The 53474-nt window shown below is 63.9% G+C and carries 48 protein-coding genes, 4 tRNA genes, 2 rRNA genes and 2 pseudogenes (1 of these 56 running past the window's edge); 18 read left to right on the forward strand and 38 right to left on the reverse strand.

Annotated elements, in window-relative coordinates:
• From JKP78_RS04775 to JKP78_RS04785, 3 genes are all read right to left on the reverse strand, one after another.
• On the reverse strand, positions 1-622 hold the 5' portion of the coding sequence (locus JKP78_RS04775) for a L,D-transpeptidase family protein (protein ID WP_170029221.1). It extends 356 nt beyond the left edge of the window; the window shows 622 of its 978 coding nt (coding positions 1-622); its start codon is at positions 620-622; the stop codon falls past the left edge of the window.
• A 111-nt stretch (positions 623-733) separates the two neighbouring features.
• The gene (locus JKP78_RS04780) at positions 734-1024 is read right to left on the reverse strand and encodes a hypothetical protein (protein ID WP_186690244.1); all 291 of its coding nucleotides are present in this window, start codon (positions 1022-1024) and stop codon (positions 734-736) included.
• 58 nt (positions 1025-1082) lie between these two features.
• Positions 1083-1688, reverse strand: coding sequence for an arylesterase (locus tag JKP78_RS04785; protein ID WP_186690246.1), 606 nt, complete (start codon positions 1686-1688; stop codon positions 1083-1085).
• Positions 1689-1698: 10 nt separating this feature from the next.
• Here JKP78_RS04785 and JKP78_RS04790 point away from each other — a divergent pair, with 10 nt between their 5' ends.
• The gene (locus JKP78_RS04790; protein ID WP_170029218.1) at positions 1699-2382 is read left to right on the forward strand and encodes an ABC transporter ATP-binding protein; all 684 of its coding nucleotides are present in this window, start codon (positions 1699-1701) and stop codon (positions 2380-2382) included.
• Positions 2382-4889: an ABC transporter permease gene (locus JKP78_RS04795; RefSeq protein WP_200626139.1), complete on the forward strand. Its 2508-nt coding sequence runs from the start codon at positions 2382-2384 to the stop codon at positions 4887-4889. The genes JKP78_RS04790 and JKP78_RS04795 overlap by 1 nt, the downstream gene beginning before the upstream one ends.
• Positions 4890-5012: 123 nt before the next feature.
• Here the strand turns inward: JKP78_RS04795 and greB are convergent, their stop codons facing one another.
• The 4 genes from greB to JKP78_RS04815 all read right to left on the reverse strand — a co-directional run bounded on the left by greB (position 5013) and on the right by JKP78_RS04815 (position 7993).
• Positions 5013-5486: a transcription elongation factor GreB gene (greB, locus tag JKP78_RS04800; protein WP_200626140.1), complete on the reverse strand. Its 474-nt coding sequence runs from the start codon at positions 5484-5486 to the stop codon at positions 5013-5015.
• 11 nt (positions 5487-5497) lie between these two features.
• Positions 5498-5806 (reverse strand): hypothetical protein, encoded by a 309-nt coding sequence (locus tag JKP78_RS04805; RefSeq protein ID WP_170029215.1) that lies wholly within the window; start codon positions 5804-5806, stop codon positions 5498-5500.
• A 231-nt stretch (positions 5807-6037) separates the two neighbouring features.
• Positions 6038-6475 carry a DoxX family protein gene (locus JKP78_RS04810; RefSeq protein ID WP_186690253.1) on the reverse strand — a complete coding sequence of 146 codons (438 nt, stop codon included), beginning with the start codon at positions 6473-6475 and terminating at the stop codon, positions 6038-6040.
• 111 nt (positions 6476-6586) lie between these two features.
• On the reverse strand, positions 6587-7993 hold the full coding sequence (locus tag JKP78_RS04815) for a transglycosylase SLT domain-containing protein (RefSeq protein ID WP_170029213.1): 1407 nt from the start codon (positions 7991-7993) through the stop codon (positions 6587-6589).
• Positions 7994-8149: 156 nt separating this feature from the next.
• On the opposite strand from JKP78_RS04815, the gene JKP78_RS04820 reads away from it, so the two are divergent.
• The 3 genes from JKP78_RS04820 to JKP78_RS04830 all read left to right on the forward strand — a co-directional run bounded on the left by JKP78_RS04820 (position 8150) and on the right by JKP78_RS04830 (position 10988).
• Complete coding sequence (locus JKP78_RS04820; RefSeq protein WP_186690255.1) at positions 8150-8950, forward strand: TatD family hydrolase; 801 nt, start codon at positions 8150-8152, stop codon at positions 8948-8950.
• Positions 8951-9066: 116 nt separating this feature from the next.
• A complete protein-coding gene (locus tag JKP78_RS04825; protein ID WP_186690257.1) occupies positions 9067-10545 on the forward strand; it encodes a methyl-accepting chemotaxis protein in 1479 nt (492 codons plus the stop codon).
• A 74-nt stretch (positions 10546-10619) separates the two neighbouring features.
• Positions 10620-10988 (forward strand): Mpo1-like protein, encoded by a 369-nt coding sequence (locus JKP78_RS04830; protein ID WP_170029210.1) that lies wholly within the window; start codon positions 10620-10622, stop codon positions 10986-10988.
• 42 nt (positions 10989-11030) lie between these two features.
• Here JKP78_RS04830 and JKP78_RS04835 read toward each other — a convergent pair whose 3' ends face one another.
• The 3 genes from JKP78_RS04835 to JKP78_RS04845 all read right to left on the reverse strand — a co-directional run bounded on the left by JKP78_RS04835 (position 11031) and on the right by JKP78_RS04845 (position 12980).
• Positions 11031-11828, reverse strand: coding sequence for an acyl-CoA thioesterase (locus tag JKP78_RS04835; RefSeq protein WP_200626141.1), 798 nt, complete (start codon positions 11826-11828; stop codon positions 11031-11033).
• Positions 11829-11904: 76 nt separating this feature from the next.
• The gene (locus JKP78_RS04840) at positions 11905-12684 is read right to left on the reverse strand and encodes a CHAD domain-containing protein (RefSeq protein ID WP_200626142.1); all 780 of its coding nucleotides are present in this window, start codon (positions 12682-12684) and stop codon (positions 11905-11907) included.
• 17 nt (positions 12685-12701) lie between these two features.
• Positions 12702-12980, reverse strand: a complete 279-nt coding sequence (locus JKP78_RS04845) for a hypothetical protein (RefSeq protein ID WP_003259403.1) — start codon at positions 12978-12980, stop codon at positions 12702-12704.
• Positions 12981-13161: 181 nt separating this feature from the next.
• Here JKP78_RS04845 and JKP78_RS04850 point away from each other — a divergent pair, with 181 nt between their 5' ends.
• On the forward strand, positions 13162-14202 hold the full coding sequence (locus JKP78_RS04850; protein WP_170029207.1) for a patatin-like phospholipase family protein: 1041 nt from the start codon (positions 13162-13164) through the stop codon (positions 14200-14202).
• A 95-nt stretch (positions 14203-14297) separates the two neighbouring features.
• On the opposite strand, the gene JKP78_RS04855 is transcribed toward JKP78_RS04850, so the two are convergent.
• From JKP78_RS04855 to JKP78_RS04905, 11 genes are all read right to left on the reverse strand, one after another.
• Positions 14298-16169 (reverse strand): SurA N-terminal domain-containing protein, encoded by a 1872-nt coding sequence (locus tag JKP78_RS04855; protein ID WP_186690263.1) that lies wholly within the window; start codon positions 16167-16169, stop codon positions 14298-14300.
• 184 nt (positions 16170-16353) lie between these two features.
• The gene (gene hupB / locus JKP78_RS04860) at positions 16354-16626 is read right to left on the reverse strand and encodes a nucleoid-associated protein HU-beta (protein WP_003250246.1); all 273 of its coding nucleotides are present in this window, start codon (positions 16624-16626) and stop codon (positions 16354-16356) included.
• Positions 16627-16778: 152 nt separating this feature from the next.
• Entirely contained in the window at positions 16779-19175 is a 2397-nt protein-coding gene (gene lon, locus JKP78_RS04865) for an endopeptidase La (RefSeq protein WP_170029205.1), read from the reverse strand.
• 163 nt (positions 19176-19338) lie between these two features.
• Positions 19339-20622: an ATP-dependent Clp protease ATP-binding subunit ClpX gene (gene clpX, locus JKP78_RS04870; protein WP_003250242.1), complete on the reverse strand. Its 1284-nt coding sequence runs from the start codon at positions 20620-20622 to the stop codon at positions 19339-19341.
• Positions 20623-20730: 108 nt separating this feature from the next.
• Positions 20731-21372 carry an ATP-dependent Clp endopeptidase proteolytic subunit ClpP gene (gene clpP / locus JKP78_RS04875; protein ID WP_003259400.1) on the reverse strand — a complete coding sequence of 214 codons (642 nt, stop codon included), beginning with the start codon at positions 21370-21372 and terminating at the stop codon, positions 20731-20733.
• A gap of 91 nt (positions 21373-21463) precedes the next feature.
• Complete coding sequence (tig, locus tag JKP78_RS04880) at positions 21464-22777, reverse strand: trigger factor (protein WP_170029204.1); 1314 nt, start codon at positions 22775-22777, stop codon at positions 21464-21466.
• 246 nt (positions 22778-23023) lie between these two features.
• Positions 23024-23323: a DUF6388 family protein gene (locus tag JKP78_RS04885; RefSeq protein ID WP_025338418.1), complete on the reverse strand. Its 300-nt coding sequence runs from the start codon at positions 23321-23323 to the stop codon at positions 23024-23026.
• A 258-nt stretch (positions 23324-23581) separates the two neighbouring features.
• Positions 23582-23657, reverse strand: a tRNA-His gene (locus JKP78_RS04890).
• Between the two features lie 44 nt (positions 23658-23701).
• Positions 23702-23786 (reverse strand) — tRNA-Leu (locus JKP78_RS04895).
• A 52-nt stretch (positions 23787-23838) separates the two neighbouring features.
• Positions 23839-23914: transfer RNA gene (locus JKP78_RS04900), tRNA-His, on the reverse strand.
• A gap of 42 nt (positions 23915-23956) precedes the next feature.
• Positions 23957-24033 (reverse strand) — tRNA-Arg (locus tag JKP78_RS04905).
• Between the two features lie 271 nt (positions 24034-24304).
• Between JKP78_RS04905 and folD the strand changes: the two genes are divergently transcribed.
• Positions 24305-25159: a bifunctional methylenetetrahydrofolate dehydrogenase/methenyltetrahydrofolate cyclohydrolase FolD gene (folD, locus tag JKP78_RS04910; RefSeq protein WP_170029203.1), complete on the forward strand. Its 855-nt coding sequence runs from the start codon at positions 24305-24307 to the stop codon at positions 25157-25159.
• A 133-nt stretch (positions 25160-25292) separates the two neighbouring features.
• On the opposite strand, the gene JKP78_RS04915 is transcribed toward folD, so the two are convergent.
• Genes JKP78_RS04915 through JKP78_RS04940 form a run of 6 tightly spaced genes read right to left on the reverse strand, consistent with a single transcriptional unit; the run spans position 25293 to position 31212 of the window.
• Positions 25293-27032 (reverse strand): ABC transporter substrate-binding protein, encoded by a 1740-nt coding sequence (locus JKP78_RS04915; RefSeq protein WP_200626143.1) that lies wholly within the window; start codon positions 27030-27032, stop codon positions 25293-25295.
• A gap of 39 nt (positions 27033-27071) precedes the next feature.
• Entirely contained in the window at positions 27072-27344 is a 273-nt protein-coding gene (locus tag JKP78_RS04920; protein ID WP_170029201.1) for a DUF2160 domain-containing protein, read from the reverse strand.
• 12 nt (positions 27345-27356) lie between these two features.
• Complete coding sequence (locus JKP78_RS04925) at positions 27357-28157, reverse strand: carbohydrate ABC transporter permease (protein WP_186690265.1); 801 nt, start codon at positions 28155-28157, stop codon at positions 27357-27359.
• A gap of 3 nt (positions 28158-28160) precedes the next feature.
• Positions 28161-29024, reverse strand: coding sequence for a carbohydrate ABC transporter permease (locus tag JKP78_RS04930; RefSeq protein WP_186690267.1), 864 nt, complete (start codon positions 29022-29024; stop codon positions 28161-28163).
• A complete protein-coding gene (locus tag JKP78_RS04935; protein WP_170029198.1) occupies positions 29021-30118 on the reverse strand; it encodes an ABC transporter ATP-binding protein in 1098 nt (365 codons plus the stop codon). The genes JKP78_RS04930 and JKP78_RS04935 overlap by 4 nt, the downstream gene beginning before the upstream one ends.
• Positions 30118-31212 (reverse strand): ABC transporter ATP-binding protein, encoded by a 1095-nt coding sequence (locus JKP78_RS04940; RefSeq protein ID WP_186690271.1) that lies wholly within the window; start codon positions 31210-31212, stop codon positions 30118-30120. Before JKP78_RS04940 ends, JKP78_RS04935 begins: the two co-directional genes overlap by 1 nt.
• 223 nt (positions 31213-31435) lie before the next feature.
• Between JKP78_RS04940 and JKP78_RS04945 the strand changes: the two genes are divergently transcribed.
• The gene (locus JKP78_RS04945) at positions 31436-33190 is read left to right on the forward strand and encodes a sigma-54-dependent Fis family transcriptional regulator (RefSeq protein WP_200626144.1); all 1755 of its coding nucleotides are present in this window, start codon (positions 31436-31438) and stop codon (positions 33188-33190) included.
• Between the two features lie 88 nt (positions 33191-33278).
• On the opposite strand, the gene JKP78_RS04950 is transcribed toward JKP78_RS04945, so the two are convergent.
• The 3 genes and pseudogenes from JKP78_RS04950 to JKP78_RS25355 all read right to left on the reverse strand — a co-directional run.
• The gene (locus JKP78_RS04950; protein ID WP_186690275.1) at positions 33279-34967 is read right to left on the reverse strand and encodes a putative bifunctional diguanylate cyclase/phosphodiesterase; all 1689 of its coding nucleotides are present in this window, start codon (positions 34965-34967) and stop codon (positions 33279-33281) included.
• Positions 34968-34980: 13 nt separating this feature from the next.
• Positions 34981-36150, reverse strand: coding sequence for a methyl-accepting chemotaxis protein (locus JKP78_RS04955; protein WP_442793964.1), 1170 nt, complete (start codon positions 36148-36150; stop codon positions 34981-34983).
• A gap of 114 nt (positions 36151-36264) precedes the next feature.
• Positions 36265-36546 (reverse strand): annotated as a pseudogene (locus JKP78_RS25355) (PAS domain-containing protein); the annotation flags it as partial.
• 454 nt (positions 36547-37000) lie between these two features.
• Between JKP78_RS25355 and JKP78_RS04960 the strand changes: the two are divergent.
• The 4 genes from JKP78_RS04960 to JKP78_RS04975 all read left to right on the forward strand — a co-directional run bounded on the left by JKP78_RS04960 (position 37001) and on the right by JKP78_RS04975 (position 40982).
• Positions 37001-38311: a C4-dicarboxylate transporter DctA gene (locus JKP78_RS04960; protein ID WP_170029193.1), complete on the forward strand. Its 1311-nt coding sequence runs from the start codon at positions 37001-37003 to the stop codon at positions 38309-38311.
• Between the two features lie 44 nt (positions 38312-38355).
• A complete protein-coding gene (locus tag JKP78_RS04965; RefSeq protein ID WP_186690279.1) occupies positions 38356-39060 on the forward strand; it encodes a FadR/GntR family transcriptional regulator in 705 nt (234 codons plus the stop codon).
• Between the two features lie 15 nt (positions 39061-39075).
• Entirely contained in the window at positions 39076-39744 is a 669-nt protein-coding gene (locus tag JKP78_RS04970; RefSeq protein ID WP_186690281.1) for a GntR family transcriptional regulator, read from the forward strand.
• 176 nt (positions 39745-39920) lie between these two features.
• Positions 39921-40982: a hypothetical protein gene (locus JKP78_RS04975; RefSeq protein ID WP_186690283.1), complete on the forward strand. Its 1062-nt coding sequence runs from the start codon at positions 39921-39923 to the stop codon at positions 40980-40982.
• A gap of 27 nt (positions 40983-41009) precedes the next feature.
• Here the strand turns inward: JKP78_RS04975 and JKP78_RS04980 are convergent, their stop codons facing one another.
• The gene (locus tag JKP78_RS04980) at positions 41010-41438 is read right to left on the reverse strand and encodes a PACE efflux transporter (RefSeq protein ID WP_186690285.1); all 429 of its coding nucleotides are present in this window, start codon (positions 41436-41438) and stop codon (positions 41010-41012) included.
• 103 nt (positions 41439-41541) lie between these two features.
• On the opposite strand from JKP78_RS04980, the gene JKP78_RS04985 reads away from it, so the two are divergent.
• The 3 genes and pseudogenes from JKP78_RS04985 to JKP78_RS25365 all read left to right on the forward strand — a co-directional run bounded on the left by JKP78_RS04985 (position 41542) and on the right by JKP78_RS25365 (position 44449).
• Complete coding sequence (locus tag JKP78_RS04985; protein ID WP_186690287.1) at positions 41542-42420, forward strand: LysR family transcriptional regulator; 879 nt, start codon at positions 41542-41544, stop codon at positions 42418-42420.
• 142 nt (positions 42421-42562) lie between these two features.
• Positions 42563-43594, forward strand: a pseudogene (mcpA, locus tag JKP78_RS25360) (methyl-accepting chemotaxis protein McpA); the annotation flags it as partial.
• 114 nt (positions 43595-43708) lie between these two features.
• Positions 43709-44449: a methyl-accepting chemotaxis protein gene (locus tag JKP78_RS25365; RefSeq protein WP_420831052.1), complete on the forward strand. Its 741-nt coding sequence runs from the start codon at positions 43709-43711 to the stop codon at positions 44447-44449.
• A gap of 140 nt (positions 44450-44589) precedes the next feature.
• Here the strand turns inward: JKP78_RS25365 and JKP78_RS04995 are convergent, their stop codons facing one another.
• The 3 genes from JKP78_RS04995 to JKP78_RS05005 all read right to left on the reverse strand — a co-directional run bounded on the left by JKP78_RS04995 (position 44590) and on the right by JKP78_RS05005 (position 47353).
• Complete coding sequence (locus tag JKP78_RS04995; protein ID WP_170029186.1) at positions 44590-45654, reverse strand: YkvI family membrane protein; 1065 nt, start codon at positions 45652-45654, stop codon at positions 44590-44592.
• A gap of 172 nt (positions 45655-45826) precedes the next feature.
• Positions 45827-46204, reverse strand: coding sequence for a RidA family protein (locus JKP78_RS05000; protein ID WP_200626146.1), 378 nt, complete (start codon positions 46202-46204; stop codon positions 45827-45829).
• A gap of 12 nt (positions 46205-46216) precedes the next feature.
• Positions 46217-47353 (reverse strand): NAD(P)/FAD-dependent oxidoreductase, encoded by a 1137-nt coding sequence (locus JKP78_RS05005; protein ID WP_200626147.1) that lies wholly within the window; start codon positions 47351-47353, stop codon positions 46217-46219.
• A 112-nt stretch (positions 47354-47465) separates the two neighbouring features.
• Here JKP78_RS05005 and JKP78_RS05010 point away from each other — a divergent pair, with 112 nt between their 5' ends.
• Positions 47466-48059 carry a helix-turn-helix domain-containing protein gene (locus JKP78_RS05010; RefSeq protein ID WP_170029183.1) on the forward strand — a complete coding sequence of 198 codons (594 nt, stop codon included), beginning with the start codon at positions 47466-47468 and terminating at the stop codon, positions 48057-48059.
• 161 nt (positions 48060-48220) lie between these two features.
• Positions 48221-49006 (forward strand): sulfite exporter TauE/SafE family protein, encoded by a 786-nt coding sequence (locus tag JKP78_RS05015; protein ID WP_170029182.1) that lies wholly within the window; start codon positions 48221-48223, stop codon positions 49004-49006.
• A 3-nt stretch (positions 49007-49009) separates the two neighbouring features.
• Here the strand turns inward: JKP78_RS05015 and JKP78_RS05020 are convergent, their stop codons facing one another.
• The gene (locus JKP78_RS05020; protein WP_186690298.1) at positions 49010-49549 is read right to left on the reverse strand and encodes a histidine phosphatase family protein; all 540 of its coding nucleotides are present in this window, start codon (positions 49547-49549) and stop codon (positions 49010-49012) included.
• A gap of 180 nt (positions 49550-49729) precedes the next feature.
• Between JKP78_RS05020 and JKP78_RS05025 the strand changes: the two genes are divergently transcribed.
• Complete coding sequence (locus JKP78_RS05025) at positions 49730-50932, forward strand: MFS transporter (protein WP_234454506.1); 1203 nt, start codon at positions 49730-49732, stop codon at positions 50930-50932.
• A 43-nt stretch (positions 50933-50975) separates the two neighbouring features.
• Here JKP78_RS05025 and JKP78_RS05030 read toward each other — a convergent pair whose 3' ends face one another.
• The 3 genes from JKP78_RS05030 to JKP78_RS05040 all read right to left on the reverse strand — a co-directional run.
• Positions 50976-52784 carry an ABC transporter ATP-binding protein/permease gene (locus JKP78_RS05030; RefSeq protein ID WP_186690300.1) on the reverse strand — a complete coding sequence of 603 codons (1809 nt, stop codon included), beginning with the start codon at positions 52782-52784 and terminating at the stop codon, positions 50976-50978.
• A 342-nt stretch (positions 52785-53126) separates the two neighbouring features.
• Positions 53127-53242, reverse strand: a 5S ribosomal RNA gene (gene rrf, locus JKP78_RS05035).
• A 134-nt stretch (positions 53243-53376) separates the two neighbouring features.
• A 23S ribosomal RNA gene (locus tag JKP78_RS05040) occupies positions 53377-53474 on the reverse strand; the annotation flags it as partial.

Genomic DNA, 53474 nt, shown 5'->3' on the forward strand with positions numbered 1-53474 from the left:
CATGGCTGGTACGCATGCCGATGCCGAACTTCTTGTTCGAACCATGAATCAGGTAACCCGGCACGCCCAGGGTGAACTTGAACGGCCCCAGCGGGTTGTCCGGGCCAGCCGGTACCACGCTCGGCAGGATGTCGCCGTCAGCGGCGTGCTCGGCGCGGATCGACGCTGGTGGTGTCCAGGTCGGGTTCGGCGTCTTGGCGGTGATCTTGGTGTTGGCGATCGGCGAACCCCAGCCCTCGCGACCGATGCCCAGCGGGAAGGTATGCACCACGTTCTGCCCTTTCGGGAAGTAGTACATACGGTACTCGGCGAGGTTGATGACGATGCCCTCGCGCGGGCCAGGCGGCAGGATGTAGCGGGTCGGCAGGATGATTTCGGTGCCGGCGCCCGGCAACCACGGGTCCACGCCCGGGTTGGCAGCGATCATTTCCAGGTAGCCGAGGTCGTTGGCGGTGCCTATGTCGGCGAAGGTGTCCTCGTACTTCGCCTTGATCACATGCACCTGGCCGACGATGTCTTCACCGGGCGGTGGCAGTGGCAGCTCCAGCGCAGCAGCGGGGCCCGCTACCAGCAGGGCGGCCAGGGACAGGCTACGGGTGACGGCAGGAAAGCGCGGCAACATCCGGTAAATCCTTCGAAAGATGGGTCAAGAGAATCGATTGTACACCTGTGCTGACGCAAGCGGGAGGCGTTGGCAGCAAGCAAGCGTTTCAGATGATGAAAGGCGCCACGCTCAGCTGCTCTGCAGCTCCGGCCACACCGGGCGCATGCCGCGCCGCTGGGCATCCAGGATGGCGCGGCACAGGTCGCACAGGCGGCCGTCGCGGTAGATCGAGGGCGGCACCCCCGACCAGCGCGGTTGCGCCGGCAGCAGGCCACCGCACAGGGTACGGTCGACCGGCACGCCCAGTTCCAGCTGGCGGGCCACCAGATGGACGCGGATTTCCTGGCAGGCGAACAGGTCGAGCTGCTCATCAGGCTCGATCAGTTGGTAGGCATACAAGGACCAGGCAGGGCGCGGCATCGGGGGCACTCGAAACGGGGGGCGCAACATTAGCCGAAAGCCGGCGCCGTTTAAAGCATCACAGCAAGGGTTTTATCGCCGGCCAGGCATTTTCCAGCAGGCGCTGCTGGGCGGCCTGGGCCGGGTGGATACCATCGGCCTGCATCAAGCCCGGCACGCCGCCTACCCCTTCGAGGAAAAACGGCACCAACGGGACCTGTTTTTCCGCCGCCAGCTGTTCATACACCTGGGCGAAGGCCGTGGTATAGCGCACGCCGTAATTGGGTGGCAGGCGCATGCCCAGCAACACCACCTTGGCCCCGGCCTGGCGTGCGCTTTCGATCATCGAGGCAAGATTTTGTTGCAATTGCGCGGTCGGCTGCCCGCGCAGGCCATCATTGCCGCCAAGTTCCAGCACCACCAGGCTCGGCTTGTGCGCTGCAAGCAGCGCCGGCAGCCGCGCCTGGCCACCTGCACTGGTGTCGCCACTGATCGAGGCGTTGACCACCTGTTCGTCGAAACCTTCGTCCCTGAGGCGGGTCTGCAACAAGGAGACCCAGCCCTGGCGGGTATCCAGGCCGAAACCGGCGCTGATACTATCGCCGACAACCAGCAACGTTCCCGCCGCCGCGCTCTGGGCCAGGCAATACAGGGCCAGACCGGCACTCAACCACCACACTCGCATCGGATTCTCCATGGGCCCCAGCATTCTCGTTGCGCAGAACCTTAGCAAAGTGGTCCCCAGCGCGGAAGGTGACCTGACCATCCTGCAGGCGCTGTCCCTCGACCTGGCCCAGGGCGACAGCCTGGCCATCGTCGGCGCCTCGGGTTCGGGCAAGTCGACCCTGCTCGGCCTGCTCGCCGGGCTCGACCAGCCCAGCGCCGGCAAGGTCATCCTCGCCGGCCACGACCTGGGGCCGCTGGATGAAGACCAGCGCGCGCGAGTGCGCGCCGAACATGTGGGTTTCGTGTTCCAGTCGTTCCAGCTGCTCGACAGCCTCAACGCCCTGGAAAACGTCATGCTGCCGCTGGAGCTGGACGGCCGCCGCGATGCCCGGGAACAAGCCCGCACGCTGCTCGAACGGGTCGGCCTGGGCAAGCGCCTCAGCCACACCCCGCGCCAGCTGTCGGGCGGTGAACAACAGCGGGTGGCCATTGCCCGTGCCTTTGCCGCCCATCCGGCGGTGCTGTTCGCCGACGAGCCGACCGGCAACCTCGACAGCCATACCGGCGAGCGTATCAGCGACCTGCTGTTCGAGCTGAACAAGGAACGCGGTACCACCTTGGTGCTGGTCACCCATGACGAACGCCTGGCCCGGCGCTGCCGCCGCCAGATCCGCCTGGACGCGGGCCGCCTGGTGGCACCGGTGGAGGCCTGATGACCCACATGCCGCTGTCCCGCCTGTGCGGCCTGGCCCTGCGCCAGTTGCTGCGCGACATTCGTGCCAGTGAAGTGCGCGTGCTGTTCTTCGCCCTGCTGGTGGCCGTCGCGGCCAGCACCGCCATCGGCTATTTCGGCGCACGCCTCAACGGCGCCATGCAACTGCGCGCCAGTGAATTCCTCGGCGCCGACCTGGTGCTGCAGGGCAGTTCCCCGGCCCGCGAACAACAGCTCGCTGCCGGCCAGGCGCTTGGCTTGCAGCATGCCCAGGTGGTCGAGTTCACCAGCGTGGTGGGTGGCGACAACGGCATTCAGTTGTCCAGCGTCAAGGCCGCCGACGCTGCCTACCCGTTGCGCGGGCAAGTGCGCAGCGCCGCACAACCCTATGCGACGGAAACCCCTGGCGGCGGGCCGGCGCCGGGCGAGGCATGGGTCGAACCGCGCCTGCTGGCGGCGTTGGGGCTGCCGGTAGGCGCCAGCATCGATGTCGGCATGAAAACCCTGCGCATCAGCCGTGTGCTGACCTACGAGCCGGACCGCGCCAACAACTTCTACAGCCTGACTCCGCGGGTGATGATGAACCTCGCCGACCTGCAAGCCACCGGGGTGATTCAGCCGGGCAGCCGGGTGACCTACCGTGACCTGTGGCGCGGCGCACCTGACGCACTGGGGCGTTACCGCCAGGCCGTGGAAAAAGACCTGGCCGCCAACCAGCGCTTGCGCGATACCCGCGATGGCAACCAGCAGATCGGCGGTGCCCTGGGCAAAGCCGAGCGTTACCTGAACATGGCCAGCCTGGTGGCGGTGCTGCTGGCCGGCGTGGCCGTCGCCCTGTCGGCCAGCCGCTACGCAGCACGCCGCCTGGACGCCAGCGCCCTGCTACGCTGCCTGGGCCTCTCGCAACGCCAGGCACTGGGCCTGTATTGCCTGCAGCTGACCATGCTCGGCCTGGTCGCCGCCGTGGTCGGCGCCCTGTTCGGCTGGCTGGCCCAACTCGGCCTGTTCCGTCTGCTGCATGGCTTGCTGCCAAGCGTGGTCCCCCCTGGCGGCATCGTCCCGGCGTTGGCCGGCATCGCTACCGGGCTGGTGGCCCTGGCAGGCTTCGCCCTGCCCCCCATCGCTGCACTGGGCAAGGTACCGCCGCTGCGCGTGCTGCGCCGCGACCTGCTGCCAATACCGACCAGCAGTTGGCTGGTGTATGGCACCGCCCTGCTCGCCCTCGGCCTGATCATGTGGCGCCTGAGCCTCGACCTGCTGCTCACCTTCGCTCTGCTCGGTGGTGGCCTGGTCGCCGCGCTGCTGCTTGGCAGCCTGCTGTTGCTCGGCCTGCGCAGCCTGCGTCAATTACTGGCCGGGGCACCACTGACCTGGCGCCTGGGGTTGGGCCAACTGTTGCGCCACCCCATGGCCGCCGCCGGCCAGGCCCTGGCCTTCGGCCTGATCCTGTTGGCCATGGCCCTGGTCGCCCTGCTACGCGCCGAACTGCTCGACACCTGGCAAGCGCAATTGCCCAAGGATGCGCCCAACCATTTTGCCCTGAACATCCTGCCAGATGACCGCGAACCTTTCGCCCGCCAGCTGCATCAGGTCAACGCGACCTCGGCGCCACTGTACCCGGTGACGCCGGGTCGCCTGGTGCAGATCAATGCGCAGCCGGTGCAGCAGGTGGTGAGCAAGGATTCGGCCGGCGAGCGCGCCGTGCAACGTGACCTCAGCCTGACCTGGGCTGCCGACCTGCCCGAAGGCAATGAACTGACCGCGGGCAGTTGGTGGCAGGCATTACCCCCGGCAGGGGAGATACCCGGGGTGTCGGTGGAGGCGGAGCTGGCCAGCAGCCTGAAACTGCAGTTGGGCGACCTGCTGACCTTCGACATCGGCGGCCAGCAGCACCAGGCCAGGGTCAGCAGCCTGCGCAGCGTGCATTGGGACAGCTTCCAGCCGAACTTCTACATGATCTTCCAGCCCGGCACGCTGCAAGGGCTGCCCACTACCTACCTGACCAGCTTCTACCTGGCGCCGGGTCATGATCTTGACGTAGTAGCGTTGTCACGGGCGTTTCCGGCAGTGACCATCCTGCAGGTCGACGCCCTGCTCGATCAGCTGCGCAGCATCCTCGCCCAGGTCACCCTGGCAGTGGAGTACGTGTTGCTGTTCGTCCTGGCGGCGGGGCTGGCGGTGTTGTTCGCTGGCTTGCAGGCGACCCTGGACGAACGCATCCGCCAGGGCGCCTTGCTGCGCGCACTGGGCGCGGCACGGCCATTGCTGGTCAGGGCACGGCGGATCGAGTTCGGCTTGCTGGGTGCCGCCAGCGGGCTGTTGGCGGCGATTGGCTGCGAACTGATAACGCTGGTGCTGTACCGCTATGCGTTCGACCTGCACTGGAGCCCGCATCCGTGGCTGCTGGCGTTGCCAGTGGCGGGCGCGCTACTGGTCGGCGGTGCCGGGGTACTGGGGACGCGGCGGGCGTTGAATGCCAGCCCGCTGGCGGTCCTGCGGGAAAGTTGAGGGTTACCTGGGGCGGCCCCTTTGCGAGTAAACCCGCTCCCACAAAGGGTGCACATTGCTCAGTGACCAGGCTGTACCCGTGAGCGGGTTTTCCCTGCAGGAGGCCAGCCCAGGCAACAAAGATCACTGGCCGTAGCTGATGCTGTTCACATACCAGGTGGCTTCCCCGGCAGGCGTCTGCACCACTACCTCGTCACCCTCCTCCTTCTTCAGCAGGGCACGGGCCATGGGTGAGTCGATCGAGATGTAGTCGTTGCGCCCGTAGATCTCGTCGTAGCCGACGATGCGAAACTTCATGGCCTCGCCATCGTCGTTCTCGATCTCCACCCAGGCACCGAAAAACACCTTGCCCTCCTGCTGCGGCGAGTAAGCCACCACCTTCACATCTTCAAGGCGCTTGCGCAGGTAACGCACCCGACGGTCGATCTCGCGCAGCAGCTTCTTGTTGTACTGGTAGTCGGCGTTCTCGCTGCGGTCGCCAAGCGACGCAGCCCAGGCAACCTTCTGGGTAATCTCCGGGCGATATACCCGCCACAGGTGGTCCAGCTCTTTCTTCAGCGCCTCATGGCCTTCCGTGGTAATGATGTTGGTGCTCAACAGCGCACTCCTCAGCGGCGGGTAATCAGGCCTTGGCGCGCGATGCGGGTGAGATGGCCGATGACTTCGGCGGCTTCGTCCGGCACCGGGGCCTGGATGACGGCCAGGTCGAAACGGTCATCGCCGTACTGCGCGAGGTGGCAACCGGTGTCGGCGAACTGGATCAGGAAGGCGCGCGCTTGCCCCTTGCGCCGGGACAGGCCTTCGAGGTGACGTAAAAGGGTGGGCTGATGCTGGCCGCCGAGCAGGATGCGCGGTGTGCGAGACGCCTGGCTGGCTGGCAAAGGGCTCAAACAGACACTGGTACGTGGGCAACTCATGGAGCTTCTCTCCGCCTCGCGAATCCCGCTGGGCAGCGGTGGGAGGCGTCACCGAACCAGCGCTTTAGCGGTATTTCGGATGACCCGGAGGGGCTGTCCCGCGCCCCGCAAGTAGCTGTTTAAATCGGCGCAGGCGGTATGCTAGAGCGACGAGCCGCAAGTTGCAAGCCGCAAGCAACAGCAGGCCGATCCCCGGCCTGTTGTTGCTTGCGGCTTGCGCTGCTGCGGCGGTTACCGGGCGATCAGGCGGTCCAGCGAGAAGCGGCCAGCGCCTTCGATCAACACCGCGACGGTGCCGGCCAGCAATGCCAGGGCAAACTCATAGCCGTTGTTGGACATGAACAGGCCATTACCGATGTGCACCGAGAAGATCGCCACCACCAGGGTCACGCTCAGCGCCAGCGCTGCCGGGCGGGCCAGCAGGCCAATCACCAGGGCCAGGCCGCCGAAGAACTCGGCACTACCGGAGAGCAGGGCCATCAGGTAACCCGGGGCCAGGCCAATGCTTTCCATCCACTGGCCGGTGCCCTCCAGGCCATAGCCACCGAACAGGCCAAACAGTTTCTGCGCACCATGCGCCATGAAGATGATGCCGACCAGGATGCGGATGATGCTGAGGCCAGCACCGGCACGGGTGGAGAACAGAGCGTTGAGGGTGGTGTTGTTCATGTCGAAGCGTCCTTGAAAGGAAAGTTGTGTTGGGATGGGCGCCATCATAATCAGTTCTACAGATATGAAAACCGCAAAAAACCCAACATAACAATCGACAAAATCGATTTGTCAGCGCTTCGCCACACGCTCCAGGCCGGCACGCTCCCGATTGAAGGCCACAAAGTACTTATTGACGCTGTTGACAAAATTGACTGGCCCCATGCCCACCTGCTCCATGGCAATACGTTCAGTCTGGAAGAACCACTGGTTGCCGTTCAGCCCGCGCCGCCGCGCTTCGGCGCGCATGGCCTGGACCCGTTCCGGGCCGAGGTTGTAGGCCGCCAGCACGAACGCCATGCGCTCACGCTCGTTGATCCTGGTGCTGGCAAAGAACTTGCGCCGGATCAGCGCCAGGTAACGGGCGCTGGCCTGGACATTGCCATCCACCGTGGCGGTGTTGCTCACCCCCACGCGCTGCGCTGCCGAAGGCGTGATCTGCATCAAGCCATGGGCGCCGCCAGTGCCGCGCGCCGTCGGGTTGAGCGTCGACTCCTTGAAAGCCAGCGCGGCCAGGTTGAGCCAGTCGATCTGCTGCGCCTCAGCGTGTTTCTGCAGCACCGGCCGCAACGCGTTGAGGCGCTGGCGGTCCTTGCTGGCCAACGGGTTGTGCACCCGGTACTGGCGCCGGTAGATGCGCTCGAACGCGGCGTCCTGGTTGTCCGGCGCGCGGTAGCCTTGCAAAAAGCGGTCGACCGTGGCCAGCAGCTGTGGCGCATCACGCCCGACATACCAGCGCATGGCTTGCGGCGGGCCCAGCTGTACCCGGCTGTCCAGGCGCAGGCGCGGCATCACCCGGGCCCACCGCCGGGCAATGGGTTGCTCGATTACGGTGAGGTGATAAATGCCAGCCTGGACCATCTCCAGCACGTCCTCCACCGCCAGGGTCGCATCGACCCATTCCACCTTGATCGGCGCACGTTTGCGCAGTGCCAGCTGCTGGTTCAACTGCTGGATCAGCGGGCCGGCGGCACTGGCGCTGGTCAACGCCACCGTACGCCCAGACAGTTGCTCGACATGGCTGAAGCTGCGTTCGCCCTTGCGCCCCACCAGCACCAATGGCACCTGGTCGAGCACCGGCGCGCTGCTGCTGACCCCGCGAACCGCACTGGGGTCAAGCAGTTCGCCCGGTACCGCCAGGTCGCCCTCGCCACGCGCCAGGGCGCCCAGCAGTTGCTCCTTGGCCCGGGGGATCAACTTCAGCTGGATCTCCTGGCCGTCGGCGGCACGGGCATTGAGATAATGCTCCAGGGCTCGCAGGCGATAGTATTCGATGCCGACCGGTTCGCCCTTGACCTCACCGGAACTGTTGCGGCTCTGGTTGACCAGCACCCGCAGCACCTGGCTGCTGCGGATCTGTTGCAAGTCACGGACCTTGGCCGGCGGGGTGGTCTGCTGCGGCCCCGGCAGGCGCGCGTGGGCTGGCCCCGTCAGGGCCAGGCCAAACGTCACCAGTAGAATGAGCCAGCTTCGCGGCATGCAACACGTCCGTGGTCGGTGGGCGGCACCCATGGACTGCACCGCCAAGAGAGAGAAATGACGGTAAAAGACCATGGCAACAGCATGAAGTTCTTGGTTTTTTCGCAAAAACACGGTTTTTGCTATGCTGGCCGCCCCGCGGCACGAGGTAGCACCATGCAACTGATCGATATCGGCGTCAACCTGACCAACAGCAGTTTTCACGACCAGCAGGCAGCCATCGTCGAGCGCGCCATTGAAGCCGGCGTCACGCAGATGGTGCTGACAGGTACCAGCCTGACGGTCAGCGAGCAGGCGCTGGAGCTCTGCCAGCAGCTGGACTCGAGCGGTGCCCACCTGTTCGCCACGGCGGGTGTCCACCCGCATGATGCCAAGGCCTGGGATGCCGGCAGCGAGCAGCGTTTGCGGCAACTGCTGGCTGAACCGCGCGTACGCGCGGTGGGTGAATGTGGCCTGGATTTCAACCGCGACTTCTCCCCTCGCCCGCTGCAGGAAAAAGCCCTGGAAGCGCAACTGGCCCTGGCCGCCGAGCTGCGCCTGCCGGTGTTTCTGCATGAGCGCGATGCCAGCGAACGGCTGCTGGCAATTCTCAAGGACTACCGTGACCACCTGCCTGGCGCGGTAGTGCACTGTTTCACTGGCGAACGCGAGGCGCTGTTCGCCTACCTCGACATGGACCTGCACATCGGCATCACCGGCTGGATCTGCGACGAGCGCCGCGGAACCCACCTGCACCCGCTGGTGGGCAACATTGCCGAGGGGCGCTTGATGCTCGAGAGCGACGCGCCTTACCTGTTGCCGCGCAGCCTGCGGCCCAAGCCGAAGCATGGGCGCAACGAGCCGGCGTTCCTGCCAGAGGTGCTGCGCGAGGTCGCCTTGCATCGTGGGGAAGCAGCCGAACATACGGCAGCACATACCACGGCGACGGCGCGGGCGTTTTTCCAGATTCACAGCTGACGCAACCCGGGCGCCTGAAGTTTTTTGATACACATCAACAATGGGCCTGACGGATGCGGGCACAATGATGGCACCTTGCCAATATTGTTTCCGCTCAACTCAGAGAAGACCTGCCCATGGGTGCCTGGCTTAGCAATGTTTCCTTGAAATACAAGTTCTGGGCCGTCAATGCGGTGGCCTTTGTCACGACCCTGCTGCTGGTGCTCTATGCCGTGCACCTCGAGCAGCGTGCCCGCGCCGAAGCAGCGCAGGCCCAGGCCGCTGCCCAGGCGCAACTGCTGGCCAGCTGGCCAGCGGGGCAGCCGTTGCCGCGCCCGGCCAACGTCATCAGCTGGTCGGCGGGGCAAACGCCCAGCTTCGCCGGCGAGCCCCTCGATGGCCTGCGCAACGCCCAGGGCTGGGTCGAACTGCCAAGCGCCTGGCTTCTTGGCGACAACCCGTTGCGCGGCGCGCAGGTGTTGCGTCGTGGCGATCAACAAGTGGCGGTTCTGGCCCAGTCGCCAAGCCTGCGCCAGGTATTCTTCGACCGCTTCAGCAATTACGCGGTGTGCGTGCTGATCCTGATGCTGGCCATGCTGGGCGCTTCGCAACTGCTGATTCGCTTCCTGCTCAGCCAGCTCAACACCCTCAAGGACGTCATGCTGCACGTGGAGAAAACCGGCGACCTGGCGGCCCGCGTACCCTTGGCCTGTGGCGACGAGGTCGGCCAGATGGCCGGGGCGTTCAATGCCATGCAGGCAACCTACCACCGGGTGGTCAGCACCGTCGCCCATACCGCCGCCCAGCTGGACTCCGGCGCCGCGCGCCTGGCAGCGAGCATGAGCGATGTGCGCCACGGCATGCTCGGCCAGCAGAGCGAGACCGACCAGGCGGCTACCGCCATCAACGAAATGTCGGCGACGGTGCACCATATCGCCCAGCATGCCGGCGCCACCCGCGACCTGTCACAAACAGCCGACACCCTTGCCGGCAGCGGCCAGGAGGTGGTCAGCCGGGTGCAAGATTCGATTTCCGGGCTGTCCAGCGGCGTGCAGCAGACAGCCGAGATGATCCGCCAGCTCGCCGAGGACAGCCAGAAGATCAACGGTGTGGTCAATGTGATCCACAGCATCGCCGAGCAAACCAACCTGCTGGCACTCAACGCTGCTATCGAAGCGGCGCGCGCCGGCGACCTCGGGCGTGGTTTTGCCGTGGTGGCCGATGAAGTGCGCAACCTGGCCAAGCGCGTGCAAACCTCGACCGACGAGATCACCACCATGGTCTCGGCCCTGCAGTCAGGCACCCGCGATGCGGTGGAGTTCATGCAGGAAAGCTCGTACAAGGCCGATGACTGTGTCAAGCAGGCCCGTGAGGCCGGTGAAGCACTGGCCGAAATCACCGGTGCCGTGGCACAGATGCGTGAAAGCAACACCCAGATTGCCGTGGCCGCCGAGCAGCAAAGCCAGGTGGCAGAAGAAATGAACCGCGCGGTGGTGAGCATCCGCGATGTCACCGAGCAAACCGTGCAGCAGACAGTCGGCTCGGCGACCACCAGCAGCGAACTGGCGACACTGGCCGGCGAACTGAACAAGGCCATTGGCCAGCTCAAGCTATAGTCACCATAGCCACCCTCGATTGGCCCCCGTCAGGGGGCCGCACTAAGCTTTGGGCATAGCCAGAGGAAATGCCCATGAGCAAACGTCTGCCCAACCTGCCCGCCTGGCAATGGCGCGGCTACCACCATAACCACCGCCACCCGACCAACCTGGTGCTGCACCTGATCGCCGTGCCGTTGTTCATTCTTGGCGCGCTGCTGATCCTGTCCGGGCTGTTCAGCCTGGACCTGGGACAGATCGCCGTTGGTATCATCGCCTTGATCGCCGGCCTCGGCCTGCAGCGCCAGGGCCATCGCCTGGAGGCAGAACAGCCGGAGCCGTTCGCCAACCGCAAGGACGCCGTGCAACGCCTGCTCACCGAGCAGTTCATCACCTTTCCGCGCTTCGTGCTGAGCGGCGCCTGGTGGAAGGCCTGGCGGCAACGCCACAAGCACCGCCAGTGATCGGTTGCGCTCAGGCTGCGGGCATGAGCCGGCGGTAGCAGCCTAGGCGAATACCGTCACAGTCTGCCGGCTCAAGGCCAGCAACTCGCCCTGTGCCGTCCACAAGGCAGCGGCGGCATGCCCGTAGCCATCACGCGCATATTCGGTTTCCACGCAATAGCGGCACCAGTCGAGGGTCGACAACTGCGGCGTGGGCTGGACGAATTCAATGGTCCAGGTCAGGGTACTGCCCGCCGCGGGCTGCTTGAGGAACGGCATCAGGCTTGGCGGCCACGCATCGACCAACGCCAGCAGGTGCGCCTCGCTGACCGGCTCTTCAGCCACCCCACGCAAACGCACCCAGCCACCCATATGGCGCGACGGGTTGCCACTGAACGGAAGGCCACCGATCGCCCAGCGCAAGGCCACGTGCTGCATGAAGTCCGGGGTGACGCCCTTGATATGCGGCAACTCGGGGGCCGCCTGCTCGAGCGCCTTCATGTCCATGGCCGGCAACGCCGGCACATTCACCACAGACGGCCGCCCTGCACCGAAGTTGCCCTGCACCAAGGTCACCACCTGGCCGTCCTGAACGGCACGGCCCAGCAAGGTGCTGACCGCCTTGCCTTCGCGCAGCACCTCGACCTCGAAGCGAATGGGCACATCCGCCGCCGCCGGTGCGACGAAGCTGATAGCCAATGAACGCACCGGGCGGTCATCGGTGATCTTCTGGCGCATGGTTTCGTATACCAACGCTGCCATGAGCCCGCCAAAGACAGCACGGCCCTGCGCCCAACTGGGCGGGATACTGAGCACATCGGGGCTGGCCCGCACGGCGTCGAGCAATTGCTTGAAATTCATTGGCTGGCTCCTGCAGGCCGGGAAAGGTTGTGCTCATCCTAGCCAGCAACCCCTTGGCGTTCAGCCCGCAAATCGGTCATTTTTCGGGCTTTCGCCGCGCCAGCGCCTTTTGCAGGGCTTCCAGGGTGCTATCCGACTGGCGCTCGGCCTCGTGCAGCTCCTGTTCCCAGGCGGCCTTGCACCGGGCCAGATCGGCTTGGTCGCGTGCCTGCAGCAGCCATTGCAGGCGATCGTGCCAGTCGCCCAGGTCGCCCTGGGCCTGCTTCAACAGGCGCTGCAGTTTCTTGCCCGCATGGTCGAGCTGGGGATAGGCCTCGTCGCCGTAGCGCGCCCGCTTGATCAGCAAGCGCAGGCGGTGGCGGTCGTGTGCCGGGTCCTGCAGGGCCTGGCGCAACTTGCGCCACTGTTTGACCAGGCGTTTGTCGATACGCTTGTCCAAGGTCTTGACCAAGCCTTCGCGAGCGGCCGCCCGCAAGAACAGTGGAAACGCATCGACAATCGCCAGCACCCGCGTCAGCTGCGGGCTGTCAGCGACACTGGCGAAAGTCCGCTCACGGCCCTCGATGCGGCGCTGCCCTTCCTCGGCAAAGCCACGCCCGATCAGTTCGGCCGCCAGTACCTCGCGGTCACGCAGCGGTGTCGTCAGGGCACCCAGCGCCCTGGCGGCGTCCTCCAGCTGCTCCACCCCCGGCAAACCACGCAGTGGCCGCAGCAGGCTGCGCAGGCGCCGCAGCGTGGTGCGCAGGTCGTGCAAGGCCTCGCTGTCGGTGTTGGCAGCCAGGCGTTCGCGACAGGCCAGCAGACGCACCTGCAAGGCCAGTATCTGGGCAACTACATGATCGAGCATGGCAGACATTCAATGACGCTCCCTGATCAGCGCCCGGCGCGGGACTCACGGATGTAGAAGCGCGCCTTCTCGGCTTTGCGGGTACAGCTTTCATAGCCTTCGAATTGCTGCTGGGTCTTGGCCCCGGTCAACAGCGACAAGGCCTTGGAATAGCTCACGGCACCAGCAAAGCCTTCTGCCTTGGCCAGGTCCAGCTCTTTCCAGGCAGCATCCAGCTGGGTTGCACAACTCTCACGGTAGGCCGTCTTGCCCGCACATCCGGCAAGGGCCAAGGCAATCAGTGGAAGGCAGATCCAGGCTTTCATCAGTAATGACCTCAATGGGAAAAAAACAGTGGCCGTTCGACGCTCCGGCTGCTCAAAAGTGCCGCTCCCGGACAGCTTTGTCTTGCCAGTTTTATTACAGTAGCTCAGCGCGGTCTACATTGATGCACAGGCAGCGATGGGTGCATTGTAGAACCAGGGTTGCACTGGCCGGGGAACATTCATGAGCAAACGCGTGGCGCTGGTACTGGGATCGGGCGGAGCCCGGGGGTATGCACACATCGGTGTGATCGAGGAAATCGAGCGCCGCGGCTACGACATTGCCTGTATTGCCGGCTGCTCCATGGGCGCCGTGATCGGGGGGATCTACGCTGCCGGCAAGCTGGAAGAGTACCGCAACTGGATCGAGAGCCTCGACTACCTGGATGTGCTGCGCCTGGTCGACGTCAGCTTTCGCCTCGGCGCAATTCGCGGCGACAAGGTGTTCGGGCAGATTCGCAAGATTGTCGGCGAGATCAACATCGAGCAATTGCGCATCCCTTACACGGCGGTTGCAGCCGACCTCACCAACCAGCAGGAGATCTGGTTCCAGGAAGGCTGCCTGCACCAGGCCATGCGCGCCTCGGCGGCCATCCCCAGCCTGTTCACGCCGGTGATGCAAGGCAACCGCATGTTGGTCGACGGCGGCATCCTCAACCCGTTGCCGATCGTTCCGGTGGTGTCCAGCCACTGCGACCTGATCATTGCCGTCAACCTCAACGCCACCAACCAGAAGCAGTACCAGTTGCCGGTGATCGAACGCCCCGCCGCATTCAAGATGCGTTTCGATGCGTTGCTCAGCTCGCTGGGGTCGCGCCTGCCGTTCCGGCGCAAGCCGGCAGAAGAGTTGATCCGCATCGAACAGGAAATCGTCGCCGAAGGGCTTGCACCGCCAAACCCGTGGCTGGCCGATGCCGCCGACCCGGAAGCCCAGCAACCGGCAGCGGCACCGGAGCGCGAGGGTGCACCGAAGTCGGCGACCGGCTCGTTCATCATCGACAACGTGGGGCCCGCTTCGCTGCTGGACTTGATCAACCAGAGCTTCGAGGTGATGCAGACGTCGTTGGCACAGTACAAGATCGCCGGCTATCCACCGGATGTGCTGATCAACGTGCCCAAGCGGGTGTGCCGGTTTTTCGAGTTCTACAAGGCGCCCGAGCTGATCGCCCTGGGGCGGGAGATTGCGCGGGATACGCTGGACAATCATGAAGGCGTCAAGCGCTAGGCCTCCCAGTGCCTGTCCCGGACTGATCGCCGGGACACGTGGCAGAAATAGAACAGGCCGCACCAGGCGGCCTGTTCGTTCATGCTTCCATCACCTTAGTAGCGGGTGATGTCTGCCTTGGCTTCCAGCTGCTTGCGGTAGGCCGCGAAGTCCTGCTGGCCGGCACGCGAGGCGAGGTAGCGGCGGATCTGCTGCTTCTCTTCGTCGGTGGCGGTAGCACCTTCGTTGACACCCTTGAGCTGCAGTACCACCAGGCTGCCGTCACGCAGCACCACGCTGCCATACACCGGCTTGTCCTTGGACTCTGGCTTGGCCAGGCGGAACAGCGCCTGCAGCTCGGCCGGGTCGATACCGTCCTCGCCGCGGGTGACCGCCTCGTAAGCCTTCCAGCCCTGCCCTTCGTGCACGCTGCCGGCAGTGACGGAACCGTCACGCAGGCCGGCAATCAGCTTGTCGGCCTTGGCCTTGAGCTCGGCAGTGGCCTTCTCCTTGGCCAGGTGTTCGCGAATGTTCTTGGCCACGGCCTCCAGTGGCAGTTGCTCCGGCTTGCGGTGCTCCTTGACGCGCAGCACCACGGTGGTTTCCGGGTCGAGTTCGATGGCCGTGCTGTTGGCACCTTCATCCAGTACTTCCTCGGAGAACGCTGCCTGCACCACCGCACGGTTGGCGGTGATACCTTCGCCACCCTCACGGCCGAAGGCTGCCGAGGTCTGCACCTTCAGGTTCAGGTCCTGGGCCGGCTGAGCCAGGTCGGAAGCCTCGTAGGCAGCATCCTGCAACTGCTTGCTGGCGTCGACGTAACGCTGCTCGACCAGCGGGATCTTCAGGTCGCGGGTCAGCTTGTCCTTCAGGCTGGCGAAGCTCGGTACTTCCGGTGCCTGCACGCCCAGCAGCTTGATCAGGTGGTAGCCGAACTCGCTACGCACCGGTGCCGAGACCTGGCCGACCTGCAGCTTGTACAGGGCATCCTCGAACGCCGGGTCGTAGACGCCCGGGCCAGCGAAGCCAAGGTCACCACCGCTGTTGGCCGAACCCGGGTCCTGCGAGAACTCCTTGGCCAGTGCGGCAAAATCCTCACCCTTGGCCAGGCGCTGCGCGACTTCTTCGGCGCGGGCCTTGGCCTGGGCGTCAGTAACCTTGTCGTTGACCTCGATCAGGATGTGCGCTGCGTGACGCTGCTCGGCGAGGTTGGCGATTTCCTTCTCGTACTGGGCCTTGAGCTCTTCGTCGGTCACCTTGACCTGGTCAAAGAACGCCGACTTCTTCAGCTCGACGTAGTCGATCACCACCTGGTCAGGCGACATGAACTCCTTGGCGTGCTGGTCGTAGTGCGCCTTGACTTCTTCGTCGCTGACCTTGACTGCGGCCGGGTCGGCCTTGAAGGTCAGCGAGGCGAAATCGCGGGTCTGCTTCTCGAGGCGGGCAAAGGCGTCGACCTGCTGGTCGGTGACGAAGCTGCTGCCAGCCAGGCCGGTACGCAGCTGGCCGATGAGCATTTCCTCGGCGAGCATGTCGCGGAACTGCATGCGACCATAGCCCATCTGGCGGATGACCTGGTCGAAGCGGTCGGCGCTGAACTTGCCGTCCACCTGGAATTCCGGCGTCTGCAGGATGACCTGGTCCAGCGCGGCCTCGGAGAAGGCAAACTTGGCGTCTTCGGCGCCTTGCAACAGCAGCTTGCGACTGATCAGGCCTTTGAGTGCCTCTTCACGCAGCAACTTGTCATCCAGCAACGCCGGGTCGAAATCCTTGCCCAACTGTTGCATCAGCTGGCGGCGTTGCATGTCGGCCGCCTGGCTCAACTCGTTCTGGCTGATGGTCTGGCCATTCACCTTGGCGGCGTCCTGGCTATGAGTGGCGGCCTGGAAAATGGCTTCGAAGCCGGTCAACGCCATCAACACGACGATAAGGCCGATGATGGTCTTGGCAATCCAACCTTGTGAATTGTCCCTGATATTTTGCAGCATGCGTCCCCCAGAAACGGCTGTACCACTGCGTCGACAACCGCGGAGCGTGGGTAGAAACCTGATAAAAGAAAGGCGCATCCGAGGATGCGCCTTTTCTTAGCAAACGTGTCAGGCGGGAACGTTTGCGCCCCCGCCATCAGCGTGCTCGGACCTGGCCAGGCCGGGTCCGGCTGAAAGAGACGACTTAGTTGACGGCGTCTTTCAGGCCTTTGCCAGCCTTGAAACCTGGAACCTTGGCGGCTTCGATCTTGATTGCCTTGCCGGTTTGCGGGTTGCGGCCGGTGCGCTCTGCACGCTCCTTGACCGAGAAGGTACCGAAGCCAACCAGTACCACATCGTCACCTTGCTTCAGGGCGCCGGTGACGGATTCGATGACTGCGTCCAGCGCACGGCCGGCTACAGCTTTCGGGATGTCAGCAGATGCGGCGATAGCGTCAATCAGTTCCGACTTGTTCACTCTAAGTCCCCTTATTTCTCTATTGAGTTTGTTTCTAAGTATGTAATGAAAAGCTTATGAAACGTTCGCTGGGTGGCCTGATGACACTAGCGTGCCGCTTTATAGCAAGGCCCCGAAAAAACTGTCAAGGAACGCCCCCCAGCCAGAAACTACTAGTGCGTGCTGATTCTTTCCTTAGCATCGCCGTCGCGCTTTTCATCTTTCGCGACAATCTCCGGAGCCACATCTGGCAAGGGCTCCGGGGCGTATTGCAGCGCAATTTGCAGGACTTCGTCAATCCATTTGACCGGTTTGATCTGCAGATCCTGTTTGATATTTTCCGGAATCTCCTTCAGATCGCGAACATTCTCCTCGGGAATGATCACCGTCTTGATACCACCACGGTGTGCCGCCAGCAGTTTTTCCTTCAGCCCGCCAATCGCCAGCACCTGGCCACGCAGGGTAATTTCACCGGTCATGGCGACATCGGCACGCACCGGAATCTGCGTCAGTGCCGAGACCAGCGCGGTGCACATGCCGATACCGGCGCTCGGGCCGTCCTTCGGCGTGGCGCCTTCAGGCATGTGGATGTGCACGTCGTGCTTCTCGTGGAAGTCGGCTGCAATCCCCAGGCTGCGGGCGCGGCTGCGCACCACGGTCTGGGCGGCGGTGATCGATTCGACCATGACATCGCCGAGCGAACCGGTCTTGATCAACTGGCCCTTGCCGGGGATGACCACGGCTTCGATGGTCAGCAGTTCGCCACCCACCTGGGTCCAGGCCAGGCCGGTGACCTGGCCGATCTGGTCCTGCTGCTCGGCCAGGCCATAGCGGAACTTGCGCACGCCCAGCAGGTGCTCCAGCTGTTCGCTGGACACCTTGACCTTGACCTGCTTCTGCCCGGTATGTTCCTTGACCACCTTGCGGCAGACCTTGGCAATTTGCCGCTCCAGCCCACGCACACCCGCTTCGCGAGTGTAGTAGCGGATGATGTCGCGAATCGCCGAAACATCGACCTCCAGCTCTTCCTTCTTCAGGCCGTTGGCCTTGACCTGCTTGGGCACCAGGTACTTGACCGCGATGTTGATCTTCTCGTCCTCGGTGTAGCCCGGCAGGCGGATGACTTCCATGCGGTCGAGCAGCGCCGGCGGGATGTTCATCGAGTTCGAGGTGCACAGGAACATCACGTCCGAAAGGTCGTAGTCGACTTCCAGGTAATGGTCGTTGAAATTGTGGTTCTGCTCGGGATCGAGCACTTCGAGCAGCGCCGAGGCCGGATCGCCACGCATGTCACTGCCCATCTTGTCGATTTCGTCCAGCAGGAACAGCGGGTTGCGTACCCCCACCTTGGTCATTTTCTGGATCAGGCGCCCAGGCATGGAACCGATGTAGGTACGGCGGTGGCCACGGATCTCGGCCTCGTCACGCACCCCACCCAGGGCCATGCGCACGAACTTGCGATTGGTGGCAGCGGCGATCGATTCAGCCAGCGAGGTCTTGCCGACGCCAGGCGGGCCGACCAGGCACAGCACCGGGCCACGGATCTTCTTGACGCGCTTCTGCACGGCAAGGTACTCGAGAATGCGTTCCTTGACCTCTTCCAGGCCATAATGGTCTGCGTCGAGGATTTCCTCGGCCTTGGCCAGGTCCAGGCGCACCTTGCTCTGGGCCTTCCACGGCACCTGGACGAGCCAGTCGAGGTAGGAGCGGACCACGGTGGCCTCGGCCGACATCGGCGACATCTGCTTGAGCTTGTTCAGCTCGGCCTGGGCCTTGGCCAGGGCGTCCTTGGGCAGGCCAGCGGCTTCGATGCGCTTTTTCAGCTCTTCGACTTCATTGTGGCCTTCGTCGCCATCGCCGAGCTCTTTCTGAATGGCCTTCATCTGCTCATTCAGGTAGTACTCGCGCTGGCTGCGCTCCATCTGCTTCTTGACCCGACCGCGAATGCGCTTTTCGACCTGCAGCAGGTCGATTTCGGCATCCAGCAGCGCCAGCACGTGCTCGACGCGGGTCGGCAGGTCGACGATTTCGAGAATTTCCTGCTTCTGCTCGATCTTCAGCGCCATGTGCGCGGCCATGGTGTCGACCAGGCGCCCCGGCTCTTCGATGCTGTTCAGCGACGACAGCACCTCGGCGGGTACTTTCTTGCCCAGCTGCACGTACTGTTCGAACTGCGACAGCAGCGTGCGCACGAAGACTTCCGACTCGCGCTCGGCGGCGTCGACTTCGTCGATCAGGGAAACCTCGGCACGGATGTGCCCTTCCACTTCGCTGAAGCGCTCGACGGCGCCACGCTGCTCGCCCTCGACCAGCACCTTGACAGTGCCATCGGGCAGTTTCAGCAGCTGCAGCACGGTGGCAACCGTACCGACGCGATACAGCGCGTCTTCGCCCGGGTCATCGTCGGCCGGGTTTTTCTGGGCAAGCAGGAGGATCTGCTTTTCGCCCGTCATCGCCGCCTCAAGGGCCTCGATGGACTTTTCGCGCCCCACGAACAGCGGGATGACCATGTGCGGGTAAACAACGACATCGCGCAATGGCAAAAGAGGCAAGTCGAGGGTGGTCTTCATGATTTCGCCTCTACAGCGGCCTTATGGCCGGAAAACAGTGGAAATGATGCTTGGACCTAATGTGGGGGCATGCCTGGGAAATTACAAGCGCTAGCGCAGGAAAAGCAGAAAGGGGCCCGTAGGCCCCCTTCTTGCTTGCAACCATCAGTGGCCAGCGCCTGGATCAGGCATCCGGCGCAGCCTTGGCTTGCGGCTCGCTGTTTTCGTAGATCATCAGCGGCTGCGAAGTACCCTCGATGACGCTCTCGTCGATCACCACCTTGCTGACATCCTTCTTCGAAGGAATCTCGTACATGGTGTCGAGCAGCACGCCTTCGAGGATCGAACGCAGGCCACGGGCGCCAGTCTTGCGCTCCAGGGCCTTGCGCGCAACGGCCTTGAGCGCATCGCTGCGGAACTCGAGGTCGACGCTTTCCATCTCGAACAGCTTGGCATACTGCTTGGTCAGGGCGTTCTTCGGCTCGGTGAGGATCTGCATCAGTGCAGCCTCGTCCAGCTCGTCGAGGGTTGCCAGTACCGGCAGACGGCCGACGAATTCCGGGATCAGGCCAAACTTGACCAGATCGTCCGGTTCGACCTCACGCAGCGACTCGCCAACCTTCTTGCCTTCTTCCTTGCTGCGCACTTCGGCGCCAAAACCGATGCCACCCTTGGTGGAGCGGTTCTGGATGACCTTTTCCAAGCCCGAGAAGGCGCCACCGCAGATGAACAGGATGTTGCGGGTATCAACCTGCAGGAATTCCTGTTGCGGGTGCTTGCGGCCGCCCTGCGGCGGTACCGAGGCCACGGTGCCTTCGATCAGCTTCAGCAGTGCCTGCTGCACGCCCTCGCCCGAAACGTCACGGGTGATGGACGGGTTGTCCGACTTGCGCGAAATCTTGTCGATCTCGTCGATGTAGACGATGCCCATCTGGGCCTTTTCCACGTCGTAGTCGCACTTCTGCAACAGCTTCTGGATGATGTTCTCGACGTCCTCACCCACGTAACCGGCTTCGGTCAGGGTGGTGGCGTCAGCAATGGTGAACGGTACGTTCAACAGGCGCGCAAGGGTTTCGGCGAGCAGGGTCTTGCCCGAGCCGGTCGGCCCGATGAGCAGGATGTTGCTCTTGCCGAGTTCGACTTCGTCACCCTTCTTGTCACGCTGGTTCAGGCGCTTGTAGTGGTTGTACACCGCTACGGCCAGCACCTTTTTCGCGCGCTCCTGACCAATCACATACTGGTCCAGGATGCCGCTGATTTCTTTCGGCGAAGGTAATTTGTGCGCGCTGCTCTCGGCCTGGGCTTCCTGCACCTCCTCACGGATGATGTCATTGCACAGGTCGACGCACTCGTCGCAGATAAATACCGAGGGCCCGGCAATCAATTTGCGCACTTCGTGCTGGCTTTTGCCGCAGAAGGAGCAATAGAGCAATTTGCCGCTGTCCTCGCCGTTACGGGTGTCAGTCATTCGATCGATCCAATCCGGTAGGCTTGCAACACAAGATGAAGGCAATTGCGGGCTTTTTCAAGTCCGCAGGTAGGCGCTTTCCGCGCCTACCTGCTCTGGCACCCCGGTTCAGGAGGCCAGTTGCCGCTTGTCGTAGACCGAGTCGATCAGGCCGTACTCGGCCGCGCGCGAGGCGCTCATGAAGTTGTCACGCTCGGTGTCACGCTTGATGGTCTCGAGGTCCTGGCCGGTGTGATAGGCCAGCAGCTCGTTCAGACGGGCCTTGATATTGAGGATTTCCTGGGCGTGGATCTCGATATCGGTGGCCTGACCCTGGAAGCCGCCCAGCGGCTGGTGGATCATCACGCGCGAGTTCGGCAGGCAGTGACGCTTGCCCTTGGCACCGGCAGCCAGCAGGAAGGCGCCCATGCTGCAGGCCTGGCCGATGCAGATGGTCGAGACGTCCGGCTTGATGAACTGCATGGTGTCGTAGATCGACATGCCGGCGGTCACGGAACCGCCCGGCGAGTTGATGTACAGATGGATATCCTTGTCCGGGTTTTCTGCTTCCAGGAACAGCAGTTGCGCCACGACGAGGTTGGCCATGTAGTCCTCTACCGGGCCAACCAGGAAGATCACACGCTCCTTCAACAGGCGCGAGTAGATGTCGTAAGCGCGTTCGCCACGGGCGGACTGCTCGATAACCATCGGGACCAGGCCGCCTGCGGCCTGGATGTCAGAGCTCTGCTGAATATAAGAATTGCGGGACATGTCCTGCGCTCACTCCCAAATAGTCATGGCTTGAATACGCACAAGCCAGCTCGAAGGCTGGCTTGTGGGGGTTTCCTACGAGAGAAGCCGGTTATTCAGCGGCGGCAGGAGCCTGTGCTGGTTTAACGGCGTCTTCGTACGAGACCGACTTGTCGGTCACAGTCGCTTTCTGCAGAACAGTATCTACAACTTGTTCTTCCAGCACAACCGAACGGACTTCGTTCAGTTGCTGGTCGTTCTTGTAGTACCAGGCGATGACCTGCTCAGGCTCCTGATAGGCCGAAGCCATTTCCTCGATCATTTCGCGAACCTTGCCTTCGTCCGGCTTCAGTTCGAACTGCTTGACCACTTCGGCGACGATCAGGCCCAGCACCACGCGGCGCTTGGCTTGCTCTTCGAACAGCTCGGCCGGCAGTTGCTCAGGCTTGATGTTGCCACCGAACTGCTGAACAGCCTGCACGCGCAGACGGTTGACTTCGTTTTCCAGCAGCGCTTTCGGCACTTCGATCGGGTTGGCGGCCAGCAGACCGTCCATGACCTGGTTCTTCACCTTGGCCTTGATGGCCTGGCGCAGTTCACGCTCCATGTTCTTGCGAACTTCGGCGCGGAAGCCTTCCAGGGTGGTTTCCTTGATGCCGAACTGGGCGAAGAATTCTTCGTTCAGCTCTGGCAGCACCGGGGCAGCAACGCTGTTGACGGTGATGGTGAACTCGGCGGCCTTGCCAGCCAGGTCCAGGTTCTGGTAGTCCTCGGGGAAGGTCACATTGACAACGCGCTCTTCACCTGCCTTGGCGCCAACCAGGCCGTCTTCGAAGCCCGGGATCATGCGGCCGGAGCCCAGTACCAGCTGAGTGCCCTTGGCCGAACCGCCAGCGAACACTTCACCGTCGACCTTGCCGACGAAGTCGATGTTGACCTGGTCGTCTTTCTGCGCAGCGCGCTCGACCGCCTCGAAACGGGTATTCTGCTTGCGCAGCACTTCCAGCATGTTGTCCAGGTCGGCGTCAGCCACTTCGGCGCTCAGGCGCTCGACGCTGATCGACTCGAGGCCGGCAACGGTGAACTCAGGGAACACTTCGAAGATGGCAACGAATTCCAGGTCCTTGCCCTTCTCGAAGGACTTCGGCTCTACCGCAGGGGCGCCAGCCGGGTTCAGCTTCTGCTCGACAATGGCTTCGTAGAAGGAAGCCTGAACCAGGTCACCGAACGCCTCTTGACGGGCATCGGCCTCGAAGCGCTGACGGATCACGCTCATCGGCACCTTGCCTGGGCGGAAGCCTGCAACCTTGGCGCGCTTGGCAGTCTGTTGCAGACGCTTGTTGACTTCGTTCTCGACGCGCTCGGCCGGAACGGCGATGGTCATGCGGCGCTCGAGAGCGGAAGTGTTTTCAACAGAAACTTGCATGGATATTCCTCGTTGCACAGACGTTAGCCGGCGTTAGCCCGACTCCAGAATCAAGGGCAAGCATTCTAGTGAGTCGCGCAGCAGAAGTCACCCCACTCGGGACGACGGGAAGCCACGCCGGTCGATTAACTTTCAAGGCCCGTATGGCGTGCCGCAGGGCCTGCTTCAAAAAGGGCTGCGCGGCGCCTCGGACGCCCAACAGCCGAAATACCTTGTCAAACAACTGCCGCGACGAATTCGCTTCCTTTATTCGGGATCGATCTCGTTGAACTGGCAGTACTCTTCCCATTCCATCCCCAGCGCTTCGGCCACCTCGCGGTGCGTCTCCAGGCGCATGGCCTGCAGCTGCTCCGGGGTTTCGGCGATCAGTTGCAAGGCCAGCTCCCAGGGCTGGATGCCCTGCTCCTCGGCTGCATCTTCGAAGGCCCATTCGATCTGCTGGGCCTGCTCACGCGCATCCAGCTCGCGGATCTCTTCGAGCAGTTGCGGGTTGGCCTCGGCAAAACGCTGCAGCGCCAATGCCTGACGGGCTTCTTTTGCGATCATCGGGTTGTTCCTCTGCCGGCCAGCTGGGCCGGTGCTTCAACCGGCTGAAATCTAACAGCTTTTATTGGGGTGCCACCAGAGGATTGCAAGGGGGATCAAGTGATGGCTGCGAAGTTTATGGCTTGAGCCTTGCGGCGTCCGTGAGATCGAGCGCCGCGCGGACGGCGCTCGATCTCACGGACGCCACAACTATCAAGGCAAACACGCCAAAAACAACAAAGGCGCCCAGTCTCACGACCAAGGCGCCTTCGAAAAATATGGGGTGGACGATGGGAATCGAACCCACGACAACTGGAATCACAATCCAGCGCTCTACCAACTGAGCTACGCCCACCATATTGCGGTCTTGCGGTATTGCGATACAACCTTACAGAAACATGGTGCGGACGAAGAGACTCGAACTCTTACAGCTTGCGCCGCTGGAACCTAAATCCAGTGTGTCTACCAATTTCACCACGTCCGCGTAACGCTTAAAACAAAGGCGCCAGATGCTATCGCGGCGCCTTTGAAAAATATGGGGTGGACGATGGGAATCGAACCCACGACAACTGGAATCACAATCCAGCGCTCTACCAACTGAGCTACGCCCACCATATCGCATTACAACTTACTTGCTTGCCAAAGCTGCCTAAATGGCGCACCCGGCAGGACTCGAACCTGCGACCATCCGCTTAGAAGGCGGATGCTCTATCCAGCTGAGCTACGGGCGCTTAAGCTTGAAGCCTAACCGAACGAGACCTTAACAGATAGCTGCTAAACCACTCATTCTGCCCGACTTCGCCAACCAGTGCTAGGCTGTGCCCGACAAGTGCGGCGAATCTTATAGGCGAGCCTGAATGTCGTCAACACCTTTCTCAAAAAAATTTAAATTATTTAAGGGCTTAGGGGATTTGCCCGACCACCCGCCTTTGCCCTTGGCCCGTGTCGTGCGAGAATGCGCCCTCTTTAATTGTTTCCTTCTCGATGGTTAATCACGCGTCTATGACTGCACACCTAATCGATGGCAAGGCGATCGCCGCCAGCCTGCGCCAGCAGATCGCTCAACGTGTCGTGGAGCGTCGCCAGCAAGGCCTGCGTACACCCGGCCTGGCAGTGATCCTGGTCGGCACCGACCCCGCCTCCCAAGTCTATGTCTCGCACAAGCGCAAGGACTGCGAAGAGGTCGGCTTCATTTCCCAGGCGTTCGACCTGCCCAGCGACACCACGCAGCAGGCCCTGACCGAGCTGATCGATCGCCTCAATGACGACCCGGCCGTCGACGGCATCCTGCTGCAACTGCCGCTGCCGGCGCACCTGGATGCCTCGCTGCTGCTCGAGCGCATTCGCCCGGACAAGGACGTGGACGGTTTCCACCCGTACAACATCGGCCGCCTGGCCCAGCGCATCCCGCTGCTGCGCCCGTGCACGCCGAAGGGCATCATGACCCTGCTGGAAAGCACCGGCCAGGACCTGTACGGCATGAACGCGGTCATCGTCGGCGCATCCAACATCGTCGGCCGCCCGATGGCCATGGAACTGCTGCTGGCCGGCTGCACCGTGACCGTCTGCCACCGCTTCACCAAGGACCTGGCCGGCCATGTCGGGCGTGCCGACCTGGTGGTCGTGGCTGCCGGCAAGCCGGGCCTGGTCAAGGGCGAATGGATCAAGGAAGGTGCCATCGTCATCGACGTCGGCATCAACCGCCAGGAAGACGGCAAGCTGGTCGGCGACGTGGTCTACGAGACCGCCCTGCCGCGCGCGGGCTGGATCACCCCGGTGCCGGGTGGCGTCGGGCCGATGACCCGGGCATGCCTGCTGGAAAACACGCTGTATGCGGCGGAAGAGCTGCACAAGTAACATTGCGTGATATGAAAACGGCACCTCTGGCAGGTGCCGTTTTTTTTGCCTGGCGTGGGAGGTTTAGCGCCTATGAGATCGAGCGCCGCGCGGGCGGCGCTCGATTCACGCATCAACCCAAATCCTCAGCCGATCACTTCCTGGCCGCCTCCCACGACTTCAGCAGCTCGCTGTAGCTGACGGTCTCGCCCTTGGGCTTCTCGTTGGCCAGTTTCGGTTTCGGTGCACCTGGCTGGTCGAACCAGTACTGGGCATCCCGTTCCGGGTTCAGCTTCGGCGCGCAGGTGGCCTGGGCATTGGACCGCTGCAAGCGCTCCATCATCCGGTCCTGGTCGCGGGCCAGCCCATCCAGGGCTTCCTGCGGGGTTTTCTCGCCGCTGGCCACCTCGGCAATGTGGCTCCACCACAACTGCGCGAGGCGTGGATAGTCCGGCACGTTGGTGCCGGTCGGGGTCCACTGCACCCGCGCCGGGCTGCGATAGAACTCCACCAGCCCGCCCAGCTTGGGCGCCAGATCGGTCATGGCCTGGGAGTTGATGTCCGATTCCCGAATCGGCGTGAGGCCGACAATGGTCTTTTTCAGCGATACCGTCTTGGACGTGACGAACTGCGCGTACAGCCATGCCGCCAGCCGTTGCTTCTCGGGGGTGGACTTGAAGAAAGTCCACGACCCGGTGTCCTGGTAGCCCAGCTTCATCCCCTCCTCCCAGTACGGCCCCTTCGGCGATGGCGCCATGCGCCACTTCGGCGTGCCATCGGCATTCACCACTGGCAAGCCGGGCTTGGTCATGTCGGCGGTGAACGCGGTGTACCAGAAGATCTGCTGGGCAATGTTGCCCTGGGCAGGCACCGGGCCGGCCTCGGAGAAGGTCATGCCCTGGGCCTCCTTGGGCGCATAGGCACGCATCCAGTCCACGTACTTCTGCGTGGCGTAGACCGCCGCCGGGCCGTTGGTGTCGCCGCCGCGGGTCACGCTGGAGCCCACCGGGTGGCAGTCCTCCACGCGAATGCCCCATTCGTCCACCGGCAGGCCGTTGGGCAGGCCCTTGTCACCGCCACCGGCCATGGAGAACCAGGCGTCGGTGAAGCGCCAGCCCAGCGACGGGTCTTTCTTGCCATAGTCCATGTGGCCATAGACGCGCTTGCCGTCGATTTCCTTGACGTCTTCGGTGAAGAACCGGGCAATGTCCTCGTAGGCCGACCAGTTCACCGGCACGCCCAGCTCGTAACCGTACTTTTGCTTGAACCTGGCCTTCAGCTCGGGCCGTTCGAACCAGTCGGCACGGAACCAGTACAGGTTGGCGAACTGCTGGTCGGGCAACTGGTAGACCTTGCCATCGGGCGCGGTGGTGAAGGAAATGCCGATGAAGTCCTTCAGGTCGAGGGTCGGCGAGGTGTAGTCCTTGCCCTCGTTGGCCATCAGGTCGGTGATCGATTCCACCTTGCCATAGCGAAAGTGCGTACCGATCAGGTCGGAATCGTTGACCCAGCCATCATAGATGTTCTTGTCCGACTGCATCTGTGTCTGCAGCTTTTCCACCACGTCGCCTTCCTGCAGCAGGTCGTGGGTCAGCTGGATACCGGTGATTTCACTGAAGGCCTTGGCCAGCACCTTGGACTCGTACTCATGGGTAGTAATGGTTTCGGACACCACATTGATCTTCATCCCACGGAACGGCTCGGCTGCCTTGATGAACCACTTGAGTTCAGCCAGCTGCTGTTCCGGGGCAAGGGTCGACGGCTTGAACTCGCTGCCGATCCATTTCTTCGCCGCGTCCTCGTACTGGTCGGCCCAGGCTGTGCCTTGCGCGCTGGCCAGCACCAGCAACGCGGCCAGGGTCAAATGTCGCCTGTTGTACTTGTTGTCGAACATTGTGATCTCCCGTTTCAGTTATCCCACAGGGCCGCTCGCTCAGCCCCAGCGCAGCACCACCAACAGCCACGCCAGAGACAGCAGCGAGGCTACCCACAATGGCCACTCGCTGACGCCAACCACCAACAGATGCAGGTAGGCGCTGGCCAGCAGGCCGATGAACAAGCGGTCGCCACGGCTGGTGACCAGCGGTAGAAAGCCGCGTCGCTCCACGCAAGGTCGGCGCAGCTCGAGCAAGGTCATGCCCAGCAGCAGTACACCCACGGCGGCGAAGAACAGCGCCGTCGGCAAGGTCCAGGCCATCCACTCCATGCCGTACCCTCCTCAGACCCGGCCCAGGGCAAAGCCCTTGGCCACATGGTTGCGCACGAACCAGATCACCAGCATGCCGGGCAGGATGGTCAGAACACCCGCTGCTGCCAGCACCCCCCAATCGATGCCCGATGCCGACACGGTACGGGTCATTACCGCGGCGATCGGCTTGGCATTCACCGAGGTCAGCGTGCGCGCCAGCAGCAGTTCGACCCAGGAAAACATGAAGCAGAAAAACGCTGTGACGCCGATGCCGGAGCCGATCAACGGAATGAAAATCTTCACAAAGAAGCGCGGGAAGCTGTACCCGTCGATGTAGGCCGTTTCGTCGATTTCCTTCGGCACACCCGACATGAAGCCTTCCAGGATCCACACTGCCAGCGGCACGTTGAACAGGCAGTGGGCCAGGGCCACGGCGATGTGGGTGTCGAACAGGCCGATCGACGAATACAGCTGGAAGAACGGCAGGAGGAACACCGCCGGCGGCGCCATGCGGTTGGTCAGCAGCCAGAAGAACAGGTGCCGGTCGCCGAGGAAGCGGTAGCGCGAGAAGGCATACGCGGCTGGCAACGCTACCAGCAGTGAAATCAGCGTGTTCAGGCATACGTAGTACAGCGAGTTGATATAGCCGCTGTACCAGCTGGCATCGGTGAAGATCACCCGGTAGTTGTCTAGGGTGAATGCCTGCGGCCACAGGGTCAGGCTACCGAGGATCTCGGTATTGCTCTTGAACGACATGTTCAGCAGCCAGTAGATCGGCACCAGCAGGAAGAAGAAGTACAGCAGCAGGGCCAGCGATTTGCGTGTGCTCATGGCCTAGTCCTTGTCAGCATGGGTCATGGCTGTGTAGAACAGCCACGACACCAGCAGGATGATCAGGAAGTACACCAGCGAAAACGCCGCCGCCGGGCCCAGGTCGAACTGGCCCACGGCCATGCGCGTGAGGGTCTGGCTGAGGAAGGTGGTCGCATTGCCGGGCCCACCGCCGGTCAGCACGAAGGGCTCGGTGTAGATCATGAAGCTGTCCATGAAGCGCAGCATCACCGCGATCAGCAACACGTTCTTCAGCTTCGGCAACTGGATATGGCGGAACACCGCCCAGCCCGAGGCACGGTCGATGCGCGCGGCCTGGTAATACACGTCGGGGATGGCGCGCAGGCCTGAATAGCACAGCAGCGCCACCAGCGAGGTCCAGTGCCAGACGTCCATCACCAGCACGGTAAGCCAGGCGTCGAACGGGTTGCCGGCGTAGTTGTAGCTGACCCCCAGCTTGGCCAGGGTGGCGCCCAGCAGGCCGATGTCGGCACGGCCGAAGATCTGCCAGATGGTGCCGACCACGTTCCACGGGATCAGCAACGGGATGGCCATGATGATCAGGCACACCGACGCCATGCGCCCCTTGGTCGGCATGGTCAGGGCAATGGCGATGCCCAACGGGATCTCGATCAGCAGCACGCAGGCGGAATAGATGAACTGGCGCAGCAGCGCGTCATGCAGAGCCGGGTCGCGCAGTACCTGGCGGTACCAGTCGGCACCGACGAAGTAGCGGTTGGACTGGTCGAAAATGTCCTGCACCGAGTAGTTGACCACGGTCATCATCGGCACCACGGCACTGAACGCCACCAGCAGGAACACCGGCAGCACCAGCCACCAGGCCTTGTTGTTGGGCACCTTGTTCATGGCGCGACCTCCAGCAGCACATCGTCGAGGTACAGCATCAGCCACTGCGCCGGCAGGCTGACCCAGGCCTGGGTTACAGGCACTGGGCGGTCCTCGCCCTGGCGTGCCTTGAGCGCGACGCCACCCAGCTCGAGGGTGACGATGCGGTAGGTGCCCAGGTCCTCGACGTCCAGTACCCGCGCCGGGTAGGCATCCTCGAACGGGCTGTCCCACAGCTGCACGAACTCGGGGCGGATGCCGACCTGCAAGCGCCCGCCTGCCGTCGCCGCCAGGCGCTCGCGCAAGCCATCTGGCAGGGGCAGGTGGATATCACCGAAGCTCACCCCGTCGGCCTCGGCGCGCACCTCGATCAGGTTCATTCCCGGGCTGCCGATGAAATAGCCGACGAAGGTGTGCCGTGGCCGCTCGAACAGCTCGCGCGGGGTGCCGAACTGGACGATGCGCCCGCCGTGCATCACCGCGATCTTGTCGGCGAAGGTCGAGGCTTCCAGCTGGTCGTGGGTGACGTAGATCATGGTGATGTTGAACTGCTCGTGGATCTGCTTGAGCTTGCGCCGCAGCTTCCACTTCAGGTGCGGGTCGATCACCGTCAGTGGCTCGTCGAACAGGATTGCCGATACATCGTCACGCACCAGGCCACGGCCCATGGAGACTTTCTGCTTTTCGTCGGCGCTGAGGTTGCGGGCCTTCTTGCGCAACGCCGCGGTCAGGTCGAGCACCTCGGCAATCTCCTCCACCCGGGCGCGCACGCGGGCTTCGTCGAGCCCCTGGTTGCGCAGGGGAAACGCCAGGTTGTCGTATACCGACAGGGTGTCGTACACCACCGGAAACTGGAACACCTGGGCGATGTTGCGCGCCTGCGGCGGCAACTGGTTGACCGGCTTGCCATCGAACAGCACCTCGCCATGGGACGGCGTCAGCAGCCCGGAAATGATATTGAGCAAGGTCGACTTGCCACAGCCCGACGGCCCCAGCAAGGCATAGGCACCGCCCTGCTCCCACACATGTTCCAGTGCGTGCAGGGCATAGTCCGCCTCGCTGGCGGGCTGGCGGCTATAGCTGTGCGCCAGTTGGCGCAGACGGATTTCGGCCATCACCCTCTCCTTGCCTGGCGTAGCCCGGGGGCCTGCACCAACGCCCCGGCACTGTCGAACACGAACAGCTTGTGGGTGGGAATGAACACGCGGATCGGCGTGTCCACCTGGTATTCGTGCACCCCGGGCAAATGCAGGGTCATGCGCCAGTGGTCATTGCGCACATGCAGGAAAGTCTCCGAGCCACTGATTTCGGCAAGCTCGACCAGCACGGCCAGCTCCAGGTCATCGTCGTGGGCCGGCACCAGGCTGATGTGGCTGGGCCGTACGCCAAAGCGGTAGTCGCCTTCGGCCAGCGGCTGCAGGTCGGCATTGCGGGCAAAGTGCACGGCCTGGGCCAGGCTCACCTCGTTACCGCTGATACGGCCAGGCACCAGGTTGATCGGCGGCTCGGAAAACAGCTCGGCGGCCAGCACGCTGCCGGGGCGCTGGTAGACCTCGGCGGTAGGCCCACTCTGGACGATCCGGCCTTCGTGCACCAGCGTCGTGGTGCCGCCCAGCGCCAACGCCTCGTTGGGTTCGGTGGTGGCATACACGGCAATGCAGTGGCGCGCCGCGAACAGCTCGCGCAGTTCCTGGCGCAGGCCCTCGCGCAGCTTGTAATCGAGGTTGACCAGCGGCTCGTCGAACAGGATCAGCGAGGCATCCTTGACCAGCGCCCGGGCCATCGCCGTGCGCTGTTGCTGGCCACCGGACAGCTCCAGCGGCAGGCGCTGCAGGTAGGCTTCGATGCGCAGCATCTCGGCGGTTTCCTGTACCCGTCGACGAATCTCCGGCTCGGCCATGCGTGCCTGGCGCAGCGGCGAGGCGATGTTCTCGTACACGCTGAGGGTGGGGTAGTTGATGAACTGCTGATACACCATCGACACGTTGCGCAGGCGCACCGGCACGCCGGTCACGTCCTGGCCATCCATCAGCACGCGCCCACGGTCCGGGCGGTCGAGCCCGGCCATCAGACGCATCAGGCTGGTCTTGCCGGCCAGGGTACGGCCCAGCAATACATTGAACGAGCCGGGTTCGAAGCGCAGCGAGGCATCGACGATCCAGGCCTGGTTGTCGACGCTGCGACTGACCTGTTCCAGCACCAGGGACATGGCGTGGCCTTCTTGTGATTGTTGTCTGCCGGATACAGCCAGTTTCGTGCCAGTTACGCCGCGCCCGTCTGGCCCGCGCCCTGCCCGGCAGCCCAGTCAAGGCACGGGTTCACAAATGAACACAAGCGCTGAACAACTGAACACTCGCAGGTTTGACATTGAACAACTGTGAACAACACTGAACAGCGGTCGGTTCCATACAACAATCACACAGGACAGGCCCATGGCCGCTTCCGCTTCGACCCATGCCCAACTGATCCAGGCCTCCTGGACCCGCTGCCGCGACCACGGCCTGCAACCCCTGCACGCCCCGGACTTCGACTGCCTGACCCGCGCCGAACTGAGCGCCCTGCTGGAGCGGCGCCAGGCCCTGCTGCGCCTGACCCGCGAGGCGGTACTGCCGCATTACGCGCACCTGCTGGGCAATGCCAGCTACCTGGTGATGCTGGCCGATGCCAGCGGCTGCGTGCTCGACAGCTGGGGCTCGCGGCGCTTCATCGAACCGCGCCAGCAGCACGGTTTCAGCGCTGGCGCCCATTGGCACGAGCGCGGCGTCGGCACCAATGCCCTGGGCACCGCGCTGGTCTGCGCCGAGGCGATTCACGTCGGCCAGGACGAGCACTTCCTGCGGCAGAACCGCTACATGTCCAGCGCCGCCGCGCCACTGTTCGACGCGGCGCGGCAACTGGTCGGGGTGCTCGACGTGGCCAGCGATGGCTACCTGCCGGCCAGCCAGACGCTGGGCCTGGTGCGCATGATGAGCCAGAGCCTGGAAAACCGCCTGATCCTTGCCGAACATGGCGAGCGGCATGCCCAGCTGATGTTCAACAGCGCTTCCGACAACCTGGACAGTCCCTGGGCCGGCCTGCTGGTGTTCGATGAACAGGGCCAGGTGCTGGCGGCCAATCACCGGGCCGACAGCCTGCTCGGCGGCAACCCGCTGCGGCAGAATATCGAGCAGCTGTTCCAGTTGCCGCTGCAGCAGCTGTTCAGCCACCCCCGGCAACAGCCCTTCGCCTTGCAGGCCACCGGGCGCAATCGCTTCCATTGCCAATGGCAGCCGGCGCGCGAGGCCACTTGCCGCACCGCCAGCAGCAGCAGCAACACCGACCCGCGCCTGGACAAGGCCCTGGCGCAGGCCAGCCTGCTGCTGGAAAAGGACATCCCGGTGCTGGTGCAGGGGGAAACCGGCGTCGGCAAGGAAGTGTTCGTCGACACCTTGCACCGCGCCAGCAGCCGCGCCGGCCAGCCGCTGGTCGCGGTCAACTGCGCGGCAATCCCCGCCGAGCTGGTGGAGTCGGAGCTGTTCGGCTACGACAAAGGCGCGTTCACCGGTGCCCACCACAAGGGCAACCCGGGGCTGATCCGCAAGGCCGACCACGGCATCCTGTTCCTCGATGAAATCGGCGACATGCCGCTGCCTACCCAGGCCCGCCTGCTGCGCGTCCTGCAGTCACGCAGCATCCAGCCGCTGGGCAGCGGCGAGCCGGTAGCAGTGGATATCCGCGTGGTGTCGGCGAGCAACCGCGACTTGGCCGAAGAGGTGCGTGCCGGGCGCTTTCGCCAGGACCTATACTACCGCATCGCCGGGCTGGCAGTGCAGTTGCCGCCGCTGCGCGAACGCAGCGACCGGCGCCAGCTGATCGAGCAGGTGCATGCCCGCTACCGCGAACCGGGGCAGCCTGCACGGCTGCCGGCAGCCATTGTCGAGCTGTTCGATCAGCACCCTTGGCCAGGCAATATGCGTGAACTGGTGAGTGTGCTGCAGGTGGCGCTGGCCTTGGCCGGCAATGGCCCGGTCGGCCTGGAACACCTGCCTGCGGGCTTTCTCGCCGAGGCGCAGGTGCCTGTGCCGCAGGCGCCCGAAGCGGCAGACCTGGCAACGCTGATGCAGCAAACCAACGGCAACCTGTCCGCGGTGGCCCGCGCACTGGGGATCAGCCGTACCACGCTGTACAAGCGGTTGCGCCAGCGCTAGCCGCCGCGAACGCTGGCTTCGCCGCCGCCATCCAGCGCCCCGCCCGGTGCCGAGCGGGCCCAGGCCTGGCTCATGGCCGGCTGGCCTATCAAGGGTCGCGCCACTGCTTCGGCTGCCGGTAGGCCTGGGCCCAGCGCTGTACCTCACTGGCCGGCATCGGCCGGGCAATGCAGTAACCCTGGGCCAGTTCACAGCCCAGGCCCATCAGCACCCGGCCGTGCTCGACGCTCTCCAGCCCTTCGGCAATCACCTCGCGGCCAAATGCCCGCGCCAGGCCGATCACCGCCCGGGTCAGTGCGAGGTCGTCCTGGTCATGCAGGATGTCGCGCACGAACGACTGGTCGATCTTGATCGTCTGGGTCGGCAAACGCTTCAGGTAACTCAGCGACGAGTAGCCCGTGCCGAAGTCATCCAGGGAAAAGCGCACGCCCAGCGCGCGGCAAGCGTCGAGGCAGCGGCTGACGTGTTGCAGGTTGTCGATGGCCACCGATTCGACGATTTCCAGGTCCAACCGTGCCGGGTCCACCTCCGGGTATTCGGTCAGCAACTGGCGCAGGCGCTCGGCGAAGTCACTGCGCTGCAAATGCCGCGCCGCGATATTCACGCTCAACGACCAGGGCCGCCCTTCGCGCTGCCAGGCCTGCAACTGGCTCAGTGCCCTGTCGAGTACCCATTCGCCAATCTCGACGATCAGGTCGGTCTGTTCGACCCAGGGCAGGAAGTCGCCAGGCGGCACCAACCCTCGGCCCGGCCGCTGCCAGCGCAGCAACCCTTCGAAGCCCAGCACCTGGCCGCTGCGCAGGTTAACCTTGGGTTGGTAATACAGGCACAGCTCGTCGTTGTGCAGGGCCCGGCGCACCCGCGCCACGGTCTGGTGGGTGGCCTTGAGTTCCTGCTCCTGGCTCACGTCGAACAGGTGGTAGCGGTTGCGCCCACGCTGCTTGGCCACGTACATGGCCTGGTCGGCATGGCGCACCAGGGTGTCGGCATCCTCGTCGTCCTGCGGGTACAGGGTGACGCCGATACTGGCGCTGAGCGACAGGCGCTGATCGCGCACCACATACGGCGCCGCCAATGCCTGCAGCACGCGGCGCAGCGCGGCATGCAACTGGCGACCTTCGTCGACATCCCGCAGGATCAGCACGAACTCGTCGCCCGACAGCCGGGCCACGGCATCACCCTCGCGCAGGATGTGCTTCAGGCGCTGCGCCACTTCAACCAGCAACAGGTCACCCATGGCATGGCCGTAGCCGTCGTTGACCGCCTTGAAGCCATCCAGGTCGAGCATGCACACCGCCAGCGCAATGCCTTCACGGCGCGAACAGGCCAAGGCCTGGTTCAGCAGGTCGGACAGGTAGGCGCGGTTGGGCAAGCCGGTGAGCACATCGTGGCCGACCCGCCATTGCAGGGTATGCAGCAACTGGCGCTTCTCGGTGACATCGAAGCGGATCGACACGTACTTGCGCACCTGCCCGCTGAGCGGGTCGACCAGCGGCACCATGGTGCTGTCGACCCAGTACAACGCGCCATCCTTGGCGCGGTTGCAGATCTCGCCTTTCCATACCCGGCCGGCGGCCAGGGCCCGCCACATGCCGACGAAGAACGCCGGCTCGTGCAGGCCGGAATTGAGGATGCGGTGGTTGGCACCGAGCAGTTCCTCGCGGCTGTAACCCGAGATGGTGCAGAACTGCTGGTTGACGTAGGTGATGTTCCCGCGCAGGTCGGTTTCGGAAAAGATCGCGGCCGCGTCCACGGCCGCGCGATAGTTGTCATCCATAAAGCATCCTGCCTTAACGGTTGAAACGCTCCACAAGGGCACGCAATCCGGCGCACACCTCTTCCAGTTCGGCGCCGCGCGAGGCGGCGGCGTTGGCGCTGTGGGCGCTGTGCTGGGCGATGCCGGCCACGCCATTGATCTGCCTCGAGACATCTGCGGCCACAGCCGACTGCTGCTGCGAGGCCGTGGCCATCTGCTGGCTCATGGCGCTGATGCGCTGCACCGCTTCCCGGATGCCATGCAGCGCCTGGCGGGCTTCCTGCACCTGGGCGACGCCCTGCTCGGCACCGTCGATGCCCTGGCTGGCGATCGCCACGGCCTGCTCGGCACCACTGCGTAAAGCATCGATAATAGCCTGGATGTGCAGGGTCGACTGCCGGGTCTTGTCGGCCAGCGCCCGCACTTCATCGGCGACCACGGCAAAGCCGCGGCCCTGCTCGCCGGCACGGGCCGCCTCGATGGCGGCATTGAGCGCCAGCAGGTTGGTCTGCTCGGCGATGCCGCGGATCATGCCGGTGGCCTCGGCGATGGCACCGGTCTGGCCAGCCAGCTGGGTGACCGCCTGGTTGATCTGCGTCACGGTACCCGCCAGGGTGCGAATCGCCGCACCGCTGGCATCGGCCACCTGGCTGCCCTGCTCGGCCAGCAGGTGTGCGGTATGGGCTTCGGCAGCCGTCAGTTGCACATGGTTGGCCACCTCACCGATGGAAGCGGCCATCTGGTTCATGGCAGTGGCGCTCTGGTCGGTTTCCGCACGCTGCTCCAGCAACGCCGCTTCGGTGCTGCGTGACAACGCCCCGGCGTCATGGGCAGCCACGGCCATCTGTGCCGCCAGGTCACTCAGCCGGGTCAGCGCGGTCTTCAGCCGCGCCTCCTCGCTGATCAGCATCAGTTGCAGTTGGCCGGCAGCACCGGGCAGGTCGCTGTAGGTCAAGGCGGCGATCGGGTCGGCGAAGGTGCCGTCGGCGCCCTGTACCACGCGCTGCATCTGCCGCCCCACGGCATTGCGTGCCAACAGGCCATAGGCCAGGAACAGCCCCAGGGTCAGCCCCTGCGCCACCAGGCCTGGCCATAGCTGGTTGGCCCCCAGTGCCAGCCCCCCGGCTGCCAGCGGTGCGCCCAGGTCGCGCGCCAGCATGCTCGCGCGGCGTGACCAGGGCAGCACCGCCTGGCCGTTGCGCATGCGTGCATACAGGGCCTCGGCACGGGCCACCTGCTCACGCGTGGGGCACACCCGTACCGACTCATAGCCCACCACCCGCCCGGCTTCGAGGATCGGCGTGACGTAGGCGTTGACCCAGTAGTAATCGCCGTTGCGGCAGCGGTTCTTGACGATGCCCATCCAGCTCTTGCCAGCCTTCAGGTAGCGCCACATCAGCTCGTACACCGCTGGCGGCATGTCCGGGTGGCGCACCAGGTTGTGCGGGCTACCGATCAGTTCGGCCTCGCTGTAGCCGCTGATGGCGGCAAATTCAGGGTTGCAGTAGGTGATCAGGCTGGCCGTGTCGGTTGCGGAAATCAGCCGCTGATCAGAAGGGAAACGTTGCTCGACCGGGGTAACCGGGAGATTGAGACGCACTATGAGACTCCATTCATTTAAACGCCAGACGCCTGCTCGCGGACGATTGTCGGGTTAACACTCCCACAATCGGCCTCTTAGTGACTGCCCGGTCGCGCGCGGATTCTACGAGGTCAGCCGCATAAAGCAAATAAACCTTATGAATCATGGCGTTATCGAAAAAATTGAGGTCGGGCTGATGCTTGGCAAGCGGATTGCTACCTGTATCAGGTACCCCCTGAAGCTGGCCTGATTCGCATAAATGCCCTGTACGGCATGCACCGAACTAGAGCCCGGCGAGCTGAAACGCCCCAAACTGGTCAGACCGGTAAGGCCAAAAAACCTTGCAATGTGGGTTTTTTCGCGCTTTTATGGCTTCGCGCTGAACAAACCGGTAAGACCACAATAATTAAGTCCTGCGCTCTTTCGCCCCGTGCGGCTACCGAAGCAAGGACACCGATCAGAGATCCCTCCCATGCTCAAATGGTGCTCGCGTTCGATCTTCCTTCAAGTCGTGCTTGGCCTTGCCCTCGGCATCGCCTGCGGCCTCAGCTTCCCCGAGCTGTCCTTGCAACTGAAACCGCTTGGCGACGGTTTCATCAAACTGATCAAGATGCTCATCGGCCTGATCGTGTTCTGTGTGGTAGTCAGCGGCATCTCGGGCGCCGGCGACCTGAAGAAGGTCGGGCGCATCGGCCTGAAGTCGGTGATCTACTTCGAGGTGCTGACCACCCTGGCGCTGGTGATCGGCCTGGTGTTCGCCTTCAGCAGCGGTATCGGCAGCGGCGCCAATATCCACCTGGACCAGCTGTCCAGTGCCGACGCCAGCAGCCTGGCCGAGCGCGGCCAGCACATTCACGGGGCCACGGCGTTCTTCCTGGAGCTGATCCCCACCTCGGTGATCGGGGCCTTTGCTGACAACAACATCCTCCAGGTGCTGCTGTTCTCGGTACTGTTCGGCAGCGCGCTGAACCTGGTCGGCGATTCGGCCGCCGGCATCTCGCGGCTGATCAACGAACTGAGCCACGTGATCTTCCGCATCATGGGCATGATCGTGCGCCTGGCGCCGCTTGGCGTCTTCGGCGCCATCGCCTTCACTACCAGCAAGTACGGCCTGGAATCGCTGCAACACCTGGGCGGGCTGGTGGCGCTGTTCTACCTGACCTGTGCCGGCTTCGTGCTGATCGTGCTGGGTACGGTCATGCGCCTGTCGGGCCTGAGGCTGCTGCCGCTGATCAAGTACCTGCGCGAAGAACTGACCATCGTCCTTGGCACGGCCTCTTCCGACGCCGTGCTGCCACAGGTCATGCGCAAGCTTGAGCACCTGGGCATCGGCACCTCTACCGTTGGCCTGGTGATCCCCACCGGCTACTCGTTCAACCTCGATGGCTTTTCCATCTACCTGACCCTGGCCATCGTGTTCATCGCCAATGCCACCGGCACGCCGTTGGCCATGACCGACCTGCTGACCATCCTGCTGGTGTCGCTGGTGACTTCCAAGGGCGCTCACGGCATCCCAGGCTCGGCGCTGGTAATCCTCGCTGCCACGCTTACCGCCGTACCGGCGATCCCGGTGGTCGGCCTGGTGCTGGTGTTGGCGGTGGATTGGTTCATGGGCATCGGCCGGGCGCTGACCAACCTGATCGGCAACTGCGTGGCTACCGTGGCCATCGCCCGCTGGGAGAAGGACATCGACCTGGAGCGGGCGCACAACGTGCTGGACGGCAAACCTGGCTTCGCAGCCACGCCACGCAAGCAGCCCAACAACCATCAACAGGAATTCTGAGCGAACGTGGCCGGCACCGATGCCGGCCCTTCCAGGAGCAAACCGTGATCAGCTCATCGACCGTCGTCAACTCAGTGGTGGAAAAACTGCGCCAGGCCCTCGCCCGCGGCCAATGGCGCAGCGGCGACATGCTGCCGGGCCAGCGCGAGCTGGCCGAACAACTGGGCATCAGCCGCCCCAGCCTGCGCGAAGCGGTGACCGTGCTGGAAACCCTGGGCCTGGTGCGCTCGCTGCCGGGCAAGGGCGTGCTGGTGCTGGACGCCGACGCCGCTGGCCAGGAGCCAGGCCTGGACACCAGTGCCGCGGCCAGCCTGGCCGACGTGCTGGAGCTGCGCTACACCCTGGAACCATTCATCGTCGGCCTGGTGGCGCAATCAGCCAACAGCCAGGACATCGGCCAGCTGCGCCTGACCCTGATGGACATGCGCGAAGCATTGGAAGCCGCAGACAGCGAAGCCGGGGTCAGCGCCTACATTGCCTTCCACGAGGCGCTGTTCGCCCTGACCACCAACCCGATCTTCCAGAGCGTGGTGCAGCAGACCGGCAATGCCCTCAAGCAGAGTGCCGACATGCTGCGCAAATCGCCCGAGCACCTGGCTGCACGGCTACAGGAAAACGAAGCAGTGGTGCGTGCCATCCGCGAACGCAACAGCGCCCAGGCCAGTGCCCAGATGCGCCAGCACATCCTCGCCGAAGGCCTGCGCATGGGCATCGCCCTGAACATTCCGGACGAACACCCGCATCCATGACCCAGGAGAGCGACCATGAACGCCGCCCCTCACTTGCCGGCCCTGCTCGCGGCCGGCGAAACCCGCCTGTCGGCCGAGCAGATCTACCCGCGGCTGTTCGACGCCATTCTCGAACAGCGCCTGCCACCCGGCAGCCTCTTGCCCGAGCAGGCGCTGGGGCATGCGTTTGGTGTCAGCCGTACCGTGATCCGCCGCGTGCTCGGACGCCTGTCCGACCAGCAGGTGGTCGTGCAGCGCCCCAGCCACACCGCGCACCTGGCCACGCCTGACCCGGAACAGGCACGCCAGGTACTGAGTGCCCGGCGCCTGGCCGAAACCACGCTGATCACCCTGGCCGCGCAACGCGCCCGCCCGCTGCAGATTCGCCAGCTGCGGCAACTGGTGGAACGCGAGCGCCAGCACCATGAAAGCGGCGAGCGCTGCGCAGCGATCCGCCTGGGCGGGGAGTTCCACCTGAAACTGGCGCAGGTGGCCGCCAATGCACCACTGGCCCGGTTTCTCAATGGCCTGGTGCCGATGACCTCGCTGATCATCGCCCGCTACGAGTCGCCATGCTGTGACCACTGCGCGTGGCAGGAGCACGCGGCGATCATCGACGCCGTGGCGCAAGGCGATGCCGAGGCGGCCTTGACCCTGATGCACCAGCACCTCGACCGCCTGGAAGAAAAACTCGACCTGGAATGACCGGACCGCTGTGCGGCTCATCGCTGGCAAGCCAGCGCCTACCGCTGTTGCGCTGCGCTTGCAGTGACCGACAACCGTGTGGGAACTGACTTGCCGGCGATGGGCTGCACGGCAGCCCCTGGCCCCCAACCCTATACTCCAGGAACCACCCCAGCCTCTACCAGGGAAGCGTTTGCGTGAGCGCTCGAGTTTTCCTGATGCTGTGCCTGTTGCTGACCCTCGCCGGTTGCGCGGGCAAGCGCCCGCCTGCCCCGCCGCCACCGGTGGTACTCACTACCGCCACCTGGCAACGTATCGACCAGGAACTGATCGACGCCTCGGTCGGTGCCGCCGGTTCGGCCAACGACTATGCCCGGCGCTCCATGCGGGTGTGGAAGGAGCAGGTTCAGCAGCGCACCGAAAGCGACTTCATCCCTTGGTTCACCGGCTACTGGACCCAGCAATGGCTGACCCTCAAGGTGGCCTGGTACAAACTCGACAGCGGCGAAGGCCGGGAACCGGCAGAAAAGCGCCTGGCGTTGTACCTGCAGGAGCAGTACCACAAACGGGTCATCGAGCCAGTGGCCGAGCAGATCGACCCGGAGGGTATCCGCGACCGCGCCTGCGAGCTGTACCTGCAACTGCTCGGCCAGCAATTGCCCGCCATCATCGGCCGCTACAACGCCCCACCCGAGCAGTTCAGCCAACGCCTCAACCGTATTCCCGCCATCGCCCTGGGGCCGCCGGATGCGCGCAATGCCAGCCTGTATCAACTGCTGCGGGCCAAGTCGCTGGCCCAGCAACCGGCCTGGCAAGCCATGCGCCAGCATCTGCACCAGCAAGCCAGCAAAGGCCCCGGCCGGACCGATGCCGGGCTGAACTCGGTGGCTACCCAGGCCAGCGAAAAACTCGGCGCCACCTTGGCCCCGCGCGGCATCGCCAGTGCCGTGGCGTCGGCGGTAGGCAAGGTAGCCGGGGCGATGATCTCGATTGCCGCGGCCGGCTACGGGATCATGACCCATGACCGGGAACACCCGCAGATGGTCGAGCAGTTACGGGTCATCCTCAACGTGGCGTTGAACCAGGAATGGCAAGAGCTGATGGAGAACCGCCAGAGTGGTGCCATGGCGGGCGTGTATTACCTGTCGGGGCAAATCGAGGACAGCCTGCTGGCCAGTGCTCCGCGGCCGATCGACCAGCCGGTCGAACAGCAAGTGAAGCAGCAGCAGGAGCCGGTGATCATTCCCCTGTCGCCCTAGCGGCTGCCGGTACCGGCGCAAGCCACATCAGGCTGGCGCCATCGCCGACCTGGGCAAGCCGAAGATCCGGTCGAACGCCCAGTTGTAGGCAAAGGTGTAGCACGGCACCAGCACAATGAACGCCATGTCCACCAGCAATGCCTCCAGCAATGTCATGTCCAACCACCAGGCAATCAGCGGGATCAGGTAGACCACCAGCGTCAGCTGGAAGCCGATGGCATGTGCCAGTCGTCGCGCCACACTGCGCCCGCGCGTGACCTGGCGGCTTTCCCACCATTCGAACAAGGTGTTGTAGATCAGGTTCCAGAGCATGGCGATGGTGGTGATCATCACCGCCAGTGGCCCGGTATGCGCAGCCTCGGTGTCCGACAGATAGGCCAGCCCGAGGGTCGACATGCACAGCCCGATCAGTTCATAGAAGGTCACGTAGACCAGTTTGCGCCTGAGTCCTTGCACCCGGATTACCTCATGTTGTTGGAAAGCGATGGGGGCGATGATGCTTCATCGTGATTGACAGCAAAAGTCAGCAGCTGTCAGATCTGCTGACAGGAGTGCTGCCATGAACTTTTCCAGTGACAACATCCAGCTGTTTCTTGCCGTGCTCGACCGCGGTTCGTTTTCTGCCGCCGCACGGGCGCTGCAGCGCGTGCCGTCGGCGGTCAGCATGGCCATCGCCAACCTCGAGGCCGAACTGGGCTACAGCCTGTTCGAACGTGGCCCGCGCGAGGTCCGCCCGACTCCACGGGCCCTGGCCCTGGAGCCTCATGCCCGGCTGATCGCCGAGCAACTGGGGCTGCTCCAGGTGCACGCGCTGGAGCTGTCCCAAGGGCTGGAAAGCAGCCTGACCCTGGTCGTGGTCCCGGATATCGACCACCGCCCGGTGCTGGCCGCCATCGCTTGCCTCGGTGAACGCTATCCGCTGCTGGACATTGCCCTGCTCAGTGCCCCCCAGGAAGAAGCCCTGCAGCTGCTGGACAGCGGCCGTGCCGACCTCTGTGTAGCCTTTGCCGGGCTGCAGGTCGATGCCCGCCGTGGCTTCCAGCACATCGGCATGGAGTCGCTGGTGGCCACCCTGTCCCCTGCCCACCCAGCCCTGCGCGATGGGCGCATCCACTACCTAGAAGATCTGACCCGGGTGCGCCAGATCTTGGTGCGCAGCCGCGACCTGCCGCTGACCGACCCGCGCCCGCTGATCGGTGCCACGCACTGGTCCACTGACAGCTTCGACCTGGCCCTGCAGATGGTCGAGGCCGGCCTGGGCTGGGGCGACCTGCCGCTGTCGCGGGTTGCGCCGTTGCTGGCCAACGGGCGCCTGGTACGGCTGGATTTTCACAACACGCGCAACGAGTTGCAGTTGCCGGTGCACATCCTGTGGCGCAAGCAACACCCCCTGCAGCAGGCCGCACGCCTGTTGATCGAGCAGCTGTGTAGCCAGTGAATACCGTCTGTCGAAACCACCGTCAGAAATTTCTGTAGGCGCTTCAACCTTTTACCCCGTGAGCCGATATCCCTATCGATAGGTTCCGCAGTGTGTCATGAGCGCGCTGCGCCCTCCCCTCAATGGCCCAAGGTCTCGAAACATGAACCTGAAATTTCGCCACAAGATCCTGCTCAGTGCCTGCGGTGTCGTGGTCCTGGCATTCGCCTTGTTCACGCTCTACAACGACTACCTGCAGCGCAACACCATCCGCCAGAACATCGAAGCTTCGGTGCAGCAGTCCGGTGCACTGACCGCCAGCAGCGTGCAGAACTGGATGAGCGGGCGCATTCTGGTGCTGGAAAACCTGGCCCAGGACATTGCCGAGCAAGGTGCCGGTGACAACCTGGCCGGGCTGATCGAGCAGCCGTCCTATACGCGAAATTTCCTGTTCACCTACCTGGGCCAGGCCAACGGTGCATTCACCCAGCGCCCCAACGCACAGATGCCGGCCGGTTACGACCCACGCCAACGCCCGTGGTATGGCGCCGCAGCCGGCGCCGGGCAGACCGTCCTGACCGCCCCGTACCAAGGCGCCGTCGGCGGCCTGATGGTCACCATCGCCACCCCGGTGAAAAGCAAGGCCAATGGCGAGCTGACGGGTGTAGTCGGTGGTGACGTCACCCTCGACACCCTGGTCGAGATCATCAACTCGGTCGATTTCGGTGGCATCGGCCATGCCTTCCTCGCCGACAGCAATGGCCAGGTGATCGTCAGCCCGGACAAAGACCAGGTGATGAAGAATCTCAAGGACATCTACCCTGGCAGCAACCTGCGGGTGGCCGCCGGCATGCAGGATGTCACCCTCAATGGCCAGGACCGCATCATCTCCTTCGCCCCGGTGACCGGCCTGCCTTCGGCGCAGTGGTACATTGGCCTGTCGATCGACAAGGACAAGGCCTATGCCGCGCTCGGCCAGTTCCGCACTTCGGCGATCATCGCCATGCTGATCGCCGTGGCCGCCATCGGCGGCCTGCTCGGCTTGCTGATTCCGCTGCTGATGCGCCCGCTGACCACCATGGGCCGCGCCATGCGCGACATCGCCGAGGGCGAAGGTGACCTCACCCGCCGCCTGGCTGTACAAAACAAGGACGAATTCGGCGAACTGGCCAGCTCGTTCAACCGCTTCGTCGAACGTATTCATGCCTCCATCAGCGAAGTGTCCTCGGCTACCCGCCAGGTGCACGACTTGTCGGAGAAAGTGATCAACGCCTCGAACGCTTCGATCATTGGCTCTGAAGAGCAGAGCATGCGCACCAACAGCGTGGCTGCGGCGATCAACCAGCTGGGGGCCGCCACTCAGGAAATCGCCCGCAATGCCGCCGATGCCTCGCAGCACGCCAGCGGCGCCAGCGAGCAGGCCCATGGCGGCCGGGAAGTGGTCGAAGAGGCGATCAACGCCATGACCGCCCTGTCGCGGCGCATCAGCGAATCCTGCGCACAGATCGAAACACTCAATGCCAGCACCGACGAAATCGGCAAGATCCTCGACGTGATCAAGGGCATCTCGCAACAGACCAACCTGCTGGCGTTGAACGCTGCCATCGAGGCGGCCCGCGCCGGTGAAGCCGGGCGTGGCTTTGCCGTGGTGGCCGACGAGGTGCGCAACCTGGCGCACCGCACCCAGGAGTCGGCGGAAGAGATCCACCGCATGATCACCAGCCTGCAGGTCGGCTCGCGCGAAGCGGTGCACACCATGAACACCAGCCAGGTCTCCAGCGAGCAGACCGTGCAAGTGGCCAACCAGGCCGGCGAGCGCCTGGCCAGCGTGACCCAGCGCATTGGCGAGATCGATGGCATGAACCAGTCGGTGGCGACCGCTACCGAGGAGCAGACCGCCGTGGTCGAGAGCCTCAACCTGGACATCACCCAGATCAACGCGCTGAACCAGCAAGGGGTGGAAAACCTCAACGAAACCCTGCGCCATTGCGACCAACTGGCCCAGCAGGCAGGGCGCCTGAAGCAGCTGGTGGGCAGTTTCAGGATCTGACGGCGGATCAGGCGGCACGGGCTGCTGCCGCCCGTACCGCCCCTATCGCCGGCAAGCCAGCGCCCACAGTGACTGCAAATGACGTGCAGCCACTGCAACCGAGGTGGCTGGCTGGCCGGCGACAGGGCTGCCCAGCAGCCCTACACCACCGCTGCTTTCACAGCCCTGCCCCGCCGCACCCAGGCCAGCAACACCGCCGCCATCAGCACGAAGCCCAGATAGCCGAACAGCGGATACACTTCACCGACCAGGCTGATGAACCCCACCAGGCTGCAGCCGAACGCCACCAACCCGGTCGCCACCGAAGCCCAGCGGAACTTCGTCGTGCCCGCCGGCAACAGCCGCGAAAGGAACGAAAACAGCGTACCCACTGCGGTGTTGACGATCATGCCGAAGATGATCAGACACATCACCAGCCCCAGCAGCGGCGACACTTCACTGGCAATCGACAGCATCGGCATCGGCAGGTTGGCCACGCTGTCCAGGCGCGACAACAGCCCCGCACTCATCACCAGCATCAGGCCACCCAATGCCGCACCACCGAGCAAGCCGCCCCACATCGCGATGTTCTCGCCCTTGGCCGAGCCACCCAGAATGGCCAGGATCGGCGCACCGGCAACCACGTTGTAAGACACATAGAGGCACGCGCCCAGCAGCCAGTGACGAGCACCGGCCTGTTGCTGGCTGGCCAGCTGGTCGAGCTGGGCGAAGCTTTGCTCCCGGGTGAACACGGCATACAGCGCAATCGCCGACGCCACCAGGATCAGCAGCGGCGTGATGGCGCCAATCGCCAGTATCACCCTGCGCACGTCCAGGCACACGATGCCCACCACCACCAGCGTCACCAGCATGCTGCCGCTCAATGCCGGGATGCCGAACTGCTGCTCCAGCAAGGCGCCGCCACCCGCCAGCATGACCACGGTGACGGCGAACATGAAGAAGGTGATCAGCCAGTCGACGAACAGGCCCAGGTGACGGCCACAGATAGCCTGGATCACATCCTTGTGCGAGGTGGCCTGCTGGCGGTGGCCCAGCCCTGCCAAGGCCATGCCGAGCAACGTGAACAGGGCCGCGCTGACCAGTGCTCCAAGCAACCCCCAGACACCGAAATCGACGAAGAACAACAACAGTTCCCGCCCCGAGGCGAACCCCGCCCCCACGATCACGCCAACGAACGCGCCGGCAATCTTCAGCTGTTCTTGCATGTGCACCTCTGAATTTTATTGTTGTTGTGTCACTGGCAGCGCATTCCCTTGTAGCAGCGGGCTTGCGTCGCGATGAGCTGCAGAGCGGCCCCGGCACTTGGTGCTGCAAAGCTGGAATCCTGGGGCCGCTTCGCGACCCATCTCGCCACAAGGCCGCGCCTACACCCCCAGGTCAGCCCTCGCCGACGAATGCCTGCACTTCAATCTCCACATCCACCCCCAGCGCCAATGCCGAAGCCACGGTCGAACGCACTGGCAGCACCGCGCCGAAAAATTCCTTGTACACCTCGTTGAATCCGGCGAAGTGGCTCATGTCCGACAGCCACACCGTGGCCTTGACCACCTGGTCGAAACGCGCGCCGCAGGCCGCCAGACTTTCGCCGATACGCTCACAGGCCGCACGGGTCTGCGTCTGGATGTCACCACGCACCACTTCGCCGGCAGCGCTCATCGGCACCTGACCGGAGAGGAACAGAAAGCCGCCAGCCTTCACCGCACGGGAAAACGGGAATGGCAGGCTGCTGGGAAAACGCTGGATTTCATTACTCATGTGATACTCCTTTCAGGGTTGCTGGAAACGGGCCGGGGACAGGCGCTCGGGCGCCACGCCCTGGCTGACAAGTTCGGCGCACAGCGGTTGGCCAAGCAGCAGGTCGGCGGCCAGGCGCGAGGCGCCCGCAGCGGACTGGATGCCATAGCCACCTTGTGCCGCCAGCCAGAAAAACGCTGGCGCGTGCACATCGAAGCCGATTACCAGGTCACCGTCGGCGACGAACGAGCGCAGCCCGGCCCAGGTGTGGCTTGGCCGACGGATCGCCAGGGTGGTCATGCTTTCGATGTTGAAGATACCCAACGCCACGTCGAGTTCTTCGGGCGCGGCGTCCTGGGGTTCGACCGGGTCGGCATTGGCTGGCGAGCCCAGCAGTTGGCCGGCGTCGGGCTTGAAGTAGAAGCTTTCGTCGACGCCGATCACCGCCGGCCAGCGGGCGAAGTCCTGGTCTGCCGGGCCGGGGAAGGTGAACGCGCTGCGCCGGCACGGTTGCAGGCCGATCCGCGCCACGCCGCACTGCTCGGCGACGCGGTCGGCCCAGGCACCTGCGGCATTGACCAGCTGGCGCGCCTGCACCGAGCTGCCATCGCCCAGCTCAACCTGCCACAACTCATCCTGGTAGCACGCCCGGATCAGCTCGGCGTTGCAGCGCAACTCGCCACCGGCCCCGCGATAGCCACGCAGGAACCCCTGGTGCAGGGCGTGCACGTCCAGATCCATCGCCCCCGGCTCCAGCACCGCACCGGCCAGCGTCTCGCCACGCAGGCACGGCACCAGGGCCAACGCGGCATCGCGGTCGAGCAGGCTGACTTCGGTGCCGTTGGCCAGGTTCTGCGCATGGGCCTGCTCGAGCAGCCCGCGCTGTTCCAGGCTGGCCACATACAGGCAGCCACGCGGCTCCAGCAACGGGTGCTCGCAGAAGCCAGGCGGTGGCGCTGCGTAGAAGGCCCGGCTGGCGCGGGTCAATGCCTGGATCTGCGGGGTGCCGTAAGCCTCCATGAACATCGCTGCCGAACGCCCGGTGGAATGGTAGCCAGGCTGCGCCTCACGCTCGAGCAGCAGCACCTTCTGCTGACCCGCCAGGCGATAGCCCAGCGATGCTCCGGCGATACCGGCGCCAATGATCAGGGTGTCGTAGATAGTGTTCATGCACGCTCCTGTCGGTAATTATCATTTATGAGAATTCTAATATATGAGAATTTAGCCGCGTGCAAGTGCGCAAGGTAAGATAGCCGACCAACGACGCATGCCGAGAACCCGAATGCCCGCTGCCCTACCCCTGCTGGACCGTGCCATTGTCGGCCAGCGCCTGCGCCAGGTGCGAAAGACACGCCAGCTGACCCTCAAGCAATTGTCCGAGGCCAGTGGCGTACCTGTGTCCACCTTGTCGAAAATGGAACTGGCTCAGGTTTCGGTGAGCTACGAAAAACTCGCCGCCGCCGCCCGCGCGCTGAATGTCGACATTGCCCTGCTGCTGCGTGCCGGTGGCACGGTCGCCGCTCCGGCACCGGTGACCGTAGTGGTCGACTCGCTGCCGACGGCGGCGGGCTACTCGACCGGCACCTATGACTATCACCCGATCGCTGGCGACTTTCCCGAGCGCCGCATGACGCCGGCCTATGCCCGCATCATTGCGCGCGAACGTGGGCAGTTCGATGATTTCATCCGTCACCCCGGACAAGAGTTCGCCGTGGTACTGAGCGGGCGCGTGCGCATCGAGTTCGAAACCGGCGAAGCGGTGAGCATCGGGCCACAGGAGACTGCGTATTTCGACAGCCAGGTGGGGCACATCTACCTGTCGGAAAGTGATGACGGCGGCGATGCGCATGTGATGGTGGTGATGACCGATCGCTGAGTTGCCCTGATCCGCATGACTGACCTGTTGAAACTGCCCTGGCCGCCTGGGCGAGGCCAGCCGCGGTTATAACCTAATAACGAACAAGTCTATTTGGCTATAAAAAAATCTATATGCTGGCTGCATCCGATAACGGGCAAAGTTGGGCGGTCGAGTAGCGTATGGATGTAGGTTCTTTCGGTTTCACCATTGCGGGCCTGATCGTGGGTTTCATCGTCGGCATGACCGGCGTCGGCGGCGGCTCGCTGATGACCCCGATCCTGTTGTGGTTTGGCATCAGCCCGGCAACGGCAGTCGGTACCGACCTGCTGTATGCCGCCGTCACCAAGGCCAGTGGCGTCTGGGTGCATGCGCGTAACCACAACGTCGACTGGAAGATCACTGGCCTGCTGAGCCTCGGCAGCGTGCCCGCAGCGGCGCTGACCTTGTGGTTCCTCAGTACCTTGCATACCGACACTTCGGCGCTCAACGCGATCATCAAGCAAGGCCTGGCGGTGGTGCTGATCCTCACCGCGTTGGCCATCCTGTTCAAATCGCGCCTGCAAGCCTTCGCCAGCCGTCATGCCGGCGACCACTATCACCTCAGCGACCGCAGCCTGAACATCCTCACCATACTCACCGGCGTGGTGCTGGGGGTGATGGTTACCCTCACCTCCATCGGTGCCGGCGCACTGGGTACCGTGGCGCTGTTCCTGCTGTACCCGTTCCTGGTCACCCGCCGCCTGGTCGGTACCGAAATCGCCCACGCCGTGCCACTGACCCTGGTGGCGGGCCTGGGCCATGCGGGCATGGGCAACATGGACTGGTCGCTGCTGGGTTACCTGCTGCTGGGCTCGCTGCCGGGCATCTACCTGGGCAGCCATCTCACCGGGCGGATTTCCGACCGCGTGCTGCGCCCGTGCCTGGCGGCGATGCTGCTGCTGATCGGCTACAAGCTGGCGTTCTGAGCCTCATCCCAGGCGCAGGCGCCACTGCCCGGTAAAGCTCAGGTCCAGGCGCGACAGCGGTAACACATCGATCCGCTGGCCAGCACCCGGCGGGCAGCCGAGCACCTGCACCAGCACTGCGCGCATGTTCATCGGGTGGGTGATTGCCATCCATTCACCTGGCCTGTCGAAGGCCGCCAGCCAGGCGGCCATGCGCTGGCAAAGCGCGACAAACGACTCGCCACCGTGCACATCACTGGCCGGATCCTGCAGCCATTCGGCCAGAGCCTGCGGTTGCTCGGCCTGCAACTGCTTCAACGGCAACCCGCGCCAACGCCCCAGGTCGCAATCGGCCAGCGCTGGCTCGACCTCTACCCGCCCTGGCAACAATGCCGCTGTTTGGTACGCTCGCCGCTCTGGCGCGGTCAGCACCGACACCCTGCTAAGGTCAGCGAAAGGCGGTGCAACCAACGGCAGGATAGCGTCGTCGCTGTGGTGGAGACGCCCGCTCTTCTGGGCCTGGGTCAGGGCATGGCAGATCAGGGTCAGGCGGACGGCTTTCACCGGGCATCTCTCGTTGGTGGCAGGGGTGCATGGTTTAGCATGCCGAGACAATTCTTGCCGCAACAATCGTGGCCGGCAACCACCGGTGTGGCGTGCAGCACGTCGTGTGCGCCAATCGCAATTTGCATCCTGCCCGCCGCCTCCTACAGTTGGGAGCGTAGCGACCCTGCAGAGCCCACCATGCATAGCCACCAACCAAGCCGCCCCCGGGGCGCCGGCAAACACCTGCTGAAAATCCCCCGTAGCGTCTGGGCGCTGGGCTTCGTTTCGATGTTCATGGATATTTCTTCGGAGATGATCCACGCCCTGCTGCCGTTGTACATGGTCACGGTGCTCGGCACTTCGGTGGTCGCCGTGGGCGTTATCGAGGGCATCGCCGAAGCGACGGCCGCGATCACCAAAGTGTTTTCTGGAGCCCTGAGCGACCGCCTGGGCAAGCGCAAGCTGCTGACGGTGCTGGGCTATGGCCTGGGGGCGCTGACCAAGCCGGTGTTTCCCTTGGCTGCGGGTTTGGGGTGGCTGGTCGCGGCGCGCTTCGTCGACCGCGTGGGCAAGGGTATTCGCGGGGCGCCGCGGGATGCGCTGGTGGCTGATGTCACCCCGGCGGAACTGCGCGGTGCGGCCTTCGGCCTGCGCCAGGCGCTCGACACGGTTGGCGCCTTTCTGGGGCCATTGCTCGCCATCGCATTGATGTGGATGACGGCGAGCCATTTCCAGACAGTGTTCTGGGTGGCGGTGCTCCCGGCGTTCGCGGCGGTGTACATCCTCATCGCCTTCGTCCACGAGCCTGAAACGCCGGCCACCCCCAGGCCGCTGCGTTCACCGCTGGCACTGCACGCACTGGTTCGCCTGGGGCCGGCCTATTGGCGGCTGATCGGCCTGGCCACGCTGTTCACCCTCGCCCGCTTCAGCGAGGCGTTCCTGCTGTTGCGCGCACAGGACATGGGCCTGGCGCCGCTGTGGGCCCCGGCGGTGCTGGTGCTGATGGCGCTGGCCTACTCGCTGTCGGCCTATCCCGCCGGGGCCCTGTCGGACCACATGGGCCGGCGAGCCGTATTGATGATGGGGTTGGGCCTGCTGATCGCCGCCGACCTGCTGCTGGCCCTGCTGCCCGGCTGGAGCGGGCTTGCTCTGGGAGTTGCCGCCTGGGGCCTGCACCTGGGTTTCAGCCAAGGCATCTTTGCCGCGATGATTGCCGACAGCGCCCCGGCCGACCTGCGCGGTACAGCCTTCGGGCTGTTCAACCTGCTGACGGGGGTGGCGCTGCTGGCGGCCAGCGTGGTGGCCGGGCTGCTGTGGGACGGTGCCGGGTTCCAGGCAACCTTCCTGGCCGGCGCGGGCTTTGCCAGCGCCACCCTGCTGGGCGTGGCGTTGTTACGCTGAGCCCAGCAGGCGGCCAGATCATGGCTATGCGCGCTGAACGGCCCTACACCAGCGCCGGGTGCTGCTCCAGTAACGACCAACCACCCTGCCCGTCCACTTCCAGGCGATGGGTATGGAACCCCGCCAACGTGCTGCGATGCCCGACACTGACCAGCAAGGTGCTCGGCATTTCCGTACGCAACAGCGCGTACAAGGCATGCTCGAGCCCTTCGTCCATTGCCGAAGTGGACTCGTCGAGGAACACCACTTGGGGCCGGTTGAACAGGACCCGCGCGAACGCCAGGCGCTGCTGTTCCCCGACCGAAAGAATGTGTGACCAGTCACAATTGACCTCCAACCGCTCGGCCAGGTGGGCAAGGTTGACCTGGCACAACACCTGCTGCATCCGTGGTGCGTCTTCCGGGTTGCCAGCCTCCGGGTAGGCGATGACGGTGCGCAGATCACCCAGCGGCAGGTACGGGCGCTGCGACAGGAACAGGGCCTGATGGCCCAGCGGCCGCCTGACCGCGCCTTCGGCATACGGCCACAGGCCGGCCAAGGCACGCAGCAGCGTGGTCTTGCCGCTACCCGACGGGCCCTTGATCAGCAGCGCCTGGCCGGCACGCAGGTCAAGCTCCAGGTCGGCGATAAGGGTATGCCCGTCCGGGCGCAGCACCTGCAGGCCTGCAATCTCCAGGGCCTGTGCTTGGTCCTGGGTGGTGACACGTGGCAAGGCGCTTGCCTGCGCGTTGGCATCGAGGAAGCCGGTAAGACGGTCAAGGGTCGCCCGGTACTGGGCGAACGCATCATACGATTCGCGGAAGAACGACAGTGAATCCTGCACCTGGCCAAAGGCCTGGGAGGTCTGCATGACATCACCCAGCTTGATCGCACCGCTGAAGAAGCGCGGGGCCTGGAGAATGAACGGGAAGACCACCGCCACCTGGCTGACCCCCAGGTTGAACCCACTGAACTTGAGGTTTCGGTAAACCAGCGCCCAGGCATTCACGATCAAGGCGCCAAAGCGGCCCAGCAAAGTGCGTCGCTCGACCTGCGCGCCCTGATAGAAGGCGATGTTCTCGGCATTTTCGCGCAGGCGCATCAATGCATAACGGAAGTTCGCGGTGAGCTTCTCGTTGAGGAAGTTCAGGCGAATCAGCGGGCGCCCGAGGCGGAAGGCAATCCAGGTGGCGACGATGACATACAGATACACGGCGAACACCATTGCCCGGGGGATCTCCATGCCGGCGACCGCCAGCGGGGCGGACAGCCCCCAGAGAATCCCGGTGAAGGCCACCAGCGACACCAGCGCGCTGACCGCGCCCAGTGCCAGGGTCACCGAGTTGCTGACGAAGGCGTTGACGTCCAGCTCGATACGCTGGTCGGGGTTGTCTACCGGCTCAGCGAGGAACTGGCCGCGGTAGTAGGCATCGCCCTGCATCCAGTCGTGGGTCAGACGCTCGGTCAGCCACACCCGCCATTTGATGCTGAACGCCTGGCTTACATAAAAGTTGAACAGCGAGCGCAGCACATGGATGGTGGCCAACACTGCGAAGACGCCGAGCAGGTACCAGAAGGCCGCTTGGTCAAGGCCCTGCAAGGCGCTGTAGAAGCCGTTGTACCAGAACGAGAACAGCACGTTCAGGCGCACCGAGAATAACGTCAGCACGAGGAGCAGTGCGAACACCAGCAGCGGCCGCCAGCTGCGCCTGAAATTGAAATAGGGCCCGGCAAGCTGCCAGAACTGGCTGCCCCAGCGCGTGAAGCGCACGGCCAGTGTGGCGGCTGCAGCAAAGCAGACAAGGGTGGTGAACGAGGCGATTGCCAGCCAGCTCAGGCTCTCTTGCAGGGCCTGGTGCCAGTTCATTTCCATGGTGGGTTTCCGTGCTGAGTGTTTCCGCGAGCGTAACATTGTGCGCGGATTCATCAGACCAAAATGACGCACTTTTCATGATTGCGGTTGCTGTGCGTGCTTGGTGTGGGTACGCGAATATTGCCCAGCGCTGTAGGAGCGGCCTTGCGTCGCGATCGGTGCAGGAGCGGCTTTAGCCGCGAAACAGGCGACGCGGTTTGCCAGGTAGATAGGGGTTGCAGGGTGGCGGCCGCTGTGCGGCCGATCGCGACGCAAGGCCGCTCCTACAAGGTCGCGCTGGTTTTGCCGGCGCAAAGACAAAACCCCTACCTGCATGCGCAGATAGGGGTTTTGCGAAATGAATCTTGACGATGACCTACTCTCACATGGGGAAGCCCCACACTACCATCGGCGATGCATCGTTTCACTACTGAGTTCGGGATGGGATCAGGTGGTTCCAATGCTCTATGGTCGTCAAGAAATTCTGTTGCCAGAAGGTCTTGGTAGACACTCCAGCGAATTCGGATATGTGATATGTGTGGTTCGTTGCGAACTTTCGGTTCGTATCATCTTCACCACCGCAATCTGCGTCAGCAAATTGCTTGGGTGTTATATGGTCAAGCCTCACGGGCAATTAGTATTGGTTAGCTCAACGCCTCACAGCGCTTACACACCCAACCTATCAACGTCGTAGTCTTCGACGGCCCTTCA

The organism is Pseudomonas sp. LAM2023, assembly GCF_016620375.1.
In the GTDB taxonomy this organism is placed as follows: Bacteria; Pseudomonadota; Gammaproteobacteria; order Pseudomonadales; family Pseudomonadaceae; genus Aquipseudomonas; species Aquipseudomonas anuradhapurensis.

Coding starts and splice junctions, on each gene's coding strand:
- JKP78_RS04780 (WP_186690244.1), bottom strand. CDS start 1,024: ATGCCGCGCCCTGCCTGGTCCTTGTATGCCTACCAACTGATCGAGCCT.
- JKP78_RS04785 (WP_186690246.1), bottom strand. CDS start 1,688: ATGCGAGTGTGGTGGTTGAGTGCCGGTCTGGCCCTGTATTGCCTGGCC.
- JKP78_RS04790 (WP_170029218.1), top strand. CDS start 1,699: ATGGGCCCCAGCATTCTCGTTGCGCAGAACCTTAGCAAAGTGGTCCCC.
- JKP78_RS04795 (WP_200626139.1), top strand. CDS start 2,382: ATGACCCACATGCCGCTGTCCCGCCTGTGCGGCCTGGCCCTGCGCCAG.
- JKP78_RS04805 (WP_170029215.1), bottom strand. CDS start 5,806: ATGAGTTGCCCACGTACCAGTGTCTGTTTGAGCCCTTTGCCAGCCAGC.
- JKP78_RS04810 (WP_186690253.1), bottom strand. CDS start 6,475: ATGAACAACACCACCCTCAACGCTCTGTTCTCCACCCGTGCCGGTGCT.
- JKP78_RS04815 (WP_170029213.1), bottom strand. CDS start 7,993: ATGCCGCGAAGCTGGCTCATTCTACTGGTGACGTTTGGCCTGGCCCTG.
- JKP78_RS04820 (WP_186690255.1), top strand. CDS start 8,150: ATGCAACTGATCGATATCGGCGTCAACCTGACCAACAGCAGTTTTCAC.
- JKP78_RS04825 (WP_186690257.1), top strand. CDS start 9,067: ATGGGTGCCTGGCTTAGCAATGTTTCCTTGAAATACAAGTTCTGGGCC.
- JKP78_RS04830 (WP_170029210.1), top strand. CDS start 10,620: ATGAGCAAACGTCTGCCCAACCTGCCCGCCTGGCAATGGCGCGGCTAC.
- JKP78_RS04835 (WP_200626141.1), bottom strand. CDS start 11,828: ATGAATTTCAAGCAATTGCTCGACGCCGTGCGGGCCAGCCCCGATGTG.
- JKP78_RS04840 (WP_200626142.1), bottom strand. CDS start 12,684: ATGTCTGCCATGCTCGATCATGTAGTTGCCCAGATACTGGCCTTGCAG.
- JKP78_RS04845 (WP_003259403.1), bottom strand. CDS start 12,980: ATGAAAGCCTGGATCTGCCTTCCACTGATTGCCTTGGCCCTTGCCGGA.
- JKP78_RS04850 (WP_170029207.1), top strand. CDS start 13,162: ATGAGCAAACGCGTGGCGCTGGTACTGGGATCGGGCGGAGCCCGGGGG.
- JKP78_RS04855 (WP_186690263.1), bottom strand. CDS start 16,169: ATGCTGCAAAATATCAGGGACAATTCACAAGGTTGGATTGCCAAGACC.
- lon (WP_170029205.1), bottom strand. CDS start 19,175: ATGAAGACCACCCTCGACTTGCCTCTTTTGCCATTGCGCGATGTCGTT.
- clpX (WP_003250242.1), bottom strand. CDS start 20,622: ATGACTGACACCCGTAACGGCGAGGACAGCGGCAAATTGCTCTATTGC.
- clpP (WP_003259400.1), bottom strand. CDS start 21,372: ATGTCCCGCAATTCTTATATTCAGCAGAGCTCTGACATCCAGGCCGCA.
- tig (WP_170029204.1), bottom strand. CDS start 22,777: ATGCAAGTTTCTGTTGAAAACACTTCCGCTCTCGAGCGCCGCATGACC.
- JKP78_RS04885 (WP_025338418.1), bottom strand. CDS start 23,323: ATGATCGCAAAAGAAGCCCGTCAGGCATTGGCGCTGCAGCGTTTTGCC.
- folD (WP_170029203.1), top strand. CDS start 24,305: ATGACTGCACACCTAATCGATGGCAAGGCGATCGCCGCCAGCCTGCGC.
- JKP78_RS04915 (WP_200626143.1), bottom strand. CDS start 27,032: ATGTTCGACAACAAGTACAACAGGCGACATTTGACCCTGGCCGCGTTG.
- JKP78_RS04920 (WP_170029201.1), bottom strand. CDS start 27,344: ATGGAGTGGATGGCCTGGACCTTGCCGACGGCGCTGTTCTTCGCCGCC.
- JKP78_RS04925 (WP_186690265.1), bottom strand. CDS start 28,157: ATGAGCACACGCAAATCGCTGGCCCTGCTGCTGTACTTCTTCTTCCTG.
- JKP78_RS04930 (WP_186690267.1), bottom strand. CDS start 29,024: ATGAACAAGGTGCCCAACAACAAGGCCTGGTGGCTGGTGCTGCCGGTG.
- JKP78_RS04935 (WP_170029198.1), bottom strand. CDS start 30,118: ATGGCCGAAATCCGTCTGCGCCAACTGGCGCACAGCTATAGCCGCCAG.
- JKP78_RS04940 (WP_186690271.1), bottom strand. CDS start 31,212: ATGTCCCTGGTGCTGGAACAGGTCAGTCGCAGCGTCGACAACCAGGCC.
- JKP78_RS04945 (WP_200626144.1), top strand. CDS start 31,436: ATGGCCGCTTCCGCTTCGACCCATGCCCAACTGATCCAGGCCTCCTGG.
- JKP78_RS04950 (WP_186690275.1), bottom strand. CDS start 34,967: ATGGATGACAACTATCGCGCGGCCGTGGACGCGGCCGCGATCTTTTCC.
- JKP78_RS04955 (WP_442793964.1), bottom strand. CDS start 36,150: ATGCGCAACGGCCAGGCGGTGCTGCCCTGGTCACGCCGCGCGAGCATG.
- JKP78_RS04960 (WP_170029193.1), top strand. CDS start 37,001: ATGCTCAAATGGTGCTCGCGTTCGATCTTCCTTCAAGTCGTGCTTGGC.
- JKP78_RS04970 (WP_186690281.1), top strand. CDS start 39,076: ATGAACGCCGCCCCTCACTTGCCGGCCCTGCTCGCGGCCGGCGAAACC.
- JKP78_RS04985 (WP_186690287.1), top strand. CDS start 41,542: ATGAACTTTTCCAGTGACAACATCCAGCTGTTTCTTGCCGTGCTCGAC.
- JKP78_RS25365 (WP_420831052.1), top strand. CDS start 43,709: ATGCGCACCAACAGCGTGGCTGCGGCGATCAACCAGCTGGGGGCCGCC.
- JKP78_RS04995 (WP_170029186.1), bottom strand. CDS start 45,654: ATGCAAGAACAGCTGAAGATTGCCGGCGCGTTCGTTGGCGTGATCGTG.
- JKP78_RS05000 (WP_200626146.1), bottom strand. CDS start 46,204: ATGAGTAATGAAATCCAGCGTTTTCCCAGCAGCCTGCCATTCCCGTTT.
- JKP78_RS05005 (WP_200626147.1), bottom strand. CDS start 47,353: ATGAACACTATCTACGACACCCTGATCATTGGCGCCGGTATCGCCGGA.
- JKP78_RS05010 (WP_170029183.1), top strand. CDS start 47,466: ATGCCCGCTGCCCTACCCCTGCTGGACCGTGCCATTGTCGGCCAGCGC.
- JKP78_RS05015 (WP_170029182.1), top strand. CDS start 48,221: ATGGATGTAGGTTCTTTCGGTTTCACCATTGCGGGCCTGATCGTGGGT.
- JKP78_RS05025 (WP_234454506.1), top strand. CDS start 49,730: ATGCATAGCCACCAACCAAGCCGCCCCCGGGGCGCCGGCAAACACCTG.
- JKP78_RS05030 (WP_186690300.1), bottom strand. CDS start 52,784: ATGGAAATGAACTGGCACCAGGCCCTGCAAGAGAGCCTGAGCTGGCTG.